Origin of the sequence: Acinetobacter sp. AG1, from assembly GCF_001005525.1 — a bacterium.
Taxonomy (GTDB): Bacteria; Pseudomonadota; Gammaproteobacteria; order Pseudomonadales; family Moraxellaceae; genus Acinetobacter; species Acinetobacter modestus.
This window is the reverse complement of record NZ_LBMZ01000119.1, coordinates 1-57,671: the sequence shown is the minus strand read 5'-3', so window position 1 is coordinate 57,671 and position 57,671 is coordinate 1. Positions and strand designations below refer to the sequence as shown.

Below are 57,671 nucleotides of genomic sequence, written 5' to 3'. Positions count from 1 at the left end.
AGGTATGAACAACTGAAAGTTCTACGTCAAGCATACGTGTACGGCGATGTGATTTTAAAATTTGAATCACTGAACGGTTTATTAAAGAACGACCGTAAACAGAAACAACAATATTTTTCTCACGGTATAATTGACCAATCAAAGCAATCATGCGTTCCGCGATTTCTTCACGGTTTTTCCAACGGCCTTGATGTTCTGCGTGTAGGGCAACGATAGTGTCTTTGCTCACAGTTACGTCCTCAAATTTAATATCTATACTGGGCGTGAATTTTTAAAACGCCATAATTGTAATGGAATTATCATCAAGATTGAATCAAAAGCTGTTAATTGAGCTAAGATTTTGTCCTAATTCACTATAAATTCATAAAATACCTATAATTATTTTTGTGATTTTAGGTAAAAGTCTTTTTCAATCATCACAATACGTGTAATTTAAATCATTCTCATAGCAGTTTTATTGATAGCTTTCTCTTGTTTGTAATCAATTCCTAAACTTTAACTTTGATCATCAAAATTGATTCGCTTTGAATATTGTTTCACATTTAGATGTAAATGCTGCTTACGCTGTCGTTGTTGATACAGATGCCATGCTCCTTCAATTACCAATACCAATACTGCCAACCAAATTGGAATATAAGTTAACCATTCACCTGAGCTGATTTTTTCACCAAGCACCAACGATGCCAATGCCAATAAAACAGGCTCCAAATACCCTAGTAAACCAAAAATAATTAAGGGTAAATAGCGACTTGCTAAAATATAACTTCCTAGGCCAATCGCACTCAACAAACCTAAACCTAGAACCACAACTCCCAAACTAGGATGCTCTAAAAACTTTAAATATGGAGTTTCACCTGTCTGAGTAAAGAAAATCGCAATTGGCAGGATCAAGAATAAATCCCACCAAAAACCACCTAAGTTGTCCGTTTGAATTTTTTTACGAAGAATAAAGTAAGCTGCATAACCTAAAGCAACAAAAGCAGTTTCCCAAGCTATTGTACCTAAGCGCCAAATTTCATGTGCTACACCAAATCCAGCCAACAGCACAGCAATATATTGAAATTTAGATAATCTTTCTCCATAGAGAAAACTACCAGCAAGGACTAACACCAAAGGCAAAAGGAAATAACCCAAAGAAACTTGTAGACCTCTTCCGTGAATTGGCCCCCATAAAAACAACCATAATTGTGCTGAGGTCAGTACGGAAGTGATCATTAGAAACACTAATAAAGTAGGCTTTGCTATGATTCGATTAAATATAGTTTTGATATGGGTCAAGTCACCACTAAACCACATAAATAAAGTCAAAAATGGAATTGTGGCAATAATTCGCCACCCAAAAGTTTGTTCACTATCTAACGCACCCAGTAATTGAGTGTAAAAATACAGAATCCCAAAGGTGACAGAAGCCAAAACTGAATAAGCGATGCCTTTTAACATTTTGACCTCAGAAGCATTTGGGATGTATCTTAAAACGTGAATTATCCACTATATAAAAATAAAAAAACCATGCAAGCATGGTTTTAAATAAGTATAGCTGATTTAACGATGTTCTGGATAAATCACGTCACCGATGTCATACCCCAAGGATTTAGCATAATTTAAATATTCATGAACTGTTTCTTTCTTCGGATTAGGCGTTCTAGAAAGTACCCATAAATATTTACGGCTCGGTTCTCCAACCAATACTGTTTGATAATCTTCATCAAGCTTTAAAACCCAGTAATCTCCGCGTGCAACAGGAATCCAACGCACGCCTTCAGGTAAAAAGCTCACTCTTAATTTGGTGTTAAAAGGCGCATTCGCAACAAACGCCTCACCTAAACTGTGTTGTAAATTACCTTCACCGTCATAACATTTGTTATCAACAACAATATTGCCATTTTCGTTTAACGTATAAGTTGCTGTCACGTTATAAGCGCATTTACGCTCAAAGAACATTGGCTTACGAGCAACTTCATACCAAACACCTAAATATTTATCCAATTCTACTTTTTCAACTGTAGGTAAAGACTTTGATTGTGCATAAGCAATCGTTCCTACAGCCAGTCCAGTTAAGACCACTCCACCAATTGCAATTTTTGTTAAACGCCAACTTGCTTTAGGGAAATTCTTAATCAGCGGCATGGGAAATCCTCAAAACAGAAATTTGTTATCAATAGTCATATATTTAGCTTTTCAACATAGCCTATTTTATAAACAAAGATTGTTGCGATATGTATCCCTTTTGAGGATTTCTCTGCTAGATTACGATTGCAACATATGGGCTTTGAGACGAACGATCTCATCTCGCAATCTAGCTGCCTGCTCAAACTGAAGCTCTTTAGAGGCTTTTAACATCTCTTTTTCAAGCTTGGTAATATGCTTGGCAAACAGTTTTGGATCAGATAACAAATGCTGTTCATCAGCACTGATACTCTGCGCTTGCTCTAACACTTTTTCATCAATTTCATCATCACTGAGCACTTCACCCGTATCGATTTCTTTAATTGCTTGACGCACAGCACTACGTGGGGTAATACCATGTAATTCATTAAATTCAATTTGTTTGTTACGACGACGATCTGTTTCGTCCATCGCTTTACGCATCGAATCAGTAATACGATCCGCATATAAAATCGCTTTACCTTTCACATTACGTGCTGCACGACCAATGGTTTGAATCAATGAACGCTCTGAACGCAGGAAGCCTTCTTTATCCGCATCTAAGATTGCAACCAAAGACACTTCCGGCATATCCAGACCTTCACGCAACAAGTTAATCCCGACCAATACATCATGTACACCAGTACGTAGTTCGTGAATAATTTTGACGCGCTCAACCGTATCAATATCAGAGTGCAGATAAGCCACTTTAACGCCATATTCTTTCAAGTATGAGGTTAAATCTTCTGCCATACGTTTAGTCAAAGTTGTCACAAGGACACGTTCATTTAATTGTTTACGAATATTAATTTCAGAAAGTACATCATCGACTTGAGTTAATACTGGACGTACTTCAATTTCAGGATCAATCAAGCCTGTTGGACGAACTACCTGCTCAACGATTTGCTCTGACTTTTCCAATTCGTAATGTGCAGGCGTTGCACTCACAAAAACCGTGGTCGGAACAATTCGCTCCCACTCTTCAAATTTCATTGGACGGTTATCCAAAGCACTTGGTAAGCGGAAACCATAATTCACCAAATTTTCTTTACGTGAACGGTCACCTTTATACATCGCACCGATTTGAGGAACCGTCACATGCGATTCATCAATGATCAACAAGGCATCTTCAGGGATATAATCAAATAAAGTCGGCGGCGCTTCGCCTGCCCCTCGACCTGAAAGGTGACGTGAATAGTTTTCAATGCCATTGGTATAACCCAACTGTTGCATCATCTCTAAATCATAACGGGTACGCTGTTCAATACGTTGTGCTTCCAGTAATTTGTCATGATCCTTGAAAAATTTAAGCTGATCTTTTAATTCATCTTTAATGGTATCAATCGCACGAGTTAAATGATCTTTTGGGGTAACATAATGACTTTTCGGATAAATCGTCACACGTGGCACTTTACGCACCAATTTTCCTGTCAATGGGTCAAACCAACGAATCGAATCAACCTCATCATCAAATAACTCTACTCGAATCGCATCTTTATCCGACTCAGCAGGGAAAATATCAATAATTTCTCCACGAATACGATAAGTACCACGCAAGAACTCCAATTCATTACGGGTATATTGCATTTCGACCAAACGGCGAATGATTTCATCACGGCTAACGCGATCGCCTTGCACAATATGCAATAGCATTTGCATATAGGCATTCGGATCACCCAAACCATAAATCGCAGAAACTGAAGCGACAATAATGGCATCACGACGCTCTAATAAAGCACGCGTTGCAGAAAGACGCATTTGGTCAATGTGGTCGTTGATTGCTGAGTCTTTTTCGATAAAGGTATCGGATGATGGCACATAGGCTTCTGGTTGATAGTAATCGTAATAACTGACGAAATACTCAACTGCATTATTCGGGAAAAAAGCTTTGAACTCACCATAAAGCTGTGCAGCAAGCGTTTTGTTGTGTGCCATAACAATCGTTGGACGCTGTGTTTGTGCAATCACATTCGCCATCGTATAGGTTTTACCAGAACCCGTCACTCCAAGTAGTAACTGATTACGAAGACCATGCTCAATGCCATTAACTAACTTCTCAATCGCTTGTGGTTGATCACCAGCAGGTTGATAATTGGTGACTAATTCAAAAGGTTGGTTTTCGCTCACAAGAATACCCTTTTCAATCGATGCCTTATTGATGGAGGCAATTGACTCAATTTACAATCACTTTTATGTATTTCACTATAAAATATTATGCCAATCGTAAATACATATAAATTATTTACCAATTAATAAAAAAATATGAGTAAGCTAGAGTTTTTACTCAATTATTTTGATATTTTCGTTTAAGTGTGTTGAATTCATATATAAAAGCACATTAATCTACACCTTTCAAAAATATCAAGAATTTAGAAAAATTGCTGTGAATTCACTCAATGCGCAATATTTTATATTAATTGTCCCCAGTTGCCTGTTTTTTATTGGTTTGGCATTTACTTGCTGCCGTCTTTTTTTTAAGGCTGATATTTTTTTATTATGGATTGGATTGGCATATACCATTCCCTCTATTGCATTGTTTGCTCAATGTTTAATGTCAAATCCTCAACTCACCTTAGCTGCACCATTTACATCCGTTTTATATTTATTAGGAAGTTGGATTGGTGCTTATGCAATTAGTTTAAAACTAAACACCACCTTTCAGCATAGAATTGCTTTTTTAATTTTTTTCTCTGCCCTGATCGCCCTGACCTATTATTCCTATATAGCGCCACAAATATGGCTGCGCCTAGTGATTCTCAATATTGCTTTAGGAAGTATTGGCGTATTGGTTTTTCCTGATTTATTCCGTCAACTCTCTAACAGCCGCTCTTTCGATCGTTGGGTGTTCATTTTCTATTTTATTAACGTTCTCTACTCATTTGTTAGAGCCACAATAAATTTCTTTTTTTTAGATAATATTGATCACAATCACATTGCATTAACCTCCTCTAATTGGTGGTTATTAGGGATGTCTATCAATATTATTTTAAATATCCTATTTGCAATTGTGTTAAGTGGCTGTGCAATTAAAGATGTCGTTTATCACCTCAATAACGATCGCTTACATGATCCTTTGACCCATCTACTCAATCGTCGTGGTTTTTTTGAAAAAACTGCATCCTTGTCATTTACCTCACAATCATATTTTCTCGTGAGTCTCGATCTGGATCATTTTAAAAGCATTAATGATACTTGGGGACATTATATTGGCGACCAGATTTTATATGGTGTTAGCCAAATGATGCTGAAAGATAAACAAGCCGAAGATCTTATCGCTCGTTTTGGTGGTGAAGAGTTTATTTGTTTATTCATCGCAGAAGATGCTGCTGCTGCCCTGATGCGCATCGAACATTATAAGACATTGCTAGAACAGACAACTTTTACGAATTATCAAATTAAAATGACAGCAAGTTATGGTCTAACCCATATTCATAATGTGCATGATATTGAATACGCGTTACAACGTGCAGATGATTTACTCTATCAAGCAAAAACCAATGGTCGAAATCAGATCTCTTTTGATTTAATGCTCTAATTTACAAACTCATAGCTAAAACTTGTTTCAATGTACCCCCTATCCTTTTAAGTTCCATCTACAATAAAATCGCTTGCACCATCAAGAAGAATAAAAACAGCATCAAGAAATAACGATAAGAAAAATCTAAAGCACTATTGACCCCTTATTCAATCGGTTGCAACATGAGATCAATATATATTTGAATGATAAAAAATATGTCTTATCAATATCACGATGAAACTATTGTCACTGAACTTCCTGAAGATACCGTATTTGTTTTTGGTAGTAATTTAGCTGGAATACATGATAATGGCGCAGCACGTGTCGCTGCACAACATTTCGCAGCAGTTAACGGTGTCGGACGAGGTTGGGCTGGGCAAAGTTTTGCTATTCCAACATTAAATGAACATATCCAGCAAATGCCACTTTCTCAAATAGAGCACTATGTCGATGATTTTAAAATTTATGCTAAAAATCATCCCAAAGTGAAATATTTTTTAACTGCATTGGGCTGTGGTATCGCAGGATATAAAGTTTCTGAAATTGCCCCTTTATTCAAAGGAATTCATTCGAATGTGATTTTTCCAGAATCTTTTCGACCTTACATCGAGGATGATGCTGTTTCGCAATTTCCAGATCTAACTGCGCAAATGGTTCATAGTTTCATTTGCGATGAAGTTATTTTTTATTTTAATCATGGATATGAATCTTTTGAGGAAGCTTTAGAACAAACAAAACTAAGCCCGTCAGAAAAAGCCATCGCGTTAATTGTACTTAATGAAGAACTTTATCCGCGTGATCGCTATGGGCGTGGACGTGAGCATGAAATCAGTGACATTTTGGGAAAACTGAATGGAAAAATTTTCAATTTTCAGAACAACTCTGAAGGTGCCATGATTTTCGTCAGTACAGTTATTGCCTTAATGGAACTCTATGATATTGATGAATATGACTTCATGAAACTCTGGCGTGGTGAACTGGAAATACAGCATCCCATCAACCGTTAATTTATTTTGATATTTTATGAGTGAAGCAGATAAATTCTGCTTTCTCATTATTTTGTTTTGCTTATAGTTAATATTCTTATTCCAACAAATTTAAATTGATTATTTTCCAAATCTTAATTTTTCTCATTATACTTTAAGGCAAACTGAATACTTAAAAGAAACGTATGGAAACTTTAGATTCTTCAATTTTTGACTTAACTCCAATTCCAATGTGGATTGAAGACTTCAGTGAAGTTAAACAACAATTTGATTTATGGAGAAAGCAAGGAATTGAAAACCTCCATGAATTTTTAAATCTAAATAAACACTTAGTTATCGAATGTGCTCATAAAATTAAAATTATTTGTGTTAATCAAAAAACTTTAGAACTTTTTGAAGCAAAAAACCAAGAAGAGTTATGTGCCAATTTAAATCTTATTTTTAAAAAAGAAATGTTTGAATCCCATATTTATGAACTTGAAGCATTGTGGAATGGTAAAACCTATTTTTCAAGCACCACCGTGAATTACACCTTATCAGGCAAACGTATTGATGTTCAGTTAAGAGGGGCCATTTTACCTGGTTCTGAATCTACTTTTGAACGGGTATTAATTACTACCGAAGATATTACTCCTTATCAAAATGCACTCCGTCAGGAAGAAAAAAATCGTCGCTTAGCTGAATCTATGTTTATCTACTCTCCCACCTCTCTTTGGGTTGAAGATTTTAGCCGTATTAAAAACAGAATTGATCAGCTTAGGCTATTAGGTATTGAAGACTTTAGGACTTTTTTAGATGTACATCCTGAATTTGTTCGTCAATGTATAGAAGATATTTTAATTTTAGATGTCAATCAGGCGACTCTCGCTTTATTTAAAGCCCCAGACAAAGAGACTCTACTAAAAAATACCCATAAAATTTTTACCGAAGAGATGGTGGAAACATTTAGAGAACAACTGATTGAACTATGGCAAGGAAATATTCACCACAAACGTGAAGCTATCAACTATGCATTAGATGGACAAATTAGAAATGTCTTACTGCAATTTACCGTATTCCCAGGGTATGAAGAAACTTGGGGATTGGTACAGGTAGCTCTTACAGATATTACTGCAAGAAAGAAAGCTGAAAATTATCTCGAATATTTAGGTCAGCATGATGTACTAACCAAGCTTTATAATCGTGCTTTCTTTACTGAAGAGCTTAATCGTTTAAATCGCAGCATTATCCGCCCTGTTTCTTCAATTTTTTTAGACATGAATGGTTTAAAAGAAACTAATGATCAACTTGGTCACGATATTGGTGATGGTTTATTACGTCGTGTAGGTCATGTCTTAAATCAAGCAATTACAAATACGGCTTATACAGCTTCTCGAATCGGTGGCGACGAGTTTGTGATTTTAATGCCGGGTGCAGATGAAGCGAATGTATTGATGATGCTACAAACTATTCAGGAACTTTTTAATATAGATAATCAATATTACTCAAGTCATCCTATTATTATTGCGATTGGGCATGCCACAACAAAAGAAAATGAGCAAGTCGAAGATATGCTAAAACGTGCAGATCATCACATGTATCAAATGAAAAAAAAATATTATCAAGAAATGCCAAAGAAATAAAAAACAGGCATATTGCCTGTTTTTTATTTAAATTAGCGTTTACCCATCGAACGACGAGTACCACGTGGTGGCATCCAAGTACGATCTGCATATTGCTCAGGTTTTGGTCGCACCTGATTATGCGTAGCATCCTCACAATCATCCTGAGTAGATGGCATAGGGAAAGGTAATTTGACTAAAGCTTTCTTGGCTTTAGGTTGTTGCGCAGTCATTGAAATTCTCTCGAAATTTAAATTTCTAGCGCCCATTGTAATAGATTTTTATTATTTTGCTAAAAATAAAATATGTAAAAAAGTACTGTACGACCTAAACCTATAATTTGGTAACTTTTTATTCAATCAAGGTAAGTTTCAGCCACAAATAAATCGATTTAAGCTAAAATGAGCTGCTTTTTTATTTTCTAATCCCATAAGAAGGAATAATGCCGTGGACGTACGTCTCTCTGATCGTGTCAATGCCATCAAACCGTCCCCTACACTTGCAGTAACCAACAAAGCTGCTGAGCTTAAAGCTGCTGGTAAAAACGTGATTGGTTTAGGTGCTGGCGAACCAGACTTTGATACCCCTCAACATATCAAAGATGCTGCAATTGAAGCGATTAATAAAGGCTTTACAAAATACACAGCTGTAGACGGTACTCCAAGTTTAAAAAAAGCAATTATTGCAAAATTAAAACGTGATAATAACTTAGACTACCAACCTAATCAGATTTTAGTATCTTGTGGTGGTAAACAAAGTTTCTTTAACTTGGCACTTGCTTTGTTAAACAAGGGTGATGAAGTAATCATTCCTGCGCCATTCTGGGTAAGCTATCCAGATATGGTAATCATTGCTGAAGGTACGCCTGTTATTGTGAAATGTGGTGAAGAACAACGCTTCAAAATCACACCAGAACAATTGGAAGCTGCTATTACACCTAATACTCGTTTACTTGTATTAAACAGCCCTTCTAACCCAACAGGTATGATTTATACCAAAGCTGAATTAGAAGCTTTGGCTGAGGTACTTCGTCGTCATCCACAAGTATTCATTGCTTCTGATGACATGTACGAACCAATTCGTTGGGAAGATGAGTTCTATAACATCGCAACAATTGCACCTGACTTATATGATCGTACAATTGTCCTTAATGGCGTATCAAAAGCGTATGCAATGACAGGTTGGCGTATTGGTTATGCTGCTGGTCCAGCAAAACTAATTGGTGCGATGAAAAATATTCAATCTCAATCGACATCTAACCCAACTTCAATTTCTCAAGTTGCGGCAGAAGCAGCATTGAACGGTCCGCAAGATGTATTAAAACCAATGATTGAAGCGTTTAAACGCCGTCATGACCTTGTGGTAAATGGCTTAAATGAAATTAACGGTATTTCTTGCCTACCTGCTGATGGCGCATTCTATGCCTATGCCAATATCCGTCCATTAATTCGTGCCAAAGGTTTAAAATCTTGCACAGAATTCTCTGAATGGTTGCTTGAAGAAACTGGTGTAGCTGTTGTACCAGGTGACGCTTTTGGTTTAGGTGGTTTTATGCGTATTTCTTATGCAACTGCTGATGATGTATTAGTTGATGCTTTGGCGCGTATTAAAAAAGCAGCAGACTCAATTGATGGCGTTGATGCCGCAATTGCTTCGATTGCAGCAGAAAAAGCCTCTCAATAATCTGAGTTGCGAAAAAAAGAAGCTTCTTAATGAAGCTTCTTTTTTGTCTTTATGAATCAGCTAAAAATTTATTCTTTCGCTTCTGCATTAAATAAAGCAACTACATCAGCTTCAGTCATCTTCTTCGTTGCATTTTGAAATGCGTAAAACTCAGGCTTACTATCAATATAGATTTCCAAATCAAAATTCAAATCTTGAGGTGACTCATTCAATGCAAAAGCATTAATATTGCAATAACTCTGATCTTTAGTCCGCCAAAATAAATTTGTGCCACAAGAATTACAGAACCCACGCTCGCCCCAAGCCGATGAATTATAGATAGAGAGATGGTCTTGTTTTAAAAATTTTAAGCTGCCCTGTTTCACATCAATCGTCATAATCACACCACTGGTCTGTCGACGACAAATTGAGCAGTGACAGGCATGTACGTCATGATTGCTTAATTCAACTTCAAATGTGGTTTCACCACAAACACATTGCCCTTTCATTATAAATTTACCTTTTATTCAAAATTGTTATCAATTAATTGTAGAATAGAATAAAACAAAGATTGAATTTAATAATTAATAATTTCTGCAACATAATTTTATATTGATAAGATACTTCAAAAAATAATCTATTTCTTTTACTTCATACACATCAGCTTGATTTAGATTGATACAAAAATAAGGGCGATAATATTAAAAATTATACAGTGACATATATATACGCCCCTTAATTTTATGCTGTAGATTTATTCTTACTATGACTTCATGCAATCGCTTTATTTTCATGAAAGTTTTTTGGTCGTGAGCATAAGTGACTAAAAACAGCATATTGCCAAATACTCTTCACTTGCACAGCTACAATTTTATTTTCTGCAACTGACCAAGCCAGTGCCGTATTTGCACCCAAAATAAGCTCTCCACCGAGCTGAAATAAGTACAAAGGCAAATGCTCATTCACCGTTAATACATTTTTCTGCGTCAATAAATTTTTAGCGTTTTGGATTTTCCATTTATCACCAAACCAAAGTTGCAATAAATCGCCTAGAAATAGAGCTTGTTGCTTAAATGGAAATGTATTCAAAAAGCAGTTTTCAACTGATGTGTAATATTGCTCAGGATCTTGAATGATTTCAAGATAATGATCTTGATAAAAAGATAAATTTGAAAAAATAGATTGAATGCTAAGAATAGTCATTTTGACCTCCGATTTAGCCATTTTAGTGCTGGCAAGTTGGGTTAAATCCACACTGTCTAGATAAAAATCTAAACACTTTTCTGTTTCGAATCTAACAACAGCCTGATCAAAGTTCAAGTTATTTTTCCGATTTCGCCATAATTGTGCAAATAAAAAGCATACAGTAAAAAAATGAAAGAAACATGACACTTTTAGCTTGACCGATTTTAAAAGCTGCCTATAATGGCATTCAGATTCTCCCATAGCTCAGTCGGTAGAGCGACGGACTGTTAATCCGCAGGTCCCTGGTTCGAGCCCAGGTGGGAGAGCCAAATTCAAAAAAGCCTATATCCAGTATGATATGGGCTTTTTTATTGACCAAAATTCACCCTAGCTCCTACTAAAAACAAAGTATCCTATCCATTAAATTTATAAAAATGCTGATAAAAAGTACAATCAAATCAATATTTAATTTTTTTATTATTCAGCTCTTGACCACATCTCTATTCATGCATAGAATGCCTATCCAGATTCTCCCATAGCTCAGTCGGTAGAGCGACGGACTGTTAATCCGCAGGTCCCTGGTTCGAGCCCAGGTGGGAGAGCCAAAATTCTAAAAACCCACTCTTATTGAGTGGGTTTTTTATTCATGTATTGATAATAAATATGTTTGCATCTAATCAGATTATCTTCTTGCTTATTGGCTTGATTAGCACAGTATTACTTTTAATTAGTTGCCTACGTTCTTTTCTACCCCAGCAGAAGTTTTTTGCTCGCCCTGTCATTACCACATTTGAATCAAAGATGTTCACGAGGCTACAACAGGCATTTCCTAACAATCACATCCTTACACAAGTCGCTTTCAGTGCTTTAATTACCAGCGACCATTATAAAATTCGTAGTCAATTCAATCGAAAAGTGACTGATTTCGTGATCTTAGACAAAGAAATGAATGTATTAGCAATCATCGAACTTGATGATCCAAGTCATATTGGAAAAGAATTAGAAGACAAAAAACGCGATCAAATGCTTTTAGAAGCAGGATACAAAGTGCATCGATATACTCAAATTCCATCTGTAAAACAATTACAGATGGACATTCGATAAATCAAATTTCTTAATTAAGGATTATTCAGACTTAATTGCTGATTCAGCATTTTTCTGTTTTTCAAATTTCTTTGCAATTTCTGCATGTTGTTGATCATATTTTTTCTTGGTTTCCGCATCACTTTTTGCAGCTAGGAAAGCCATTCCTACAATAAAGATCGGGATGAGTAACCCCAAACCCATTAATAACCAAGGTACTGACTTCTTTTCAGTAGATTGTTGACTCATAAATGATCCAGATTTCAATAACACAACTCATCTTAATGTAACAATATAACAAAAAAGAGCCTCTATGGAGAGACTCTTTTTTGAAAGCTATGATCTAAATAAAAGCTTAAAACTTACCTGTACACTGAGCGTTTTGACTCGCATCTTTTTGAGCATCAGTCAGCACAATACCCGTACCTGCTGACATATATTTTTGAATAAACTCCACTGCTTTTGCATTTCTACAAATGATCGCCTGCGTATGCGTTGCATTCGGTACGATATCTAATAAATAATTTTCATCATAAGCTGCTTGTGGGAAGAATTTTAAAGCATTGTCTTTCATATTCTTAACTAACAGTTGCGTAACTGCTGGCAATACCGCTTGATCTTTTTCTCCCTGAATAAGTAAGACAGGTGTCTTAATTACTTTTTCTTTAGTCGCATTGGTTGCAGGCTGAGTCGCCGCTAAGAAATTTTGCACCACAACATCTTCTTTAAATTTAGTTAGATCAATACCAAACTGTGTGATTTGATGTGTAGGGTCTGCTAAGAAAGCTAAAATTCCCGCTTTAAATTTCTCCTGTAATCCATTAGCGCTATCTGGAGCTGGATAACTCAAGCATGCACCATCATCGCCGGTACGACCATATGCTAATTCTGCGATATCAGCCGCACCTGACGTAAAGATTTGTTTAAAATCATAGTTTGGCTGCTGTGCCTTAATTCCTGCACTAGCCAAAGCTGCATACGCTAATAATTCAGCATAACCATCTGCAGTTTGATCGATTGTTGGTACTGCAAGTGCCATTGGATCATTTGGAGACATTTGACCAGCAGCAATCGCTGCATCAATCTGTCTACGTACCGTGATCGCTTGATCTAATTTACTAAGCTTAAAGCCACTATCTTTATTCATCGCTGGATCAATATAAATCTGAATAATAGTACCTAAACTTGATGCAGGGGCGCCTGCTACAGCCCCTTTATAACTTATATCTGCATTCGCAAATTCAGCTGTGCCTAGTGATGCATGTCCGCCTTGGGATTGACCAATTGACATCCAATCACCTTTCAACTGATTTCCATAATGGTCTTTTACAGCCTTTACTGCAGCTAATGCGGATTTAGCTTCACTACTTAAATTAAGGTATGGATGAACACCTGCAGTACCCAACCCTTCATAATCAGGTGCAATTACCACATATCCAGCTGCTAATAAAGTATCAGCAAGAATTCTAAAGCGAGGATTAATCGTATTTTTACTAGGTGCACAACCATCACCCACCCCAACAGTTCCATGTTCCCACACGACTACACGATAACCATCTGCAGGTTTAGCAACTTTAGGGAACAATACCATCGCTGTTGCAGTTGCTGTTCGACCCTGAACATTTGCCATGTTATACGTCATTACTTTAATCGAAGCAGCATTATTAACCGTATCAATCGCATAATTGCTTTCATACAAATAGGTTTTACTCGAATCTACTCCAGTGTAATCATCATTATTATCATTACATGCAGTTAAAAATAATGCTGAAATAGAGAATGTCATTGCTAAAGCAATTTTTGACCGTTTCATAAAATATCCTTTTGTCTTTGTTTTTGAGCATGAAACTACATGCTGCTTTATTAATGCACAAAAAAAATGCCCTGTATAGGACACTTTTCAACTAATAAGTCATTTTAAAACATTAATTCTAAAAAGATTCCCAGAAAAATTATCATTCCTACCCAACGATTGTGACGGAATGCCCAGAAACAGATCTGTGGTTCTCGATCTTTAGTTTTATATGCCTGATAAACAAAATCCCCTGCAACAACAAGTAATGCAATCATTCCAAATGGTATAAAAAGATGCTCCAGATACAAAGCCGAGCCAATTAATAACAAGCTAATGAACTGTAATAAACCAATTATCTGTATATCGTAATTACCGAATAAAATTGCGGTAGATTTCACACCAATTTTCAAATCATATTCACGATCAGTAATTGCATATTGTGTATCATAAGCTACTGTCCAAGCCAAATTACCGAAATATAAAAGCCAACAGGTTAAATCTGGCGTTTGCCCAACCGCAGTGTATGCCATCGGAATTGACCATGAAAAAGCAGCACCTAAAAACACTTGTGGCAAATTAGTAAAGCGTTTCATAAAAGGATAAATAAACGCTAAAAATAATGCACCAAATGACCAATAAAAGGTTTCGATCGGCAGGAAAAATAGCAACATAGCACTTGCAGTAACTAAAGCTAAAAATACAAAAATAGCCTCGCGAGCACGAATTATACCTGTAGCTAAAGGGCGTGTTTTTGTACGTGCGACATGCGCATCAACTTTACGGTCAGCAAAATCATTGATCGCACAGCCTGCTGCACGCATAAAAATAACACCCAAAATCATAAGCAATAATACCTTAATATCTGGTGTCCCTTTTGCAGCAATCCACAAAGCCCACATAGTCGGCCAAAAAACTAACTCTGTACCGATTGGCTTATCAAAGCGGCATAAATAGTAATAGGCTTCTAAACGTTGTCGCCAAGTCGTATGTTGCACTGTATCCATGATGAATCCTTAGAGTCAATGCTGTTGAATAAACTGCTCAAATGCTGGGAGAAAAGTCTCTTGCACGATAAATTTACAACCATGCCAAGTATAACAACTTTGTCTGGTCCACCCTTCTTCAAGATAAATCACTCTTCTTTCACAAGCTGGATTGGTTCGTTGAAATAGAAACCAACCGATTGGCTTATTACGGATATGCCGAAATAATCGAGCTTTCTTGCGCAGGCTTAAAATTGGAAAAATACTTTTTGCTTTGACCCAAGCCTGTGCCTGATTACCATATAGATTCGTTTCACGCACCCATGCAATATGGTGTGCTGGCATTTGCATCCATTGGCTATCGTTAAAAGTGAGTCGTTGAAACTGTTCGTTGAGACGCTCGACATGAAATTCCCCCTCACCCAAATCAGTCAATTGCTGAGTGAGAGAACCAGATGCATACAACCATTTTTTTAATTCAGCTGGGATCTCTCGCCCCTTAATTCTGTTTGGTCGTAAATTTCGCATGCTTGGCTCACTAAAAACATCGCAACTAGTTTACATGAATTTCTTCGGAAAAAGCGTATGACTTTCAATTGAATCAAAAACATAAAAAAAGCTCGCCGAAGCGAGCTTTTTCAGAATCTAATGTATTACAGGCTGTAGTACATATCAAATTCAACTGGGTGAGTCGTCGTATTAAGACGACGTACATCTTCAGTTTTAAGTTCGATATATGCATCAAGCATTTCTTTAGTGAATACACCGCCTTTTAATAAGAACTCGTGATCCGCTTCAAGTGCAGCAATTGCCATTTCTAAGTTATGAGCAACTGTTGGGATTTTTGCTTCTTCTTCAGGAGGAAGGTCATACAAGTTCTTGTCAGCAGCTTCACCTGGATGGATCTTGTTTTGGATACCATCAAGACCAGCCATTAACAATGCAGCAAAACCTAAGTATGGGTTCATTAATGGATCTGGGAAACGTGCTTCGATACGCTTGCCTTTAGGGCTAGAAACGTAAGGAATACGGATAGAAGCAGAACGGTTACGTGCTGAGTAAGCAAGCATAATCGGAGCTTCGTAGTGTGGAACTAAACGCTTATAAGAGTTTGTACCTGGGTTCGTGATTGCATTCAATGCACGAGCGTGCTTGATGATACCACCAATGAAGAACAATGCCATTTCAGATAAACCAGCATATTCATCACCAGCAAACAAGTTCTTGCCATCTTTAGAGATAGACATATGAACGTGCATACCAGAACCGTTATCACCTACCATTGGCTTAGGCATAAATGTCGCTGTTTTGCCATATTGATGAGCAACGTTCCAAACTGCATATTTGAACTGCTGAACTTCGTCCGCTTTACGAACCATAGTGTTGAAGCTCACACCAATTTCTAATTGGCAAGAAGCAACTTCGTGGTGATGTACTTCTACACGACCAGGACCCATGATGTCTTCGATACGTGCACACATTTCAGCACGCATGTCTTGATGAGAGTCAACCGGAGGAACTGGGAAGTAACCACCTTTAACACGTGGGCGGTGACCTGAGTTACCAGCTTCATAGTCTTTACCAGTAGACCATGCAGCTTCTTCAGCGATCAATGTGTGGCGTGCGCCAGACATATCGATGTCCCACTTAACTTCGTCAAAAACGAAGAATTCTGGTTCTGGACCAAAGAATGCAGTATCACCGATACCAGTAGATTTTAAATATTCTTCAGCACGACGAGCAATCGAACGTGGGTCACGCTCGTAACCTTGACCAGTAGATGGCTCGATTACGTCACAAGTTACAACAACTGTTGGCTCAGCAAAGAACGGGTCAAGAAAACCTGTTTCAGCATCTGGACGTAAGATCATGTCAGAAGCTTCAATGCCTTTCCAACCAGCGATTGAAGAACCATCAAACATTTTACCGTCTTCAAATGTATCTTCATCAATTGTGTCAGCTGGGTAAGTTACGTGTTGCTCTTTACCCTTAGTATCAGTAAAGCGAAAATCGACCCATTTTGCGCCACTTTCTTTGATGAGTTGAAGGACCTTGTTCGCCATGCTCATTTGCTCCAATGAAATTTTTATGCACTTGTTAAGTGCGTGTTAGTTGTTGATATATAATTAGCAATTATCATACCAACAATTTTAAAGCATACCTAAAACATTGAAATTCTTTGCAGAAAAAATGCTTTAAGCTCCATGTCCTATGTCCACTATAATGTTTGCTTTCACAAATGCACCATATTTAAACATTCCGATCTCAGCTCGTCCCCAAAATAGACATAACGAACCAAAGTGGTGCAAAACATATAACAGAGAACTAATGTAGTGCAATTTACACTATCATGAGTTAGCATAAATTCGCTTTTTATATCATTCTTTTGAACTTCATTCCAATCAATTCATTTAGACTTTTGGTTCACTTTGTATATTTTTATTCAAACCTTTCAATTTATGAAGTTTATTCTGATTTTTAAACACGATTTCTATCATAATTAATCAAAACCAACTAAACATCGGGTAATTGAAATATTCAACATTGATCATTTGTTTTTGTTATGATTATTCTTCTCTATTTTCAACATATTCCTTTAAGCTTCAATAAATCCTAAAGAAATATAACTTTGGAATAGAGTTACTACACAAACAGCCCGATAAAGCACTTATTTTCAAAAGGTTATAAAGTCATGCTTCTAATGGTGGATAACTATGACAGTTTTACTTACAACATTGTCCAGTATTTTGGCGAGTTGAACCAAGAAGTAAAAGTCGTTCGTAATGATCAAGTGACATTAGAGGACATTGAACGATGGCAGCCAAAATACTTGGTTATAGGTCCTGGCCCATGCTCACCAAGTGAAGCAGGAATTTCTATTCCAGCAATTAACCATTTTGCGGGTAAAATTCCTTTATTGGGTGTCTGTCTTGGACATCAAGCGATTGGACAGGCATTTGGTGGCAAGATTATCCGCGCTAAAACGGTTATGCATGGTCGTTTATCTGATATGCATCACAGTGACAAAGGAATTTTTAGTCACTTACCTTCCCCGTTTGCTGCTACACGTTACCACTCATTGGTAATTGAGCAAGAAACGTTGCCAGAATGTCTAGAGGTGACGTGCTGGACGAACCAAACAGATGGTACAATTGAAGAAATTATGGGCGTGAAACATAAAACACTTCCTGTTGAAGGTGTTCAGTTCCATCCCGAATCTATTTTGAGCGAACATGGCCATCAAATTTTTAAAAACTTTTTAGATATTTACGCTTAATTACTAAGTTTTATTTAAAAACAGCTTATTTATATTAATAAGCTGTTTTTATTTTGAACATATAAAATCACTATATAACTCATACACACTGATTATTTTTTCAGCATTAAAATCAAGACCTAAAGATTTAATTCAAAGCAAATCATTCTTTTTAAAAAATTAAAATATTTTTCATGTATTTCAGAAGAAGAAATTCATCATCATTTTTTCCAGTCTTGAAATTCCTTTTTAATTTTTTAGATTAAGTATAGTCATAGGAATGATTAAGCTTCATGGGTGCTGAATGATAGAATCTGAATCATTATTTTCTAGAGATCTCCCCCTGAAATATCAATCAGGATAACCTATTGTGAATATCTTAGTTTTATTGAATATTATTGTTTTTCTCTTGCTAATCGCAGGATTGTTTTTTAGCTACCGACAAAATTGGAGTCTTTCTAAAAAAGTACTGATCGGTATGATCGTAGGTATTATTTATGGTTTAGGCCTTAAAGCGATTTACAGCGACAGTGCAATTATCGAACAATCTGTTGCATGGTTCAATCTCATCGGTAATGGTTATGTTCAACTTTTACAAATGGTGATCATGCCACTTATTTTTATCTCCATTTTAAGTGCAGTCGTCAAACTCCATCAAACCAGCTCATTAGGTAAAATCAGCGTATTTGTTATTGGTATTTTACTGGTTACCACAGCAATTGCGGCTTTTGTCGGAATTAGTATTACTAACTTATTTGGTTTAACTGCCGAGGGCTTAGTTCAAGGCACCAAAGAAACTGCGCGCCTTGCTGCAATTCAAAGCGATTACATTGGTCAAGTCACGAACCTAGATATACCTAAATTACTTCTCTCTTTATTACCACAAAACCCTTTTGCTGATTTAACAGGTATACGACCAACATCGATCATTAGTGTCGTGATTTTCTCAGCTTTTTTAGGCGTTGCAGCATTAAAATTGATGGATAAAGACCCAATCAATGGTGAGAGAATCAGACATGGTATCGAAGCATTACAAGCCTTAATTATTGGTTTAGTGCGTTTAGTGATGCAATTTACACCTTATGGTGTATTAGCATTAATGGCGAAAATGGTCGCAACTGCAAACCTTGCTGACATTGTTAAACTAGGTGAGTTTCTAGTCGCTTCTTATCTCGGTCTTGCCGTTATGTTTATTGTACATGGGCTAATTTTGTTATTCGTTCGTGTCAACCCAATTGAGTTTTTCAAAAAAGTTTTTCCTGTACTTACTTTTGCATTTACAAGCCGCTCCAGTGCAGCAAGCATTCCTCTCAACATTGAAACACAACATAAACAATTAGGTGTTCCAGAAGGCATCGCCAGTTTTTCAGCATCATTTGGAGCAACAATAGGTCAAAATGGTTGTGCTGGTTTATACCCAGCTATGCTTGCGGTTATGGTAGCGCCTACAGTAGGAATTAATCCTCTTGATCCTTTATGGATAGCGCAACTGGTAACAATCGTTACACTGAGTTCAATCGGTGTCGCAGGTGTTGGCGGCGGTGCAACTTTTGCTGCTTTAATTGTATTACCAGCAATGGGATTACCAGTTACTTTAGTGGCTTTGCTGATTTCGATTGAACCGTTGATTGATATGGGTCGTACGGCTTTAAATGTAAATGGTTCCATGACCGCTGGTGTGGCAACAAGTCAAATCCTTGGGCTTAGAAACAACATCGATAACGATTGATCAAATATTGTTTCAATTAAAAGCCAATCATTAGATTCGATGATTGGCTTTTAATTTTTACAGATCATGATTAGAAAAGAATAAAAAAACACTCTGCCTAGCTATTTAAATTAAAATCTAAGCACAAACATAAAACTGAGACTATTTTCTGCTAACATAGCCGATTAGCAAGTGAGCCATTTCTCACAAAACCAAACCCTTCTTCTTTATTAACCAACTTCATTTAAGAATTTTAATCATTAATGCTGTAACTCATGACTATGAATATCCAACAGGCTCTTAATCACATTACCAAAAACATTCATCTTACCCAGCCACAAATGGAAGATGTCATGCGTAGCATTATGCAGGGCGAAGCAACTGATGCACAAATCGGTGCGCTGATGATGGGCTTGCGCATGAAAGGTGAAAGTATTGATGAAATCACTGCTGCCGCACGCATTATGCGTGAGTTTGCAATTAAAATTGATGTGAGTGATATTCCACATTTGGTCGATATTGTCGGCACAGGTGGAGATGGTCAGAATTTATTTAACGTATCTACAGCTTCAAGTTTCGTTATAGCTGCTGCTGGTGCAACGATTGCCAAACATGGGAACCGTGGTGTGTCGAGTAAGTCAGGTTCATCCGATGTACTCGAACAAATGGGAATTCAGCTTGATTTAGATATGCAACAAACCGAACGCTGTATCCGTGAAATGGGTGTAGGCTTCCTATTTGCACCAAATCATCATAAAGCCATGCGTTATGCAGTTGCACCTCGTCGTGAGTTAGGTATTCGTAGTATTTTCAACTTACTTGGCCCATTAACGAATCCTGCTGGTGTGAATCGTTTTGTGATTGGGGTATTTTCAGATGAGTTATGCCGCCCTATCGCTGAAGTATTAAAGCAGTTGGGTGCAGTGCATGTACTGGTTGTTCACTCTAAAGATGGTTTAGATGAGATCAGTCTTGCAGCACCAACAACAATTGCTGAACTGAAAGATGGCGAAATTACTGAATGGACTTTGACACCAGACGATGTAGGCATTCCATCTCAAACCCTCACTGGTTTAGTGGTGAATAGTTCAGAAGAAAGCTTAAAGCTAATCAAAGATGCTTTAAGCCGAGATAAATCAGATATTGGTGAAAAAGCAGCAAACATGATTGCACTCAATGCTGGTGCAGGTATTTATGTTGCAGGTATCACCAAGACTTACAAGCAAGCAGTTGAGTTCGCTCAAGATATTCTTTATGGCGGACAAGCTTTAGAAAAAATGAGTATCTTGGCTGAATTTACCAAGACATTGAAACAATCTCAGGCAGACTAAGGACTTCTCATGATCGATATTCAAAATACCATTTTAGGTAAAATTGTTGACCGCAAACATGAGGAGCTTGCAACACGTTTAAAACAACGTAGTTTGCATGATGTAGAACAGTGGGCAAAAGAAGCAACACCTGTTCGTGGTTTTGCCAAGGCTTTGCAACATAAACGTCCAGCCGTTATTGCTGAAATTAAAAAAGCGTCACCTTCTAAAGGTGTGATCCGAGCAGATTTCAATCCTGCTGAAATTGCACAGCAATATGAACAAGCAGGTGCTGCTTGCTTGTCTGTATTGACAGATATGGATTTCTTCCAAGGTGCGGATGAAAATATTGCGATTGCACGTAATCACTGTGCCCTACCTGCTTTGCGCAAAGATTTCTTGGTTGATCCTTATAATGTTGTTGAAGCACGTGCGCTGCATGCCGATTGTATTTTATTGATTGTGGCATGTTTATCAGATCAACAGCTTGAAGAAATGTCGAAAACTGCATTTGAGCATCAGTTGGATGTGTTGGTCGAAGTGCATGATGAATATGAATTAGAACGTGCTCTAAAACTTTCTGAGCAATGTATCTTGGGTGTGAATAACCGTAATCTTAAAACCTTTGATGTTGATTTAAATACTTCATTACGTTTAAAGAAATTATTGCCTGCTTCTCGTGTTTTAGTCACAGAAAGTGGTATTGCAACTCCTGCTGATGTAGAAATGATGCAAGCCAATGATATTCACACTTTCCTTGTCGGTGAAAGCTTTATGAAACAGCCTCATCCAGATCAAGCATTTGCAGGATTGTTTGGAAAGCCTGAACAGGTTTGAGTTGTATCGTTAATTAATACCTTTTCTTAAAGGTATTTTTTGATTACTGAACAACTAAAATATTGACTAATAAAAGATAAAAAACTTGAAGTTAAAAGTCCAATTTAAATAATTGGACTTTTAACAATAATGTAGAAACATAAAAAATAAATCACATAGAAATACAGTGTTTAAAATTTTAGAGCGACTAATAAACTAATACAAAATTTAATGATTGATTTTAATTTCTCTAACCTGTAGATTTTCTTTTTGAGTGGATTAGCAAAAATGACATTCCAATCTATATTCGAAAATTTTCAAGTTTTACCTAATGGAACAGATGCTTTTAAACAGCTTAAAGCTGAATGTAAGCAATCTATTAAGGATTCTAAAGACCAGCTCGACTACACTGCACTATTCTTCATTTATGGTTTTGCAAAAAATTACGTTTTACTTTACGAAGACCAAGCCATAAGTCCCGAATTTGCAAAGAAAGCAAAAGATCAATTACTAGGCTATATGCACGATCTAAATGAAGCATTAAAAAGCCAAGATACTTCTCTTATATTAAACACTCTTAATCAGATTTCAAAAAATTACATTGAAAGTTCAAAAATCTTTTGAAGACTGAATATTGATACCTTAAAAACCAATGAGAGGAATTTATCATTCCTCTCATTGGTTTTATGATCAATTCATAATATTATTAATTTTCAATTCATTAAATGATATTCGATAAAAATTCTATCTTAAATATATTTATATTGGAATATTCAAAATATTCGATATTCCCCACCTCCACTTATATGCAAAAACAGATCCGGAGCAAATCGATTCGTTCAAATCAATTTAATATATTTCCCAGATTCATGTTTGTACTGCAAATGCTATACCGCACTCAATAGATTCAATTTAGTTCAAATCATTGCGGTTTCAGACTATAATTTTACCTTTCTCGTATCTTGCCTATTTTTCTAAACTTATGAGTAAACATGATTCATCGCTTTCTAAAGATCAGTTTAATTTACTGAAAGCCTTTAAAAAGCAAATCTCTAGCCCTCAATCTAATGCTATCGCAAAACAAGTTGAGGCAAAAAAAACTCAGGCTATCAATGAAGAGTTGGAAGATACTGAGCTTTTTAAAAAAGCCCTACTTGGGGTAAAACCTATCGACAATCAAAATATTGCCGATACAAAAATCACACGTCGCAAAAAAGTTGATGCCCAAACTTTAGCAAAACGCGCAGCAGCCGAAGGTGGTACTGAGCAAGAGCTTACAGAAATTTCGGATACTCAAGCGATCTTAAATCCAGTGGCAAGCCAAGCGACTTTAAGCTATCGCATTGCAACCTTACAGCACAAAGTATTTGAAGACTTAAAAGCAGGTAAAACTCGTTGGTTTGAGGCAGTCGATTTACATGGCTGTACCGTTGAACAAGCCCGAGCAGCCGTTCTACAAATCATTCAAATGGCAAAAGATGAAAATCAAAATGTCATCAAAATTGTTCACGGTAAAGGACCTGAAGCCATTTTAAAAACCTATGTCAATGGCTGGCTTAGACAACATCGTGATGTACTTGCATTTGTCAGCGCACCTGAAAATCAAGGGGGTACTGGTGCTGTTTTAGTGCTCTTAAAACGTGCAGAAAAGAACCCAAAGCACAAACAATAATCGGCATTTGGTTCAAAATTAAGTTTTTGAGTCGTTTTCTGATACAATTCCCGTTTTGTTCAACCCACCTAAGTGAACATTGTTATGTCTATGCAGCAATCGTACGCAAATATTTTAACTGCCGTTGGGGAAGATCTAAATCGCCCAGGCTTAAAAGATACGCCTATGCGTGCGGCTAAAGCTTTTTCTTTTTTAACTTCTGGTTATAGCAAAACCCTTGAAGAAGTTACAAATAGTGCGGTTTTCCCATCCGATAACCACGAAATGGTATTGGTCAAAAATATTGAATTTTATTCGCTTTGTGAACATCACCTTCTCCCATTTTATGGTCGTGTCCATATTGCTTATTTACCTGAAGGTCAAGTTTTAGGTCTTTCTAAATTTGCGCGTATTACTGAAATGTTTGCACGTCGTTTGCAGATTCAAGAAAACTTGACTCAACAAATTGCCGAAGCGGTTGCTGAAGTAACTCAAGCACGTGGTGTGGCTGTAGTGATCGATTCTGCTCATATGTGTATGATGATGCGTGGTGTTGGCAAGCAAGAATCAACGACACGTACGGTTTCTTTTGTTGGTGATTTTAAAACTGACAAAGATGCACGTCGTGAGTTCTTAAGTGCTGTTCCTGAAAGCTATTAAGCTGAGCAATCTAGAATGTCATCAGTTCAGTTAGCAGGTTTCGGCGATTTAATCGTAAATGAAGCAACTATTGATTACCCTCGTCCCGATCGTCTGGTTCGAGGTAATCCTGAACGTCTCACCTATAGCTTATATGAACATCCGCATATGGACTGCGGTATTTGGCAATGTGAAATTGGTGCTTGGAATATTCAATTCGCTGACAATAAACAAGAGTTTTTTCAAATCATTGAAGGAATTGTTCGTATCCACGATGCAAAAACCAATTCTTTTATTGAAGTGACTGCTGGAAATGCAGGGATTATCCCGCCCGCATTTGTCGGTACATTTGAAGTCGTTGAAGCAGTTAAAAAATACTATGTCATCGTTGAAGTCTAGATACTGGAAATTAGCCTGATCCGAACGACATCCTATCTAAAAAAACAGAACATAGCCTAAACCTACTTTATTCCAGTCTTTATGATCTTGTTGTTCAAAATTCCAATTTAGACGTAGAGCATGATTTGTATTCAGACTATATTGAAGCTGTGTACCGACTCTTAAATTCCACTGACTCTGATCTTGCCAATACGGCAGTTCAACTTGCACCACACTATTAATATTATCAGACCATACGTTCATACAACCTACAGTCGGCCCAGCTCCAACGCGCGAACCTTTATCTAAATTTTTTCCACCTTGAATATGGCTTTGTAGTTGGGCATAACACAGATGTCGACGATCATAATCAGCCATGCTATAACCAACTTGCATATTTAGATTCATCACGCCATGTTGCACATCTTCACTAAACTTCCCATTTTCAATTGCTTCCTGTTTCCAACCTAGATTAAATCCCCAAGTTAACGGCGATTTAAAAGGTTGAACTGGATTATAAGAATTCACCGATAATAGATCTAAATGTTCGAGCTTGAGCTTGTCATCACGATATTGCAGACTACCATCTAAAAACAGTAATTGTGTGCCTGTGCGATAACCTCCTTGCGGATCAATCAAATCGTGATAGGCCTGACGATGACCCATCTCCACAAACTTTTGTCCTTGCACCTCACCCACATTCACTGACAAATTACGTGCATGATGCCCTTCTACAGGCTGTTTTTTAGGGCGCTCTGGTTGTTGACGTTGCTTTTCAACTTCAATTTGACTTCTTTCAGCAAGAAGCTGCCTTAATTTTGGCTGAGCAATATTGGCATCAACTTGGCGGCTGATATATTGTAGATATAAATCATCGTAAGCCATTTCTAAAATCTTGGCCTGATCTTGCTGACTATATGTGTTTAGCGTGGATTGAACTTGATCAGTTTCAATAAAAGCAATTTGATGGGCAACTTTAGCCAAATCTGTACCATGTTGTTTGGCTTGCGAAAGTAGTTGAGTTTCCAATGCAGGACGATAGACCACTTCTTTAACTAAAGCTTGCTGATCAACAGCCTTTAAGGTTTCGATTGGAATTGCAGCGTAACTAAACTGCTGTTTTAGGTTTAAATCGGGACGTACTAAATCAATTAGACCTAATAAACGATAAGCACAATTATCACTGACGAAATAATAGGGAAAACTCACATGCTGCATTTCCCAAATATGTTCAACCAAAAAACGAGTTTCTTCAGGTGTTAAATTGAGCTCATATTCCCATAGATCACGACTTTCAAAATCACCATACTCTTTTACTTTACGATAATACGGCATTAGTGAATATTCACCGGGATACTGTCCTGTTAAGCCTTTCCATGCATAAGACCAGTTATCATCACCTTTCACTGTGGCAGCATAGTTCACTGCATAGGACACTAGATTGAGTTGCTTCTGATCTTTAGGGTCTAGGCGTAGCAAAGTATGCCCAAACATCGAACTCGGATTGCCCATAAAGTCAGTGGCATAAATCAACGTGGCTTTATGCGGCTTGATTTGATTGATCCAATCGTTAAATTCAACGCAATTTACTTTTGGAAGTTGTCGTACATCAATATTGAGTTGCTGCATCAACCAACGGCTACGTGCAGGAAACTTACAACGGATGGATTGGTTATCTGGGGCTTCACGAAACAAGGCTTTAATATCTGCTTGTAATTCGCTATTTAAATTTTTTTTTCCATCTTTGGCATAAAAATAACCAGCATAAGTAACTTCACGATTTTGTTTTTGATCAGCATACATCAAACGTTGCCATGTGGTTTGCTGATCTAATTGTTTTTGTTGAGCAAGGTCTAAATACTTTTGTAAATCAGATTCAACCGAGGCATATGTAAAATGACATATCAAAGACGTAAATACAAAAGTAGCTAATTTCATTCAATCGCAATTTTTTAAAATAATCAGAATAGGTATAAGAAAACCCTGCCATCAAGACAGGGTTTTATCGTGCAACAAATTAAACGTATGCTTTAAGCACAGCATCTTTTGCCATCACACTTTGTAAAGCATCTAAAACTTGAAGTGAGTTTGTATTTTTGCTTGAATAAATTTCAGCAAAGTTTGCTTTAGACACAGCAAAGAAGCGTGCTTTGTCGTTAGCTTTAATTTGCATTAATTCAGCAAGTACATTTAAACTTTCGCCTTGACCAACTGCCATATCACGCGCTAAAGACTCTGCATTTTCATTGGTAAATGTCACAACTTGAGCCGTTACCGTACCACCTTGGCGGCATCCTAAAGTACCGAACGTAATACCTAATAATTGGTTCGTAAAAATCCCATTGGTTGTTGCTGCAAGGATTTTAGGTGCAATACCTTTTTGACCTGCCCAAATTTGTGTACCAGCACCGCAACCAACATCATTATCAGCCATCGCAACACTTGAACCAGCTGCTAGCAAAGCTGCTAATGCAATTTTTTTTAACATAAGAAATGTCTCCAGTCTCAATTATTTTTAACTATTTGTTATTACTATTGTGCTGTGTAATTGTTCTTACACAAGGATTAACATAACGAGGTTAAACTTTTTTAGCAAATAAATTTTGAAATATATATGAAATATTCATAACAAAAAGGAGCTCAATAAAAGCTCCATTTGCACGACTATAATCTTTTAGCGCAATCGCCAAGATCCATTTTTATCCCGCACACCTAATATTTTTAAAACCAAGGCTAAACTTAAAAGTAATAATAAATACCAAGAACCTAACTTGCCCCAACCCACCATATGCCAAGCATCAACTTGACTCGGATATAACCAGATTTTATAGAATGTACTAATGTTTTCTGCAATCCAGATCAAGAAGGCAAGCACCAATAGTACAGGTAACATCGGAACTTTAAACTGATGCTGTTGTAATTGAAAATAAAGTTTGGTCTTCCAAAAAATAATAATACTCCAAACAAATAAAACTATTCGATAGTCAGGAATAAAAAACTTGGTCATAAAATTAAGGTAAGACAATACTGCTAAACACAGCATATTGCCAAAATTCGGCAAATTCTCGAATGAAACATTATAGAGTCGCAAAGACCGAGCAAAAAAACTACCCACTGCTGAATACATAAACCCTGCAAACAATGGCACAGTCAGTAATTTAAATATGGCTGGTTGAGGATATTGCCATGAGGCAATCGCTGGATGGGTCAAAAATATTTCCATTCCCATCGCCATGATGTGGAATAAAGCAATCACTTTCGCTTCGGCCCATGACTCGAGCTTTAAATAAATTAGACAGGCTTGAATAATCAGTGCATAAAACAACAAATAATCGTAACGAAAAAAGCCCCAATATTCATGACTTCCCATCGGTGCGGTGACTGCAAATGCAATCAAAAGCAACAACCCAAATAAGGCAGCCGAAGCTGCCTTAAAGATAAAGTTGAGCGGTAATACAATCAACTGCACAAAACTGATCCTAGCGCGTTTACTTTGAAATGATTAAAAATATTAACCTAAATATTTAGTACTGTATTCATGAACAGTATCTACAAAAATCTTAGGTTGTGCTGGATCGACCCACTGGGTAATGCCATGACCTAAGTTTGCGATATACCCTGTTTTTTCACCATTCGCATACGCATCATCTAGCATCGCTTTCACAGATTTTTCAATTGAAGCAGCTGAACCATAAAGCACAGCAGGATCTAAATTCCCTTGTAAAGCAGCACGCCCTGCAACCACATCACGTGCAGTATAAAGCGGTGTAGTCCAATCTAGACCAAACGCATCCGCACCTGTGGTCAGCATCGTCTCCAACCACTGACCGCCACCTTTCGTGAACACAATAATCGGAATACGTCGACCATCTTTTTCACGTTGTAATCCTGCAATAATCTTGGTCATATAATTCAATGAGAATTCAACATATTCTCTATGCGCTAGCGCACCACCCCAGCTATCAAAAATTTGAATTGCTTGAGCGCCTGCATCAATTTGAGCATTCAGATAATCAATCACTGAATCAGCAAGATGATCAAGTAAAGCATGTAATACTTCTGGCTGTGCGTACATCATATTTTTTGTGAAACGAAATTCTTTGCTTGAACCACCTTCAATCATATAAGTCGCTAGTGTCCAAGGACTACCAGAAAAACCAATTAAAGGGACCTGTCCATTTAAAGCAGATCGAATCGTTGAAACTGCATTCATAACATAAGCTAGATCTGATTTAGAATTTAGTTTAGGTAAATTCGCCACATCTTGTTCGGTGCGCACTGTGTTATGAAACTTTGGACCTTCACCCGTTTCAAAGTACAAACCTAAACCTAAAGCATCAGGTATAGTCAAAATATCAGAAAATAAAATCGCAGCATCAAGCTCATAGCGGCGTAACGGTTGTAATGTTACCTCGCAGGCAAATTCAGTATTTTTACATAGAGATAAGAAATCGCCTGCCTGAGCACGAGTTTCACGATATTCTGGTAAATAACGCCCTGCTTGACGCATCATCCAAACGGGTGTGGTGTCTACAGGTTCACGTAATAAAGCTCGTAAAAAACGATCATTTTTCAACGTTGTCATTACCAATCTCTAAATTTTTTCATGTTGAGTGCATCATAGCAAAGTTAACCTCGAATTTATAATTGAAAACCCATACAACAAATCAGACTTCAACTATTTTTTTACTTGGACACAAAACTGCTACTGCAAGCTGTTCTATTTTCTGTAATACTTGCAATATCTTATATCTCAATATGAATAATTCTTAAGGTTGAATTACATGTTTGTTCGCTCATTACTCGCTATGAGTTTAAGTTGTATTCTTGCTAATGTTGCTTTTGCTGCCCCAACAACTGAGCAACCATTAAATCCAAAAAAAATCTCAGCTCCAGTTCAAGATCCTATTGACCCATTATCTATTGAACGTTCTGCTGCATCGAGCGTAGTTGCTCAACCAGCCTCAGGAGTGACAGCCCAAGTAGTTTCTGACCCACAAGTTGATACTGGAGCAGCTTCTGCGGTATCTCAAAAATTAGAAAATGCGCCTGATACCACGACTACAACAGCACCAGCTGTCAAAGTTTCATGGACTTTAGACAGTTTGAATACAGCTGACTGGTATGAAAATATTGGTAAAGGTCAATTTCCTGTATATGCACGTGCGCATGTGATGTTGAACAATGCTCACGCCTCACCAGGTGCAATTGATGGCTCAAATGGTAAAAATACACTAAAAGCAATTGCTTCATTTCAACAAATGAATGGCCTTACACCAACAGGTCAACTTACTAAAGAAACTTGGGATGCTTTAGTCGCTCAACAAACTAAACCAACTTATGTTGAATACACGATCACGGATGCAGATTTAAAAGGTCCTTACGCAGACTCAATCCCTTCTGACTATGCATTACAAGCAAAAATGAAAGGTTTGTACTACACGCGTGTAACAGAGATGTTAGGCGAAAAGTTTCATATGGATGAAGGTTTCCTCAAAAAATTAAATCCAACTGCAACCTTTAAGAAAGCAGGTGAAAAAATCATTGTTGCGAATGTTCGCAATGATTTGCCAGAAGATATTCATTTAATTGTGGCACATAAAGGTGCTCGTCAACTTTATTTATTCAATAGTCGTAATCAAATGATCGCGTCATTTCCTGCGACAATTGGCAGTTCTGATACACCATCTCCAACGGGTACGTATAAGGTTGTAGGGGTAACTAAAAATCCATACTACAGTTATTCACCTTCAAATTTCGTTCAAGGCAATAACTTAAAACCTTTAATGCTACCACCAGGTCCAAATGCACCTGTAGGTAATATTTGGATCGGTTTAAGCAAACGATCTTTTGGGATTCATGGAACGCCAAATCCATCTTTGATCTCTAAGACTGCATCACATGGTTGTATTCGCTTAACCAACTGGGATGCGAATGACCTCGGTGGAAAAGTACGCTCTGGCGTTACCGTTAAATTCCTCGAATAATTTAGATTGTTCAATAAAAAACCGAATACTTGTTGTATTCGGTTTTTTATTCTTTATTCAACACTGGGAAGTGGTTGATAGTAAATCTGATTACGTCCAAGTTGTTTCGCTCTATATAGCGCTTTATCCGCAGTATGAATCACCGAATCTTGACTAATTTTAGGGTTTCCATTAAACACCGTAATACCCAAACTAATGGTCACATGATTAGAAACTAATGATTTTTCATGCGGAATCATCTGCCGATCAATCGCTCGATAGATATTGGTTGCTACAGCATATGCACCTTGAGCAGATGTTTCCGGTAAAAGCACCACAAATTCCTCGCCCCCATAACGTGCAATGAAATCCATGTGCCGAATTGAGCTTTTAATCGTTTTCGCAATCGCGGAAATGACTTGATCTCCCATCTGATGACCATAAAAATCGTTATAGTTTTTAAAATAATCAATATCTATAAATAATACGGACATGGCCTTACTTTCTTTACATGCGAGTTCATAGTAATAACTAAACATTTCTTCAAATGTACGTCTATTCGAAACTTTTGTTAACTCGTCATGTTGGCTTAAATGTAAAAGTTCAGATGCTTGTAAGCGTAGAATTCTCTCATCAATTTCAGATATTTTCGTTTTTAGAAATAATTTTCTTTCCTTAGAGGTGAGCATTACACTAATCGAAAAACCCAACAATAGACTTCCTATAAATGTACGCCCTAGCATTAAAAAATCACAGGGTACTTTGAGAAAGTATAACGACAATAAGATCACAATTGCTGCTGAAGAACCGATCCATAACATATGTTTGGGTTTAAGCCCGCTCAAAATAAAACCCAGCATATATAAAAATGCAATCAACACCATCGACTGGCTTTGCAGCACCAGATTAGAAATACTCATCATTAACAATGAGGGAATGACAATCGTACAAAATACAATTACACAGGTTGCAGGATAAAATAATGGGTTAAGCCGTCTAAAACGAGAAAATGTCCAAAATAAAAACAGTGCTGCCCCAACAACAACCAAGCTTAAAATGCTATATACAAAATCTAAAAAGAAATGGGTGCTTGTTCGAATGACCAACAAATTCGATGGCAAAATCAAAAGTACAAAAATCGTATACGTAATTACCCCTTGACCAAAGAACTGAATCGCATTGATTCTAGTTCGATCAATATTAAATTGCCAAAACTCATTTTCGAGTTGGGTAGGCAAATTTTTTTGTGTTTTCTTGGTTCTAGAATGTGTAATGACTAACTGTTCTAGATCTTCTTTTTCTTTACGTAACTGCTTAATATCATATTGATTTTCCATCCCTCTCACTCTTCTTATAATGCTGTATTCTTGTCCAGCATAAAAATAACACAATTTCTCATATTTTCATGCGCTTTGCGTAACCACTTATCCATAATTGTAGTTACCATTTTCGCACTATATGCATTATTATTTATATTATTTTTAAGCCTGAAGTATACCTTGAATACGATTACACTTTTACAGCCAGATGATTGGCACGCCCACTTGCGTGATGGATTAGCTTTAAAACGTACTGTTCCAGATCTTGCGAAACAATTTGCACGTGCGATCTGTATGCCGAACTTAGTTCCACCAGTCAAAACTGTAGAAGAAGCTTTGGCATATCGAGATCGTATTCTCGCTCATGTTCCAGAAGGACTTCATTTTGATCCGCGTATGGTTCTTTATTTTACCGACTTCACTTCCCCTCAAGAAGTTCTTAAAATCAAAGAATCTGAATATGTAAATGCGATCAAACTCTACCCCGCTGGCGCAACGACAAATTCGGATAATGGCGTTAGCGATATTCGTAAAGTCTATGCCGTGATTGAACAACTTGAAGAACACCAAGTCCCGTTGTTGTTACACGGCGAAGTTACTCACAATCATGTCGATATTTTTGATCGTGAAAAACGCTTCCTTGACGAAATTTTATCGCCATTATTAAAGCAGTTCCCTAAATTAAAAGTCGTGTTAGAACATATTACGACAAGCGACGCTGCAAATTTTGTACTTGAACAAGATCGTAATGTTGCCGCAACGATTACACCGCAACACTTACTCTTCAACCGTAATGACATGTTAGTCGGTGGTGTGAAACCTCACTTCTATTGTTTGCCAATTTTAAAGCGTCAAACGCATCAAACCACATTATTAGAAGTTGCAACTAGTGGTAATCCCAAATTCTTCTTAGGTACTGACAGTGCACCACATGCCCAGAATGCCAAAGAGAATGCATGTGGATGTGCGGGTTGCTATAGTGCGCCAAATGCAATTGAACTTTATGCACAAGCCTTTGATCAAGTGGGTAAGTTAGAACGCTTAGAAGGTTTCGCAAGTATGTTCGGTGCTGACTTCTATGGTTTACCGCGTAATACTTCAACAATCACTTTGGTGAAAGAAGAAAATACAGTTGCTGAATCTTTTGATTATCTAGAAGATCAAAAAATCATTCCACTTCATGCAGGTAAAACACTGCAATGGAGAAAAGTGTGACACAAGAAGAAAACAAAGCTCCTCTGATTGGTCAGCGTTTTCGTGGATTCTTACCTGTTGTTGTCGATGTTGAAACAGCAGGTTTTAATTCTCAAACTGATGCATTACTTGAAATTGCTTGTATCCCGATTGTCTATGATGAGCAAGGTCAGTTCATACCTGGCCCATCATTCCATGCACACATCAATCCTTTTGAAGGTGCAAACTTAGATCGTCGCTCATTAGACTTCATTGGAATTGATCCTTTTAATCCGATGCGTGTAGCGATGGCCGAAGATGAGCGGACAGCTTTACGTCGTATTTTCAAATCACTCACGGAAGTCCGCAAAGCACAGCATTGTACCCATGCAGTATTGGTAGGACATAATGCTCACTTTGACTTAGGCTTTTTACAAGCTGCAATTGCTCGATCTGGTACAAAAAATCAGAATCCTTTTCACAGCTTTTCGGTATTTGATACCGTAACTTTGAGTGCTGTCATGTTTGGTCAAACAGTACTAGCACGTGCTTGTATTCAAGCTGGCATCGAGTTTGATGGCAAAGAGGCTCATTCTGCATTATACGATACGCAAAAGACTGCTGAACTATTTTGCTATATTTTGAACAAACTGTCTCCTCATCTTCTTGACAGTTTAGTGACAGAGCCCTAATATACACCCACCTCAAGAAGTCCCTATCGTCTAGAGGCCTAGGACATCGCCCTTTCACGGCGGTAACCGGGGTTCGAATCCCCGTAGGGACGCCAAATTCAAGAAAGCCACTGCATCTTTAAGACAGTGGCTTTTTTATTGGTTCTTTATAAATAGAGCTGCTACAAAATAATTATTTTGAAAAATCTATTTTATTATCCTTAGCATATTTTCTACCCTATACTAAAAATAGATCAAAACCATAAATTTAAACCTAATATGCAAATCCGTTTATTCCACTTAGAAAATTCACGTTCTCAGCGCGTCGTTTGGTTTTTAGAAGAATTAGGACTTCCCTACGAGTTAGTCATCAATCATCATTCAGACTTAGATGAAAAGAAAAATTCACCGCATCAATTATCGAAATTTCCTACCGTTGAAATAATAAATCAAGAACAAATTTTTATCTTAGCCGAAACTTCAGCGATTATTGATTACTTGTCTTATCTATATCCTCAATTAGGGCAAAGTAAATTATTAGGATCACAAATTCAAAGTTTTTATTATTGGAAAAATTATTGTGAGGCCACATTTATCCCTGATCTGTTACTCAAGCAAATTTTTAACCAAATTGTACAACGTACACCTTTTCCAATCCGCTTCGTCTCAAAATTTTTAAAATATGGATTTGATCAAGGCTATTTAAATCCATCGTTACAGCAACAAATGACCATGATTGATAAGCATTTAAAAGATCATTTATGGTTTGCTGGGGATCAATTTACGGTTGCAGATATTTTGATGTGGTTTCCATTATTGGCTTGCGCACAAAACAACCATCAATTTAAACATATACAGCGTTATTTAGCCCAAATAGAAAACAGACCTGCCTTTAAAAAATCTTTAATCAAAGGACAATGGTCTGCTTCTACATTTCAATCTTATTGGACGATTGCGTGGTAATTCAATTATGCAGATTTACGCGAATTCACTCGACCTTTAACAACAGCCTTAATATTGCCTTTTGCATAATTTAAAAACACAATTAAAGGTGACAATTTAGGATTTGGTTTTTTACCCTGTCCAATCGCTTTAAATTGTGCCGCATACCAAATAATTTCCATGATTGCCATTTTATCGACAAAAGGAATCCCTGTTTTGATTTGGTTCACTGCATAACGTACATCATTGCCCGCAATTAAGCGATCAGTAAGATCAGTTTCAACTGCAAGTGGACGAGCAATACCAATAAAATCACATGCACCACTTTGAAGTGCTGCATTCATTCCTGCTACTGTACGGAAACCACCCGTTACCATCAATTTGCACGCCACATGCTGACGAATTTTTTCAGCAAATTCTAAGAAATAAGCTTCTCGTGCAATCGTACTGGCTTTACGTGATTCAGCTTTAGCACCCGCCATTGCAGGTGCTTCATAGGTACCACCTGAGATTTCGATAATATCAATACCAGCTTCATCAATGGTTTTGAATACAGTAATGACATCTTCTTCTGTGATTCCACCACGTTGGAAATCAGCTGAATTAAGTTTCACAGAAATGATAAAGTTTTCTGATGTTGCAGCACGAACAGCCTTATAAATTTCCACCAAGAAACGCATACGATTCTCAATCGAACCACCCCATTGATCGGTACGTTTATTGGTTAATGGAGATAAAAACTGGCTAATCAAATAACCATGTGCACCATGGAGCTGCACACCTTCAAATCCTGCTTTTTCGCACACTGCTGCGGCTATTGCAAAACGTTGAATAATATCTAAGATTTCTTCATGTTTAAGTTCTCGAGGAGTTCCAAACATTGCTGCAAGCATTGGACTAAAAGGAACTGCCGATGGCGCAACAGTTTCTTTATTCAAACCTTTAGGACATTGGCGACCAGGGTGAGACAATTGAATCAATTGCACCATGCCATATTTTTTACCAACATCAGCCCATTGCTTTAATTTTGCTAAGTCACGTTCAGTTTCAATCGCAACTACACCAGGCTCATTTTTGGCAGCAATATTGACCATCACATTGCCTGTAATCGCACAACCTAAACCACCTTTTGCCCATGCCTCATACAAGCCTATGTGCAATTCATTTGGCTGCCCTTCGTGATTAGCAAGTGCTTCACTCATTGCCCCTTTTATAATGCGGTTTTTAAATGTGGTATTACGAATTTGAATACTGTCTGCAATCTGACTCATGGTCATCCTCTGTCTCAGTTAGAGTATTTGCTCTAATTTAATCTGATTATTGTAACTGTCAAGCGTTCTTCCGATAAACTGACAATACCATATGTCAATTTAATTTCAATGCTAATATTCGCTCGCGGCAATCAATTGACGGGTATACGCTGTTTGAGGCTGACTAAATAAAAGTGCTGTTGCTTGATATTCCAATACTTTCGCCTGATGCATCACGATGACTTTTTGACATAAGGCTTTAATGACTTGCAAGTCATGACTGATAAATAAATAACTAATCTGCTCTTGTTGCTGTAAACGACGCAGCAACGCAATGATTGAACGTTGTGTTACTCGATCCAAGGCAGAAGTTGGTTCATCTAGAATAATCAGCTTAGGTTTTAAAACTAAAGCACGTGCCAGTGCGACCCTTTGTCGTTGACCACCTGAAAGTTGATGTGGATATTTGGTTCTATCCTCCAAAGAGAGTTCGACTTTTGCTAAAACAGCGTCAATTTCCTCATGACACTGCTGCTTAGAAATGGTTTGAAGATTCAGCCCTTCTTCAATAATCTGCTCAACAGACATTCGCGGATTTAAACTGCTGAATGGGTCTTGGAATACAATTTGAAAATCACGGCGTAGGGGTCGAAGTTGCTTTTGATTGAGCTGATTTAAGTTGTGGGACTGCAAGCAAATTTCGCCTTCACTTGAAATCAAACGTGCAATCGCCAAAGCCAATGATGATTTTCCCGAACCACTCTCACCAACAATACCCAAAGCCTCGCCTTTGGACAAATTGAAATTTATTGAGTCCGCTGCGACCTTATACGCTTTAATTTGGTTCAATAAACCACGTTTGATAGGATACTTGACCGTGACATTTTTTAGTTCAAGTAATGTCTCGCTAGGCGTTAGCGATAGAGCTTGTCCAAAGTCGTGATTAAGTAAATTTCGTGTATATGCAGTTTGAGGATGTGTAAAGACATCAGTGATATTGCCCTGCTCTTCTACCTGACCTTGATTCAGAACAACGACATGATCTGCATATTGCTTAACAAGATTTAGATCATGGCTAATCAAAATTATCGCCATGTTTCGTTGCTGCTGTAGCCTTTTTAATAAAGCTAAAATCTGAGCTTGCAACACCACATCCAAGGCCGTTGTTGGTTCATCCGCAATCAAAATCTCTGGCTCTAAAGCTAAAGCCATCGCCAACATCACACGCTGTCGTTGCCCACCTGACAACTCATGTGGATAGCATTTAAGAATTTGTACTGCATCGTCTATCCCAACATCCTGCAATAAAGAAAGCGTCTGTTGTAGAATATCCGCTTTAGAAACACCTTGCAAAATCAGGCTTTCAGCCATCATTTTTTCTACACGATGCAAAGGATTTAAAGCAGTCATTGGTTCTTGAAAAATAATGGCAATTCGCTTGCCTCGAATTTGCTGTAACTGAATTGGACTTAAAGACAACAGCGCTTGACCTGCAAACTCAACTTGTCCTTGTACTGTTAGATTATTGGGTAACAACCCCAATAAAGCTAACGCACTGATTGATTTACCAGACCCACTTTCTCCCACAATCGCAACAGTCTGAGTGGGGTAAATATCGAAATTCAAATCCTCAACCAAACTGTGTCCATTTTCATTACAAATGCTAAGTTGTTGAACCCTTAATAAAGGTGGATTCGAAACTGTATTATCGTCTTGGGTCAAATGCATCACGTGCCGCCTCCCCAATATAAATTAATAAAGAAAGTACAATCGCTAGCGTAAAGAATCCTGAAAGCACCAACCAAGGTGCATCGAGATTATTCTTGCCTTGCAATAACAACTCCCCAAGCGAAGCGGCATCAGCAGGTAAACCATAACCCAGAAAATCCAATGCAGTTAAAGCGATAATATTGGCGGTCAACATAAAAGGTATTTGCGACAAGCTAGAACTCATGGCATTGGGTAAAATATGCTTAAAGATAATTTGATGATCACGAACACCCAAGGCTTGAGCCGCACGAACATAGTCAAAATTTCGGGCACGCAAAAACTCTGCTCTGACTAAACCCACTAATTCTGTCCAACCAAACAACAACATGATCAAAAACAACCAGTAGACACTAGGGCTAAACATACTGACCAAAATCATGACGATAAAAAGCATAGGTAAACCACCCCATACCTCTAAAATACGCTGCCCAATTAAATCAATCCAACCACCGTAATATCCCTGAATTGCACCGACAATAACACCGATCACAGCGGAACAAAGCGTCAAGGCAAATCCAAATAAGAGCGAGATACGCAAACCATAAAGGATGCGAGCAAATACATCCCGTCCCTGATCATCCGTTCCAAGCCAGTTTTGTGGACTTGGTTTTGACGGCACAGGTACAGTAAGCGACAGATTTGGTGATTGATAAGAAAATGCAACGGGGGGTGAAATCATCCAGCCTTGATTTTGAATTAGTTGTTTTACCGCAGGGTCTTGATAATCTGTCGCCGTTTCAAAAACACCACCAAACGTGGTTTCTGGATAATCTTTAAAAATAGGAAAATACAAGGACTGCTGATAACGAACCAACAAAGGTTTATCGTTGGCAATCAATTCCGCAAATAATGACAAAATAAAAATGATTAAAAATAGAATGAGACAACGGACACCCAATTTATTTTGTCTAAAACGGTGAAATCGTGCGCGCATCAGAGGTGACATCATTTTCCACCCCTCGCTTCAAAATCAATCCGAGGGTCAATCATTTGATAGAGCAAATCGCCAATTAAACGTAAAATCATTCCAAATAAGGTAAATAAGAACAAAGTTCCAAAAATTACAGGATAATCACGTTGGGTGATTGCTTCAAAACCCAATAAGCCAATCCCATCGAGATTAAAAATGATCTCGATAAATAAGTTACCGACGAAGAAAATACCCACCAATGCTTCGGGCAAAGCTGCAACCACCACTAAAATGGCATTACGAAAAACATGCCCATAAAGTACCTGATTGTCATTTAAACCTTTTGATCGTGCCGTCAGAACATACGGTTTCTTTAATTCTTCTACAAAAGAATATTTGGTCAAATAGGTTCGCGCAGCAAAACTACCCAATACCATACTTAAAATGGGCAAACTCATGTGCCATAGATAGTCTTTTATTTTGGCGAAAAAACTTAACTGATTAAAGTTTTCAGAGACTAATCCTTGTAATGGAAACCACTGTAGATAACTCCCACCTGCAAAGAAAACGATGAGCAGAATCGCAAAGACAAAGGATGGAATGGCATAACTCACCGCAAGCAACAACGAAGTAGATTGATCAAACAGCAAACCATTATTTTTGGCTTTCTTAATACCTAAGGGAATTGCGATCAAATAAATCAGAAAAGTACTCCATATTCCCAAAGACAGTGTTACAGGTAACTTTTCATAAAGAAGTTGTGTTACAGGTTTGTCTTTGAAAAAACTGGTGCCAAAATCCAAGGTCAAATAACCTTTGAGCATTAACAAAAAACGTTCATATGCGGGACGATCAAAACCATACTGTGCTTTGATTTTTTCGATCATTTCAGGACTTAACCCACGTGCCCCTTGATATTGAGCCAAGGTACTCAAACTAGATTGGGCATTATTCCCGACACCTAAACCTTGCGCATTCTGAATTTGCTGAATGGCTTGTTCGACAGGACCACCCGGTGCAATTTGCACAATAACAAAATTAATCAATAAAATGAAAAATAAGGTCGGGATCATCAATAACATTCTTTTCAGAATATAGTGAACCATCTAATAATATCCTTCATTATTTTAAGTCAGATTTTCGTATTGGTTGATCGAGTTTATTAGCTTTTACACGATCCACCCACCAATATTCCCACCCTACAGAAAGTTTCGGTTTTATTTTCGGTTGCTGATAGATATCCCAATAAGCAAACCATCGCTCAGGTTTACCATAGGTCAAAATTTGATAATACCCTGCGCGCAATAAACGATCGAGTACATGAGTATACAAGACTACTTCTTCTCGGGTTTTTGCAGCGACAATTTTGTTAATCATCTGATCAATTGCAGGGTTCTTTATCCCTGAATAGTTATAATTTCCTGCTTCGTCCGCAGCAGCACTTCCCCAAAACTGGGCTTGCTCTTTACCAGGTGTCAATGTCTGTGGCAATTTCAACATCATCATATCGAAATCCTGATGACGGATTCGCTCCATATATTGCGGAACATCTACCTGTCTGAGATTGACTTGGATTCCCAAACGATTCAAATTACGCACAAAAGGCATCAACTCACGTTGTGGGTTTTCTTGCTGCATTAATAATTCAATACGAACCGCTTTGCCCTGTCGATCATATAACTGATTACGACGAATCACATAGCCTGCATCTTTTAAAATCTGTTGTGCAACCAATAAATTCTGCCGGTTGAAACCACTGCTATCAGAAACAGGATAATGCCAATCTGCTAACACACCTTGTCGCATGAGTGGATGCAGCTGAGCCATGACAGAATTCAAAATTTTTAACTCTGCCGAACTTGGTCGACCTGTTGCAGCCAGATCAGTATTATCGAAATAGCTTTGTAAACGCTGATTTTGATTAAAGAATAAAGCTTTATTTTGCCATTCAAAATCATAGGCATATGTGAGTGCCTGACGCAGATAAATATCATTTAGAGGAGCACGACGAATATTAAACACCAAGCTTTGAATATCGAGCGGTGTCCCCAAACGTGCTTTATATTTTTTGACCTGACCTACTTGCACGGCGGGAAAATGATAAGCTGTCATCCAATTACGAATATTTTTTTCTTCGTATAAATTAAATTGGCGAGATTTGAAACCCTCAAAACTAACATCTAAATTTCGATAATACACATATTTGAGTCGATCAAAATTATAACGCCCTTTATTGACAGGCAAATCCTTGGCCCAATAGTTTGGACTACGTTTATAGGTGATACTTCGCCCTGCATCAATTCGCTCAACAACATAAGGCCCTGAACCTACAATCGGTTGCAGTGTCACACGCGTAAAATCTTTATTTTTCCAATCCAATTTTGAGTAGATCGGTAGACTCGCCAAAATCAGTGGCATTTCCACATTGTTCTTAGACTTAAAAATGAATTTGACCTGATACTTAGAAATCACTTCAGTTTTTGCTAAATCAGACAAATACATTTGAAAGCCTAAATTGGCTTTGGTTTGGTAGGTATCAAAGGTGAATTTAACATCTTCTGCGGTCAAGGGCTGACCATTGTTAAAATGGGCCTGCGGATTCAAATGGAAGGTCACATCTTTAAGATGATCAGGGTCGTAACTCACTTTTTCAGCTAATAATGGGTACATGACCCGAGGCTCATCTAAAGCACGATCCATCAAACTATCAAAAAGATAATTTACACCTTCCGTAGAACTCCCTTTGCCATTCATGCTATTTAAATTATCGAATGTGCCTAAACTAGATTGACTGAGCATTCCCCCTTTAGGTGCATTCAGATTGGCATAAGGCATCGCATTTAACTTTACATATTTGGGCTGAACATGCATTGCTAAATAAGGTGTCGTCTGCATAGTAGCACATGCGAAATGAGCAAAAAGGCTTAGCCCACAGAATAGACTAAGCCTTTTAACTAAAACAAATTGATTCATTCCTAATTACAGATTTGGAACTTTAATCACATCACCAATACGTAGTTGTGTACTTGGAGTGAAATCATTCATTTCAGCAAGTGCACTGGTATCCATACCATATTTACTTGCTAGACCAATCAAAGTATCACCACGTTTTACTTTGTATTCAGTCACTGTTTTAGGTACTGAAATACTTTGACCGCGTTGCAAACTTGCATTCGCTTTCAAATCATTTAACTCAGCCAATTCACGACCAGACAGTCCAAAACGGTTCGCAATACTATTTAGAGACTCACCTGCCTTCACCGTATATTTTTCAGTATTCTTGCTTGGCGTAGACTTAGCACTGTTTTTACTATTTTCAGATTTTGCTGATTCAGCTTTTGGTACATCACCCGTAAGTTTTAGCTTTTGCCCAACACGAACACTACTACCACGAGATAGACCATTTAAAGCAGTTACATAATCCAGTTGTAAATAATAACGACTCGCAATGTTGCTTAAAGTATCACCTGATTTTACGGTATAAACATCTGGTGCAGTTTCTTCACGCTCTTTCTCTTTTAACTTACTATTTGCACTGAGATTATTTTTGCTCGGCACATCACCTGTTAACTTGAGCTTTTGACCAACGCGGACACCTGCTGTACGTTCTAAACCATTTAAATCAGCAATATAATTTACTGTCAGCTCATATTTATTTGCGATCGCATTAAGACTATCACCAGATTGCACGACATATTGCTCAGGAATCGTTGAACCTGCTGGCACTTTTAAAACTTGCCCTAAACGAACACTTTTGTTGGCTTTGAAGTTATTCAGTTCAGCCAATTCACTCAATGTAATTTTAGATTTTGTTGCGATACTCGATAAAGTATCACCACGCTGTACGATATAAGACTCTGTCTTATAGTTACTTGATGCTGTTACATTTTCATATTTAACCGTAGTTTTAGGTTCAACATTTTCTTCTGTTTTTGAAACCTCATGCAGCGGTACGTTAATTTTTTGCCCAACAAATAAATTGCTACTTGTAGTCAAACCAGAAGTTAAATCAGCCAATTCTTGATTAGATAAAGCATAACGATCAGCAATCAGTTTTAAATATTCGCCACGCTTCACTGTATAAGATTTCGTGGCAACCTTTTGCATCGTAGTTGCTTTATTTTCGACAGCGCGAGTTGATTGTTGTGGCGCGTTTAATTGAGTGTTCCGTGGATTGTTTTTTGGTTCTTTGAGCGTTAGTTTTTGACCAACAAATAAATTATCTGTCACTGATAAATTATTATAGTCTGCTAACTGTTTTAAAGTTAAATCAAAACGGGTTGCTAAATTGGTAAGATTATCCCCGGATTGTACGACATAACTCTCAGGTTTACGCTCAACGACTTTTGCAGCCTCAACAGCTTGTGGTTTTGCGTCATATAAATACAGGCTTGCACCTACAAATAGAGTTCCAGTCGGATCAATCTGGTTCCACGTTGCGATATCACGCCAATTGACGCCATTTTTTTGCGCAATCAAAGCCAAGGTATCACCCGGTAACACGACATAAGTGCTACGCTTGCCTTTCGGAGCAACCACAACGACATCAGTATCCGTTTTAATATACGGCTTTCCTTGATTGCGTTTAGCATCTTCACTATTTGCTGTCGCTGCATCTTCAACTAAGTTTTTTGGATAAGCAAAACCCTTGCTGACCTCAACTCCTTTCTGATCAGCAACAGATTGGCTAGTTTGAATTGCTGTTAATTTAATCTTGCCATCAAATGGATCGACAATTTCTGTACCTTGAGGTGCAATTGCTTTAATTTCAGCAACGACTTGGTCTTTTTCTGCTTGTGTCGCTTGTGGTTCTAATACTTGAGTAACTGTTTTCTTCTCGCCCGTTTCTTTTACAGCCGCAATAATTTGTTCACGCTCTTTAACCGAGATCGGTGGCTCAATCTTAACTGGCTTTACATTTTCCGCTGGTGTAATCGCAACAGGAATACGCGGTGCACTAGGCACATCGGCGGCAGCAGCAAATGAAGCTAATGCATCAGAACCTCTTGGTGTATTGGTTTTAGTCAGCGTTGATGTTATTGGGCGCGTTACTACTGTATTACTTGCTGTTAAAGGCGGTGGTGTCTTAGTTGACGGTGTAATCGTCTGACCAGAGTTGATATTGGTTCGAACTGTGGTGGTAGCGACATTAGGTGTATTGTTATTCATTGCAGGTGGTTGGCTATTGCTTGCCCAGAAACCACCTGAACTTACTTTTCCAGAACGTAATTTCGTATCGACTGACGGACTTAAATCTGCAGGAATTAAAATACGCATTGGGCTCATTGGATCAACAGTTTCACCGCGATGTGCAGGGTTCAAAGCATACAATTCCGCACGGCTTAAGCCTGTAATCGAAGCAATTTGATTCATATCCAAAGGTGCAGCCAAACCAACTTCACGGAAGTGTGGACGGTTTGCGATAGGCGGTAAACTTACGCCATAAGCACCTGGATTTTTAATAATTTGAGCAACCGCCAAGAAGCGTGGAACATAGTTCATGGTTTCTTGCGGAAGTTTTAACGACCAGTAATCCGTTGGTAATCCTGCTGCACGATTACGGTTAATCGCCTGTTGAATACGACCCGGTCCTGCGTTATAAGCAGCCAAAGCCAATTCCCATGAACCAAATTGATTATATAAACTACCTAAAAACTCATAAGCAGCACGCGTCGACTCAACCACATCACGGCGGCCATCATATAAACTGGTTTGCTGCAAACCATAAATACGTCCCGTACTTGGGATAAATTGCCATAGACCTGCGGCGGCTGCACTACTGGTTGCAGCGGGGTCGTAAGAACTTTCAATAACAGGAAGTAAAGCCAATTCGGTTGGCATACCACGACGTTCAGCTTCTTTAACCGTGTGATACAAATAACGACTGGCACGCGCGCTTAAGCGATCTAAATATGGTTGACGAGAAATAAACCAACTACGTTGTGCTTCAATACGAGAATCCCAATGGTTTAAATCCATTTTGAATCCAACTGTCATTCGCTTCCACACATCACCGTGTTTCAGTACCAATAAACGATCGCCTTCAACAGCGCGCATATCGGTAGCTGATAATAAATCTTCTAAAGAATCTAAACTACTTGCATCCAAATAACCTGAACCAACTTGCTTAGATGATGATACTTTGTTTGACTGTGGTGTCGAGGAACAACCTGTCGTGATTCCCAACGCAGTTAGAGCAGAAGTGAGTACAGTGATTTTGAATAATGATGTTGCAGATGTTTGCAGCACCAATGTGTTCGATTTATACATAAAAACTTCCAGTCAACTCACGCTAGTTTATTTCTTTGATTTGCCATTGTAGTAAAGCATGTCACTTAGACAAGGCAATAATTTAACGTGATTTGCATGGAAATGTTACAAGAAATTAAAAAATATGAGTTTTGTAACCGTTCAACACCCGAATTAAGCTTTAAAATATAACTTATCTAGCTAGAGTGCTAAACTCTAGCCATATACATTCAAATAAAACATCGTTTTTTATGAATGTAATCTCGCAATACAACACAAACTTTTAACTTTAGGTTCAACTATGTCTCAAACAATCACACTTTATGTTGATGGCGCATGTAAAGGCAATCCAGGTTTAGGTGGTTGGGGTGCATATATCATTACCGAACAGGATGAACATAAACTTTGTGGCGGAGAACCTGAAACAACCAATAACAGAATGGAACTGCAAGCTGCGATTGAAGGCGTAAGTTTCTGCCCAACAGATGCACATCTGATTATTTGGACGGATTCCAATTACGTTAAACAAGGTATTACTGAATGGATTCATGGGTGGAAAAAGAAAAATTGGAAAGATGTTAAAAATCCTGATTTATGGAAAAAGTTAGATGCTGTCTGCGCTAACCGAAAAATTGAATGGAATTGGATCAAAGGGCATGCTGGACATGCTGGTAATGAAATGGCTGATCAATTGGCCAATCTCGGTGCCGAACAAACGGCCAAACAAATGAAATCTCTCGTGCAGGCTAACGCTGATACAAAAAAGCCTGAATCTGACTGGTTATTAGATGACCCATTTGGTCTCGACCTTGATGAAGATATTGATAACTTGGTTGAAGAAGTCGAAGAGATCAGTATCGAGGAAATTAATCCTGATGTAGCTGTACTGAGTCACTCAGTAACTCCAAATACATCAACAACGACAGCTCACCCTCAGATTGTTATTACTGAGGCAAAAGTTCAGTTGCAAGGCCCTCGCCAACTTATTCTGGATACCGAAACTACAGGTTTCTATTTCCAAGATGGTGACCGTATTATTGAGGTTGGTGCGATTGAAATGATCAATCGTAAACTTACGGGAAGCTCAATTCATATTTATATCAATCCAGAAAAACCTGTAGGTGACTCTGAAGATATTCACGGTATCAGCGATGAGTTTTTGCAAGATAAACCTAAATATGCAGAAATTGCTGACACACTGTTTAATTTTTTACAAGGCGCTGAAATTATTGCGCATAACGCGACATTCGATATGAACTTCCTAAATATGGAGTTCAAACGTGTTGGGCTGCCATTATTATCAGATGTTTGCGAAGTTACAGATACACTGGCTTTGGCTAAAAATAAACATCCTGGACAAAAGAACTCTTTAGATGCTTTAGTTCGCCGTTATGAAATTCCTGCACGTGATCGTACTTTCCATGGTGCATTACTCGATGCTGAAATTTTGGCTGATGTTTATCTCGCAATGACGGGTGGACAAGTTTCTTTTGATATGGATGCCCTTTCACAAAATGAACAAAACCAAAATAAAACCACTCGTTCTCGTATCGAAGTGGATTTACCAATTATCTATCCATCAGAACATGAACTAAATGAACATGAGACTTGGGTCAAACAATTTGAGCAAAAACATGGAAGCGCCTGCCTTTTTGCAAAATAAATTTGCTGTTGAGTGTAATTTTTTGTATTTCAAGTTTTCAAACTTAAGTTATATTAACTGTTAATGATTTTGCCTCCTATTCTAGGAGGTTCATGGATATAACAACTTAGGAAAGGTGTAGGTCATATGTCTTACCAAACCTCGATTCATTTCGACCCAACTGCATTATTAATAATAAAAAATGAGATCGACAATTCGATTAAATTGGTGGAGACAGCAGTCAATACGCTTGCCGAAGAACAAGCATTGCCTTTTGGTATTGATGACGCACTTAATCAGTTCGAACAATGCACACAAGTACTTGCATTAATTGATATGCCTCATTTGGCACAAATCACTCAATATTCAGCTGAGCTTATGCGTCAAATCATGGCTCAACCTCAACAAATTAAAACTAGCGATGTTGTTGCTCTCAGTGAAGGCACAACGATGTTAAAACGCTATATTGAGTTTATTTGTTTACGTGAAGTCAAAGTACCTCAGTTCTTAATTGATACGCTTAATCGCTTGGAGAAAGCTTTAGGCAAGCCAATTACCAAAGAAGGTCAAACACTTCAACCGTTACTGGATTTCATGACACCAAACTTTAATTTGCCACAAGCACCAAGTTTGGAACAGTCGCAGTATATACATCAGCTTTATAAATTGTGCTTAAACAAGTTAATCAAACAAAGTGAATCTCCTCTCGATTTACAGGGAATTAAGCTTGTTGGTGTTTATCTTGCGGGTTTAGCTAACAATCTGCCTAGTCAGCAATATTGGCAATTGGTCAATGTTGGCTTAGGTCATATTGATGAGCTTCTTATTACAGAGGCACGTTTACGCACCCTTATTCAAATCGAAACGAATATTGCAAAATTCTTGGCTCAACCAACAGCTTATCAAAACAATATTGCTGACTTGGCAGATATTTTGACGATCTGCATTAGTCAAGAAGATGATTTATCACAACACATTCGTCAACAATTGAACATTGGTGATGAATTACTCAGTGATACTCAACTTCAAGTTTTGAGTCGTCATTTATACGGCCCTGACTATGAAACGGTACATACAATCAGTCAATTAATGACAAATGAAATGGCTCAAATTCGTAATGAAATTGAGTATAACCATCAAAATATGTCGGCTGAAAAAACCCAAGAACTACAGCAAAAGTTAACTCAACTTTCTAATGTATTTAAGGTACTTAACTTAAACGAAGCAGCCAAAGAATTAACTCAGCAAGCTGAAAAATTGAGTCAACCAAATACATTAACTGATGCAACTTCTATTCAACAGTTAATGAATAGCATTTTGGCATCGATGAATTCAATCGGTATATTAGAGCGTAATTACACTTCAAGTCGTTTACAATTACGCGTCAACAATATGCAAATTTCTTTAGATCGTTTAGATGAAGCTCACCGAGCATTGTTGACTGAAACTAAGACTTTGATTGAAACATTGACTCAAACCTTAAGTTTGTATGTACAAGATCCAACAGCCAATACATTAGAAGCCCTTCCTGTATATTTGAATGAGTTATCAGGCGCCGCGTTATTCTTAGGTAGCTCTGCTCAACAAACTGCACTGTTAGGTGCAGCACATTTTGCGCAACATCGTTTGAATCAGAACGAAGCGATTGATGCTGAGCAAATTAACTGCATTCTAAATGTTGTTGCTGGTTTAGATTTACTCGTTGATAACCTGAAGAATAAGCAACCTGTATTGCAATCTATGTTTGATGTGGCATTATCAAGCAGTCAGCAATTACAAAACATAGCCGCATAATGACTCAACTATCACTTGCTTATATTTTTCAACACCAAAAACTGCTAGTCGACCAAAATCTTCAACTGCCAGAAGTTGAAAAATTAGCAAGTGATTTACCCTTGAATCATAATGATCACGTTATCGCGCGTGATCTACTTGAAAATGAAGCCATTCCCGATGGCTATCAGCTCGTTCCAATCCGTGAACTGATTCAATCATGGTCAACTACAGAATTTCTTCAAGCCAGTCGAGCAGTCCAACTATTAGAATGGCGACGTAACCATAAATTCTGTAGCCATTGCGGTCATATGACTGAAATTCATGCCAAAGAATATGCAATGGTTTGCCCTGCTTGTGGCTATCATCAATATCCTCGCGTTCAACCTTGTATTATTACAATCATTACCAAAGGTGATGATGAAATTTTACTTGCGAAATCGGCGCATAATAAAAGTAATATGTACGGGCTAATTGCCGGATTTGTTGAAGTCGGTGAAACATTAGAAGAAGCTGTACAACGAGAGGCTTTTGAAGAAGTCGGTTTAAAACTGAAAAATATTTGTTATATGTCAAGCCAACCGTGGCCATTTCCAAGTAATTTAATGATTGCTTTTCATGCTGAATATGATTCAGGTGATATTCAATTACAAGTGGAAGAAATTAGTGAAGCTCAATTCTTTAAGTTTGATCAACTACCTGAAATTCCGTTTAAAGGTAGTATTGCACATGCAATGATTATGCAAATCGTTGAGAATAAAAAAGCATCTTAATCAAGATGCTTTTTTATTTAATCTTCTAAAGCTTCATCTAAGAAATGCAAAATCGTTCGTTTGGTTTTGAAGTAATGACTTACAAAACTGGCCAAAGTCGCCACAATGGTAATGTGTCCAGTCTTAGGAATAATCATCACATGACTATGATTACCCTTTTCTCTCAATGCCTTATCAAGATCGAAACTATTATGATTACCAACCAACTGATCATTCTCAGCCATCAATAAATAATGTTTAATCTTATTCGGATTGATAAAATAATACGGCATCACTTGTTGATACGATGTTTTTTGATCAAAAGCATGTTCAGATAAAGGATCATCTTTATAGTCAAAATGATACGGGCCAGCCAAACCAACAATTGCCTTAATATTATCTGTATATTTAAATTGCTGAGGCTGAGCAGAATACACCACAGACATCACATTAAAAGCACCCGCAGAATGTCCCATCAAAATGATGTTATCAGTTGAAATATTCAGCTTCGCTTTATTTTGATTCAAATAATGAATCGCTTGCGCTAGATCATCGACAAATGCTGGAAAGATATTCTCTGGAGCAAGTTGATAATTAATAACAGCAACATCAAAACCTTCTCGAGCAAAGGTTTCGCCAATGAATAAATAATCTCTCTTATTACCATGTTGCCATGATCCACCATGTACAAAAACAATCAAAGGTTTTTGTTTCTTTGGATTCTTGGTTCGATAAAGATCCAGTCGATTTCTGGCTTTTAATCCATAAGCAAGATGTTCTTCTTTTTCAAAAGTATCCTTTGGCGTCAGATAATTCATCGAATAGCTTGCTAAATCATATAGGCGAAATTCCTGATAAAAGTTTTTCGCCCGTATAACATTTTCTTGTACTTGTTGAATAAGTTGCTTCATAGATTAGGGTTTAGTCGGAGTAATAGTCGCTGGTTCAGTCTGATCGGGATCAATTGCAACTGGAGTTTCAACTAAAGGTTGTGTTGAAGCACCACCAATCATCGGTGTTGCTGCTGTAGCACTTGCTACCGCCCCAGATGGTTGATCAATATTATCAATCAGTGTCACGATTTTACTCACATTACCAACTTTTTGTAAGACATCATCTAAATCTCTTATCTCAGCGGTATTTAAACGTCCCATCACATAAAGGATGCCATTTTCAGTATGAACTAATACTTTACTATCAGATACAACAGGTGCTCTCATTAGCAAACCACGAGTATTTGCGGTCACAGTAGAGTCCTGCATAATCGTGTTGTAATTTACTTTATCACCAACAGTAATGTAATTATGCACAGCTTTTACATCACTCATCGCTCTTAAATTGTCTTCTGCTAATTGTTTCAAATAAGGATCAGGAACTTGCCCTGTTAATAAAACATTACTATGAAAACTTTCAATATTGATTCGTGACTGCTTAAAGCGATGATCCAATTTATACAAATTAATATTTGCAGTGCGTTTAATTGAGGAATCAATAAAAACCTGCCCTAAACTACGTTCACCACTTTCAGTACCAATCGGCGAAGTTCCTGTACCACCTGAAATAAAACTCGCACATCCTGATAAACTTGCAGCGCAAAGTAACGTAATCGTTAAACGTTTTAACACTTGGCAAGACTCCCTATCTTCAAACTTGTTAAATCTTTGGCATTTATCTTAAAAAATAATAAATTATTACTCAATCTAAAGTAAACGCATGTTGAATCCATTGCTGATCATACTGCAATTTGGAAAAATCTGGTTGTACTGTTTTTGCAAATTTCTTTGGAAAATCAAAACAAATCACATCAAAACGACAATCAAAATCATCATAATTAGGATGTTTTTGTAAAAAAAATTGTGCTGTTTTAATGATTTTACGTTGTTGCGCGCGAGTAATAACTTCACAAGCGGTCGCATAACTCCCTAAAGATCTAGCCTTTACTTCAACAAAAACAAGCTCTTTACCTGATCTTACAATCAGATCAATTTCACCATATCTAGAATGATAATTTTGATTTACATATTGGTAATTTTCTAATTCCAATAATTCCCTTGCTTTTTGTTCTGCCCAACGACCCAAATCCTCAACAATATCTTCTGCCATACTACGACCATTTTTATTTTAAAATTTGAATTTCATTTTTTTGTTGTTGATAACAATAAGGTTGCCTATCAATTTTTCCATCTTTAACGCTAATCGTACCTGTACGCCCTTCAAAGGTGAATTTACGCTCAGGGTTTTCTAATAATTGTTGACTTATGGTCCAAGCATCTCCTCCAAAAGCTAATAAACGTTGAAATGCCATTGTTTCTGGTTGTTTCTTATAGGCTTCGATTAAATCTGCCCATTGTCCATTATATAGCGCGGGTGTATCACAAAAACTTAAACCGATTGGAATAGATTGTCCCTGCTCAATACTCATCGGTGTGACATAAATATTCTTTTCGGGTAATGTACCTAATTGTTCCAACCAATGGTGACTCCCTAATAATAATACCCCTTCTTTACTAGATCGTTTTTGTGGTACTTCATCAACAAATTCTATTTCTGATGAAAATTGATCCTTTAGGGCAGAAAGCAAAAGTTCTGTTGCTGACTCAGTTCCTGTTTCTCGAACGATAAAAATCTTTTTGATGCGATCTTTTTGAAAACGATGATTTAATGCTGCCGCATCTTGTTGCTTTGCTAGGCTAAATTGCCATACGTTATTACCTTGAGTATTAACATCATTTAAAGCAAGCACAGGAATTTGAGGATTCATTTGAATCACCTCTTCAATTTCAGTTCTTAGCAAGGGCCCAACAATCAAATGGACGTTGTGATCTATTTTTTTCTTAAAAATCGTATCGATACTATTTTTAGTTGAATCTACAAAAATAATTTTTTCTTTACTGCCAGATGCTGTATAAGCACTCAGAAAACCGCGTTTGATGCTTTGACTCGCTCGCGCCATCGTACCCGATTCGGGTAGAATCACGAGTATGTCCGCATATACAGGACTTACAAGCGCTGCCAAACCTAGCAGCAAACAATATTTTTTGTAATACATGAGGGAGTTACCTTTTATGAGTGCTCAATTATTTGTTGTAGCAACCCCGATTGGGCACTTAGATGACATGACCTTTCGTGCGATTGATATTTTAAAGTCTGTATCGGTGGTTGCGGCAGAAGACACTCGTCAATCTGCTCAATTATTTAAACACTATAATATCTCAACACCGTTAACAGCGTGTCATGATCACAATGAAAGTAACAAAATTGATCAACTTATACAAAGAATGTTAAATGGTGAAAGTATTGCTCTGATTAGTGATGCGGGAACACCGTTAATTAGTGACCCTGGATTTAAATTAGTACGCGCAGCACAAGAACATAAGATCCGCGTCATTCCAGTACCAGGTGCCTGTGCTGCAATTGCAGCTTTGAGTGCTGTAGGTTTACCAAGTGACCGCTTTAGTTTTGAAGGTTTCTTACCGTCAAAGGCTTCGCAACGAATTAGCCAACTTGAAAAACTAAAAGATGAGACACAAACACTCATTTTCTATGAAGCACCACATCGTATTTTAGACAGTATTAAAAATATGGCTGAGGTATTTGGTGAAGATCGTCCTGTAGGTTTTGCTCGTGAAATCACAAAGACCTTTGAAACTATTAAAAAAATGACTTTAAAAGAGTTGGTCACATTTATTGAAAATGATCACAACCAAGAGAAAGGTGAAATTGTAGTCGTGGTGGGTGGTGCCACTGCTGAAAAAGACATGGAACAAGATAAATTGGATGAGTTGCTAAAACGCTTATTACAAGATTTATCAGTCAAGGCAGCATCTCAATTGGCTGCTGATTTGACAGGTATCAAAAAGAAAGTTGCTTATCAACGCGCTTTAGAACTCACTCAAAAAGATTAAAAAACAAAGGTGTAGATTTCTGTGAAATCTACACCTTTGTTAAGATAAAGTATCAAAACAATCTCTTTTAAGCTTTTGTACCGAAAGTATCTGGGTCTATTTTTCTTTCTGCTCTGGCTTGTTGAATGACACTCACGCCAGATGAAACACCTAAATATGCAATGATAAAAGCAACAATTAAATCTGGAAACATGGTTCCTGTCCCAAATACCCCTACCGCAGCGATAATCACCGCAATATTACCAATCGCATCATTACGGCTACAAAGCCATACTGACCGCATATTTGCATCACCATCACGGAATGCATAAAGCATTAATGCAACAACCACATTCACGACTAATGCCAGTACACCAATCGTTCCCATCAGCATTGGTTCAGGCGTGATCCCAAGCCACCATGTCCACATCACTTTAATCATAACGAAAATGCCAAACACAGCCATGGTAATACCTTTTAATAAAGCTGCTGTCGCCCGCCAATACAAGGTCATCGACAACACTGCCAATGAGATAGCATAGTTGGCGGCATCACCTGCAAAATCTAGTGCATCTGCCCATAACGACACAGAACGTGCATGTGAGCCGCCAATAATCTCAACAAAAAACATCAGTGCATTTAAAACTAAAGCAATCCAAAGTGCTTTTCTGAATTTTGGGCTAATTTTTTTTGCTGGGGCACATGCTGTATTGCATCCACATCCTGCCATGACTTTTCTCACATAATCTTTTATAGTGATTTAAAACCCTAGAGTAACTCCAGAGTCAAGCATGATTAATCTTACGATTGGACAATTAGCAAAAGAGACTGGTGTTTCAGTCGATACCATTCGTTATTATGAAAAAATTGGATTGCTTGAAAAAGCAAAAAGAAGTGCTGGAAATTATCGCTATTACTCTGCACAGATGCTTTCAGAGCTTTTATTTCTAAAACATTGTCGAGAGCTTGGAATTACGCTGCACGATATTCAAAAACTCAAAGAACTATCCGCAAAACCAGATCAAACATGTATGGAAGTGGACCATCTAATAGATCAATATCTTAATGAAGTTTCTCAGAAAATAAAAAATCTGGAACATCTCAAGCAAGATCTTTATCACCTAAAACAGCAATGCTCTCAACATCGTACAATTCAGCAATGTGGTATTTTAAAGGAGTTACATCAACCACTTGAATGTGAGCATGAATCTCACCAACATAAAAAAGCACCTCAATCATGATAATTTATGGTTTTAATTTTAATCCTTATCAATTTTCAACTGATCCCTTTTCGTAACTACTGGCAACTATCAAAACAATTGTTTGGTTTATTATAAACTGACCAATAAGCAATTTAATGGGTGCAATGGGAGGATTGATTAGCAAGAGTTCGGCAGTGAGATAAGAAAAATATTTCAATAAATTAATAATATAGTAAACACAGAATTCTATTTACTTTAATACTTTAACTCAATAAAAAGAAGCCTATGATTAGGCTTCTTTTATGCATAAATTATTCGTGGGTCTCACCCGGTGGCACTTCGGTAATACGCCCACCACGTGCCAAAAACGCTGCAACCTCATCTTCTAGAGCTTGGCGTTGTTTCTGTTTAGCAGTTACTGTTAAGGTTTCTGCTTCAGCCAAATCTGCATCATTGGCACTTGACTCTTCGCTATCCGCACCACTTTCTGCAGCTTTCGCTTCTTCATCGTCTACCGCAGAATCTTCAGTGTTTTCGTCGTAATCATTCATTTCCGTCATATTACTCTCCCCACAATGACTAAACTCTCATCATCGTTATTTGGTCATCAGAACTTGATGAAATTTAACAAGCTCTTCTCATTTATCAAAGCAAAATATTCATCAAATTGTGCTTTTTATAACCAAATTCACTCTGATTTATAAATGATTGTTTAAAAAATATCTACTGTTTTTTAGCAAGCATAACGAGTGTGCTGTAAAGCCCCTAATCCATTCGCTTGTCGCATAAAGCGATCTTTAAACCAATCGAATTGTTCAACTTGTTTTAGACCAAAGTTCCGTGCCCAAACAAACGGAAATAATTCTGAACTTTCCAACCAACCAATCGCGGACATACTGTGCATCATGGCATCATTCTGACCTTTACGTTGGTGTTCATAACGCAATAAAGTTTGATCATTGGCCCACACACCACGGTTTAAATCATGCAGTAATACATCACATAATACCGCAGCATCTAAGCAACCGATATTAACACCTTGTCCAGCTAAAGGATGAATGACGTGTGCTGCATCGCCCATTAATGCCAAGCCTGATTTAACGTAACGCTGCGCTGCACGAGCTTTCAATGGGAATTGCGCTCTTGAACGCACCTCAACCACCTCACCCAACATATGCAGACTCTCTTGAGTCAGTAAGCGAATAAAGTCTTGATCATTTAATGCCGAATATTCATCAGCATAATCATCAGGTAAAGTCCAAACAATCGACTGCCAATAGCCGTTCTCTTGTGAATCAAGACTCGCCATCGGCAAATAAGCCAATGGACCCGTCGGTAGGAAAATTTGTCGTGCCACATATTGATTCGGCTGAGTGGTTTTAATCGCACAACTGATCGCGGCTTGCTTATAATCCAATACATCAAGATCAATATACGCTTGCTCACGTACAAAAGAATTCGCACCATCTGCACCAATGAGCAACTTGGTTTTTAGTGTTGTGCCATCCACCAATTGAATTGACCAACCTTGTGGAATCTGCTCAATCCGAATCACCTTCACTTGAGTGCGATAGTCTTTGAGTTGTTGCAGCATTTTTTGTTGAATCGCAACATTCAAAACACTGGGCTCAACCATTGAACCTAAAGCCTGATCTGATTGAGGTTGCTGTTCAGATGCATGACCAAAATTAATTTCGCCATAGCCATTTTTATTCCAAACTTGCATACCTGAATAGGGCATTTGACGCGCTAAATCATCCCAAACATCGACTGTTTTAAGCAAATGAATCGTCGCCTGACTCAGTGCCAATACTCGAGGATTCATTACAGCCAATGTCTTTTCTTGATCTAGCACAGGTGCAGCATCCAGCACTGTAGCTTGCACGCCACCTTGAGCCAACAATAAAGCGGTTAATCCACCGACTAAGCCACCGCCCACAATCACAACATCTAACAGCTCACTCATGCTTTTAGTCCCATCGCATAGTTAGCAACCAAAGGCTTAACACCCGGAATCACATCAAATGCAATCAGCCCCGTATTACGTAATAATTTGAGGATTGGATTTTGATTACTGAAACCACGCACCACTGAATCACAGAACTTAATCACACGTTGCTGATCCTTTAAGCGAGATTGCTCATAGGACAATAAATTTTCTGGAGCACCAATATCATCGGACTTCGCCAATTGTTCCATCAGGAACCGAACCAACACATCTGCATCACGCAAACACAGGTTAAAGCCTTGTCCTGCGACTGGGTGAATGGTATGTGCTGCATTCCCCATCAACACCACACGTCCAACCGCCTGCTTATCTGCTAACACTTGCGACAATGGATAGCTAAAACGCTTACCCGTTTTTTCAAATTTCCCTGCTCGATCACCATAGGTTTCCTGTAAGGCATCAAGGAAATGTTGATCATTTTCTTCACCTAACCATTCTGCTTCAGTACCTTTTTTTACAGGCCAAACCACTGAACGACGGTATTCACCCGGTAATGGTAACAAGGCCAATGGCCCTAAAGCACTAAACCGTTCAAAGCCAACGTGCTGATGGGGTTTAGAGGTTTGTACAGTAGTGACGATGGCCACTTGGTCATAATCATGCTCATCCACACCTACACCAATTGCTTGTCGACAAAAGGAGTCACGACCATCCGCCGCAATCACCAACTTGGATTTTAAGGAATGGATATATTCACCATTGCGCATGGCTTCAATTTGGACTTGGTCTGCATCTTGCGTCAGTGAAGTTACCTGTACACCATCAATCAACTCAATCAATGGTTGTTGACGTACTTGGGTTAGTAATACACGACCCAACCATGCGTTTTCAATCACTTGTCCAAAGCTTTCTACTTTTTCTTGTTCTGCAACTAAGCGTGCCTTACCAAAACTCCCCTGCTCAGTAATATGTACCTGCAAGATTGGTGTCGCATGTTGCTGTAATGCATCCCATAAGCCTAATTTTTGGTAAATCTGTACACTACGGCGTGACAATGCGGTATTACGCGCATCAAAGCTAGAATGATAAGGCGCAACGTTTTCGTCATCGTAATTCGGATATTTCACAGCTTCTAATAGCTTTACTACGATATTAGATTTTGCCAACATTAGAGCAAGGCTGAGTCCAACCATACCTCCACCGACAATGATGACTTGTTGCTGCATAATATTATTCCTTATCAGTTTTTCATGACTTGATGTTTCGGGACTATCTTACTCTAACTCAAATCAGGATTGGAATTTGTACTTTGTTTGGTCTATGTTTTTAAAAGTTCTTGGAAAAATATTCAACCACCCATAACATTTGGTGATTTTTCTCATAAATCAAAACTTTCTGTTTTTTACATCAAAATAAATTTTATTATATAAATTAATAACATATAATAACTTCAATGAAAAACCCTTCAATACCCACTTATGTTAAGCATTTAGCGATTATTACTA

53 protein-coding genes and 3 tRNA genes (1 of these 56 running past the window's edge) are annotated in these 57,671 nt (G+C 37.8%); 25 read left to right on the top strand and 31 right to left on the bottom strand.

The genetic code is table 11. The annotated features are described in order from the left end of the window. The 4 genes from AAV96_RS13440 to uvrB all read right to left on the bottom strand — a co-directional run. On the bottom strand, positions 1-229 hold the 5' portion of the coding sequence (locus AAV96_RS13440; RefSeq protein ID WP_004663078.1) for a glyceraldehyde-3-phosphate dehydrogenase. The gene continues 1,229 nt to the left of window position 1, outside the view; only the first 229 of its 1,458 coding nucleotides appear in the window; its start codon is at positions 227-229; its stop codon lies beyond the left edge, outside the window. A 266-nt stretch (positions 230-495) separates the two neighbouring features. Further along, complete coding sequence (gene rarD / locus AAV96_RS13435; RefSeq protein ID WP_046739666.1) at positions 496-1,440, bottom strand: EamA family transporter RarD; 945 nt, start codon at positions 1,438-1,440, stop codon at positions 496-498. 102 nt (positions 1,441-1,542) lie between these two features. Further along, positions 1,543-2,127 carry a lipocalin family protein gene (locus AAV96_RS13430; RefSeq protein ID WP_005217444.1) on the bottom strand — a complete coding sequence of 195 codons (585 nt, stop codon included), beginning with the start codon at positions 2,125-2,127 and terminating at the stop codon, positions 1,543-1,545. A gap of 120 nt (positions 2,128-2,247) precedes the next feature. Beyond that, complete coding sequence (gene uvrB / locus AAV96_RS13425; protein ID WP_046739665.1) at positions 2,248-4,272, bottom strand: excinuclease ABC subunit UvrB; 2,025 nt, start codon at positions 4,270-4,272, stop codon at positions 2,248-2,250. Between the two features lie 256 nt (positions 4,273-4,528). Here uvrB and AAV96_RS13420 point away from each other — a divergent pair, with 256 nt between their 5' ends. The 3 genes from AAV96_RS13420 to AAV96_RS13410 all read left to right on the top strand — a co-directional run bounded on the left by AAV96_RS13420 (position 4,529) and on the right by AAV96_RS13410 (position 8,270). Next, on the top strand, positions 4,529-5,680 hold the full coding sequence (locus AAV96_RS13420) for a sensor domain-containing diguanylate cyclase (RefSeq protein WP_046739664.1): 1,152 nt from the start codon (positions 4,529-4,531) through the stop codon (positions 5,678-5,680). A gap of 197 nt (positions 5,681-5,877) precedes the next feature. Next, positions 5,878-6,669 carry a hypothetical protein gene (locus AAV96_RS13415; RefSeq protein WP_046739663.1) on the top strand — a complete coding sequence of 264 codons (792 nt, stop codon included), beginning with the start codon at positions 5,878-5,880 and terminating at the stop codon, positions 6,667-6,669. A gap of 164 nt (positions 6,670-6,833) precedes the next feature. Beyond that, positions 6,834-8,270: a sensor domain-containing diguanylate cyclase gene (locus AAV96_RS13410; RefSeq protein ID WP_046739662.1), complete on the top strand. Its 1,437-nt coding sequence runs from the start codon at positions 6,834-6,836 to the stop codon at positions 8,268-8,270. Positions 8,271-8,302: 32 nt separating this feature from the next. On the opposite strand, the gene AAV96_RS13405 is transcribed toward AAV96_RS13410, so the two are convergent. Further along, entirely contained in the window at positions 8,303-8,482 is a 180-nt protein-coding gene (locus AAV96_RS13405; RefSeq protein ID WP_004663092.1) for a hypothetical protein, read from the bottom strand. Between the two features lie 214 nt (positions 8,483-8,696). On the opposite strand from AAV96_RS13405, the gene AAV96_RS13400 reads away from it, so the two are divergent. Further along, positions 8,697-9,932 (top strand): pyridoxal phosphate-dependent aminotransferase, encoded by a 1,236-nt coding sequence (locus AAV96_RS13400; protein WP_046739661.1) that lies wholly within the window; start codon positions 8,697-8,699, stop codon positions 9,930-9,932. A gap of 68 nt (positions 9,933-10,000) precedes the next feature. On the opposite strand, the gene AAV96_RS13395 is transcribed toward AAV96_RS13400, so the two are convergent. Together AAV96_RS13395 and AAV96_RS13390 are read right to left on the bottom strand one after the other, a co-directional pair. After that, the gene (locus AAV96_RS13395; protein WP_046739660.1) at positions 10,001-10,420 is read right to left on the bottom strand and encodes a GFA family protein; all 420 of its coding nucleotides are present in this window, start codon (positions 10,418-10,420) and stop codon (positions 10,001-10,003) included. A gap of 262 nt (positions 10,421-10,682) precedes the next feature. Beyond that, a complete protein-coding gene (locus AAV96_RS13390) occupies positions 10,683-11,114 on the bottom strand; it encodes a hypothetical protein (RefSeq protein ID WP_042862534.1) in 432 nt (143 codons plus the stop codon). Between the two features lie 235 nt (positions 11,115-11,349). On the opposite strand from AAV96_RS13390, the gene AAV96_RS13385 reads away from it, so the two are divergent. From AAV96_RS13385 to AAV96_RS13375, 3 genes are all read left to right on the top strand, one after another. Then, a tRNA-Asn gene (locus tag AAV96_RS13385) sits at positions 11,350-11,425 on the top strand. A 200-nt stretch (positions 11,426-11,625) separates the two neighbouring features. After that, positions 11,626-11,701: transfer RNA gene (locus tag AAV96_RS13380), tRNA-Asn, on the top strand. 58 nt (positions 11,702-11,759) lie between these two features. Continuing rightward, on the top strand, positions 11,760-12,200 hold the full coding sequence (locus tag AAV96_RS13375; protein WP_046739659.1) for a DUF2726 domain-containing protein: 441 nt from the start codon (positions 11,760-11,762) through the stop codon (positions 12,198-12,200). 21 nt (positions 12,201-12,221) lie between these two features. On the opposite strand, the gene AAV96_RS13370 is transcribed toward AAV96_RS13375, so the two are convergent. The 5 genes from AAV96_RS13370 to glnA all read right to left on the bottom strand — a co-directional run bounded on the left by AAV96_RS13370 (position 12,222) and on the right by glnA (position 17,026). After that, positions 12,222-12,428, bottom strand: coding sequence for a hypothetical protein (locus AAV96_RS13370; protein WP_004663100.1), 207 nt, complete (start codon positions 12,426-12,428; stop codon positions 12,222-12,224). Positions 12,429-12,534: 106 nt separating this feature from the next. Then, positions 12,535-13,992 carry a lipase family protein gene (locus tag AAV96_RS13365; protein WP_046739658.1) on the bottom strand — a complete coding sequence of 486 codons (1,458 nt, stop codon included), beginning with the start codon at positions 13,990-13,992 and terminating at the stop codon, positions 12,535-12,537. Positions 13,993-14,096: 104 nt separating this feature from the next. Next, a complete protein-coding gene (gene ubiA, locus AAV96_RS13360) occupies positions 14,097-14,978 on the bottom strand; it encodes a 4-hydroxybenzoate octaprenyltransferase (protein WP_046739657.1) in 882 nt (293 codons plus the stop codon). A gap of 15 nt (positions 14,979-14,993) precedes the next feature. After that, positions 14,994-15,485 carry a chorismate--pyruvate lyase family protein gene (locus AAV96_RS13355; RefSeq protein ID WP_046739656.1) on the bottom strand — a complete coding sequence of 164 codons (492 nt, stop codon included), beginning with the start codon at positions 15,483-15,485 and terminating at the stop codon, positions 14,994-14,996. Positions 15,486-15,610: 125 nt separating this feature from the next. Beyond that, positions 15,611-17,026 carry a type I glutamate--ammonia ligase gene (gene glnA / locus AAV96_RS13350; protein WP_171062418.1) on the bottom strand — a complete coding sequence of 472 codons (1,416 nt, stop codon included), beginning with the start codon at positions 17,024-17,026 and terminating at the stop codon, positions 15,611-15,613. 623 nt (positions 17,027-17,649) lie between these two features. Here glnA and AAV96_RS13345 point away from each other — a divergent pair. The 8 genes from AAV96_RS13345 (at position 17,650) to AAV96_RS13310 (ending at position 24,736) form a co-directional block, all read left to right on the top strand. Beyond that, on the top strand, positions 17,650-18,234 hold the full coding sequence (locus AAV96_RS13345) for an aminodeoxychorismate/anthranilate synthase component II (protein WP_046739655.1): 585 nt from the start codon (positions 17,650-17,652) through the stop codon (positions 18,232-18,234). Between the two features lie 349 nt (positions 18,235-18,583). Beyond that, positions 18,584-19,942 carry an L-cystine transporter gene (locus tag AAV96_RS13340; protein WP_046739654.1) on the top strand — a complete coding sequence of 453 codons (1,359 nt, stop codon included), beginning with the start codon at positions 18,584-18,586 and terminating at the stop codon, positions 19,940-19,942. Positions 19,943-20,202: 260 nt separating this feature from the next. Further along, on the top strand, positions 20,203-21,252 hold the full coding sequence (gene trpD, locus AAV96_RS13335; protein ID WP_046739653.1) for an anthranilate phosphoribosyltransferase: 1,050 nt from the start codon (positions 20,203-20,205) through the stop codon (positions 21,250-21,252). 9 nt (positions 21,253-21,261) lie between these two features. Next, positions 21,262-22,068 carry an indole-3-glycerol phosphate synthase TrpC gene (gene trpC / locus AAV96_RS13330; protein WP_046739652.1) on the top strand — a complete coding sequence of 269 codons (807 nt, stop codon included), beginning with the start codon at positions 21,262-21,264 and terminating at the stop codon, positions 22,066-22,068. Positions 22,069-22,335: 267 nt separating this feature from the next. Beyond that, on the top strand, positions 22,336-22,671 hold the full coding sequence (locus tag AAV96_RS13325) for a hypothetical protein (protein WP_004663112.1): 336 nt from the start codon (positions 22,336-22,338) through the stop codon (positions 22,669-22,671). Positions 22,672-23,029: 358 nt separating this feature from the next. Continuing rightward, positions 23,030-23,719, top strand: coding sequence for a Smr/MutS family protein (locus AAV96_RS13320; protein ID WP_046739651.1), 690 nt, complete (start codon positions 23,030-23,032; stop codon positions 23,717-23,719). A gap of 90 nt (positions 23,720-23,809) precedes the next feature. Continuing rightward, a complete protein-coding gene (gene folE, locus AAV96_RS13315) occupies positions 23,810-24,358 on the top strand; it encodes a GTP cyclohydrolase I FolE (protein ID WP_017397502.1) in 549 nt (182 codons plus the stop codon). A 15-nt stretch (positions 24,359-24,373) separates the two neighbouring features. Beyond that, positions 24,374-24,736 carry a cupin domain-containing protein gene (locus AAV96_RS13310; RefSeq protein WP_046739650.1) on the top strand — a complete coding sequence of 121 codons (363 nt, stop codon included), beginning with the start codon at positions 24,374-24,376 and terminating at the stop codon, positions 24,734-24,736. 36 nt (positions 24,737-24,772) lie between these two features. Here AAV96_RS13310 and AAV96_RS13305 read toward each other — a convergent pair whose 3' ends face one another. From AAV96_RS13305 to hemE, 4 genes are all read right to left on the bottom strand, one after another. Beyond that, complete coding sequence (locus AAV96_RS13305; RefSeq protein WP_046739649.1) at positions 24,773-26,653, bottom strand: DUF4105 domain-containing protein; 1,881 nt, start codon at positions 26,651-26,653, stop codon at positions 24,773-24,775. Positions 26,654-26,732: 79 nt separating this feature from the next. After that, positions 26,733-27,203, bottom strand: coding sequence for a DUF3015 family protein (locus AAV96_RS13300; protein WP_004663119.1), 471 nt, complete (start codon positions 27,201-27,203; stop codon positions 26,733-26,735). A gap of 186 nt (positions 27,204-27,389) precedes the next feature. Then, positions 27,390-28,184, bottom strand: a complete 795-nt coding sequence (locus AAV96_RS13295) for a DUF817 domain-containing protein (protein ID WP_046739648.1) — start codon at positions 28,182-28,184, stop codon at positions 27,390-27,392. Between the two features lie 42 nt (positions 28,185-28,226). Beyond that, entirely contained in the window at positions 28,227-29,300 is a 1,074-nt protein-coding gene (gene hemE, locus AAV96_RS13290; RefSeq protein ID WP_046739647.1) for a uroporphyrinogen decarboxylase, read from the bottom strand. A 199-nt stretch (positions 29,301-29,499) separates the two neighbouring features. On the opposite strand from hemE, the gene AAV96_RS13285 reads away from it, so the two are divergent. Next, positions 29,500-30,702, top strand: coding sequence for a L,D-transpeptidase family protein (locus AAV96_RS13285; protein WP_046739646.1), 1,203 nt, complete (start codon positions 29,500-29,502; stop codon positions 30,700-30,702). Positions 30,703-30,755: 53 nt separating this feature from the next. Here the strand turns inward: AAV96_RS13285 and AAV96_RS13280 are convergent, their stop codons facing one another. After that, entirely contained in the window at positions 30,756-32,018 is a 1,263-nt protein-coding gene (locus AAV96_RS13280) for a GGDEF domain-containing protein (protein ID WP_046739645.1), read from the bottom strand. A gap of 162 nt (positions 32,019-32,180) precedes the next feature. On the opposite strand from AAV96_RS13280, the gene pyrC reads away from it, so the two are divergent. The 4 genes from pyrC (at position 32,181) to AAV96_RS13260 (ending at position 34,807) form a co-directional block, all read left to right on the top strand. Further along, positions 32,181-33,215, top strand: a complete 1,035-nt coding sequence (pyrC, locus tag AAV96_RS13275) for a dihydroorotase (protein ID WP_034602647.1) — start codon at positions 32,181-32,183, stop codon at positions 33,213-33,215. Continuing rightward, a complete protein-coding gene (gene rnt, locus AAV96_RS13270; protein ID WP_046739644.1) occupies positions 33,200-33,865 on the top strand; it encodes a ribonuclease T in 666 nt (221 codons plus the stop codon). The genes pyrC and rnt overlap by 16 nt, the downstream gene beginning before the upstream one ends. Before the next feature lie 19 nt (positions 33,866-33,884). Beyond that, positions 33,885-33,960 (top strand) — tRNA-Glu (locus AAV96_RS13265). A 163-nt stretch (positions 33,961-34,123) separates the two neighbouring features. Then, positions 34,124-34,807, top strand: a complete 684-nt coding sequence (locus AAV96_RS13260; RefSeq protein WP_046739643.1) for a glutathione S-transferase — start codon at positions 34,124-34,126, stop codon at positions 34,805-34,807. Between the two features lie 5 nt (positions 34,808-34,812). Here the strand turns inward: AAV96_RS13260 and AAV96_RS13255 are convergent, their stop codons facing one another. The 6 genes from AAV96_RS13255 to AAV96_RS13230 all read right to left on the bottom strand — a co-directional run bounded on the left by AAV96_RS13255 (position 34,813) and on the right by AAV96_RS13230 (position 44,986). Further along, complete coding sequence (locus AAV96_RS13255; RefSeq protein ID WP_005217525.1) at positions 34,813-36,057, bottom strand: NADH:flavin oxidoreductase/NADH oxidase family protein; 1,245 nt, start codon at positions 36,055-36,057, stop codon at positions 34,813-34,815. A 111-nt stretch (positions 36,058-36,168) separates the two neighbouring features. Then, positions 36,169-37,764 (bottom strand): ABC transporter ATP-binding protein, encoded by a 1,596-nt coding sequence (locus AAV96_RS13250; protein WP_046739642.1) that lies wholly within the window; start codon positions 37,762-37,764, stop codon positions 36,169-36,171. Further along, positions 37,742-38,752, bottom strand: a complete 1,011-nt coding sequence (locus AAV96_RS13245) for an ABC transporter permease (protein ID WP_046739704.1) — start codon at positions 38,750-38,752, stop codon at positions 37,742-37,744. Before AAV96_RS13245 ends, AAV96_RS13250 begins: the two co-directional genes overlap by 23 nt. After that, positions 38,752-39,822 (bottom strand): microcin C ABC transporter permease YejB, encoded by a 1,071-nt coding sequence (yejB, locus tag AAV96_RS13240; RefSeq protein ID WP_004663139.1) that lies wholly within the window; start codon positions 39,820-39,822, stop codon positions 38,752-38,754. Before yejB ends, AAV96_RS13245 begins: the two co-directional genes overlap by 1 nt. A gap of 16 nt (positions 39,823-39,838) precedes the next feature. Continuing rightward, positions 39,839-41,689 (bottom strand): extracellular solute-binding protein, encoded by a 1,851-nt coding sequence (locus AAV96_RS13235; RefSeq protein WP_046739641.1) that lies wholly within the window; start codon positions 41,687-41,689, stop codon positions 39,839-39,841. A gap of 6 nt (positions 41,690-41,695) precedes the next feature. Further along, positions 41,696-44,986 (bottom strand): LysM peptidoglycan-binding domain-containing protein, encoded by a 3,291-nt coding sequence (locus AAV96_RS13230; RefSeq protein WP_046739640.1) that lies wholly within the window; start codon positions 44,984-44,986, stop codon positions 41,696-41,698. Between the two features lie 280 nt (positions 44,987-45,266). Between AAV96_RS13230 and dnaQ the strand changes: the two genes are divergently transcribed. The 3 genes from dnaQ (at position 45,267) to nudC (ending at position 49,153) form a co-directional block, all read left to right on the top strand. Next, entirely contained in the window at positions 45,267-46,628 is a 1,362-nt protein-coding gene (dnaQ, locus tag AAV96_RS13225; protein ID WP_046739639.1) for a DNA polymerase III subunit epsilon, read from the top strand. 126 nt (positions 46,629-46,754) lie between these two features. Next, positions 46,755-48,401 carry a hypothetical protein gene (locus tag AAV96_RS13220; protein WP_046739638.1) on the top strand — a complete coding sequence of 549 codons (1,647 nt, stop codon included), beginning with the start codon at positions 46,755-46,757 and terminating at the stop codon, positions 48,399-48,401. Then, positions 48,401-49,153, top strand: coding sequence for an NAD(+) diphosphatase (nudC, locus tag AAV96_RS13215; protein ID WP_046739637.1), 753 nt, complete (start codon positions 48,401-48,403; stop codon positions 49,151-49,153). The genes AAV96_RS13220 and nudC overlap by 1 nt, the downstream gene beginning before the upstream one ends. A 17-nt stretch (positions 49,154-49,170) precedes the next feature. Here nudC and AAV96_RS13210 read toward each other — a convergent pair whose 3' ends face one another. The 4 genes from AAV96_RS13210 to AAV96_RS13195 all read right to left on the bottom strand — a co-directional run bounded on the left by AAV96_RS13210 (position 49,171) and on the right by AAV96_RS13195 (position 52,181). Further along, positions 49,171-50,043 carry an alpha/beta hydrolase gene (locus AAV96_RS13210; protein ID WP_004663150.1) on the bottom strand — a complete coding sequence of 291 codons (873 nt, stop codon included), beginning with the start codon at positions 50,041-50,043 and terminating at the stop codon, positions 49,171-49,173. Between the two features lie 3 nt (positions 50,044-50,046). Further along, a complete protein-coding gene (locus tag AAV96_RS13205) occupies positions 50,047-50,757 on the bottom strand; it encodes a BON domain-containing protein (protein WP_046739636.1) in 711 nt (236 codons plus the stop codon). A 70-nt stretch (positions 50,758-50,827) separates the two neighbouring features. Next, positions 50,828-51,235: a YraN family protein gene (locus tag AAV96_RS13200; RefSeq protein ID WP_046739635.1), complete on the bottom strand. Its 408-nt coding sequence runs from the start codon at positions 51,233-51,235 to the stop codon at positions 50,828-50,830. A 13-nt stretch (positions 51,236-51,248) separates the two neighbouring features. Then, on the bottom strand, positions 51,249-52,181 hold the full coding sequence (locus AAV96_RS13195; protein WP_046739634.1) for a penicillin-binding protein activator: 933 nt from the start codon (positions 52,179-52,181) through the stop codon (positions 51,249-51,251). Between the two features lie 16 nt (positions 52,182-52,197). Between AAV96_RS13195 and rsmI the strand changes: the two genes are divergently transcribed. Further along, positions 52,198-53,037: a 16S rRNA (cytidine(1402)-2'-O)-methyltransferase gene (rsmI, locus tag AAV96_RS13190; RefSeq protein WP_046739633.1), complete on the top strand. Its 840-nt coding sequence runs from the start codon at positions 52,198-52,200 to the stop codon at positions 53,035-53,037. 67 nt (positions 53,038-53,104) lie between these two features. On the opposite strand, the gene AAV96_RS13185 is transcribed toward rsmI, so the two are convergent. Beyond that, the gene (locus tag AAV96_RS13185) at positions 53,105-53,746 is read right to left on the bottom strand and encodes a cation transporter (protein ID WP_046739632.1); all 642 of its coding nucleotides are present in this window, start codon (positions 53,744-53,746) and stop codon (positions 53,105-53,107) included. Positions 53,747-53,807: 61 nt separating this feature from the next. Here AAV96_RS13185 and AAV96_RS13180 point away from each other — a divergent pair, with 61 nt between their 5' ends. Then, positions 53,808-54,257, top strand: a complete 450-nt coding sequence (locus AAV96_RS13180) for a MerR family transcriptional regulator (RefSeq protein WP_046739631.1) — start codon at positions 53,808-53,810, stop codon at positions 54,255-54,257. Between the two features lie 272 nt (positions 54,258-54,529). Here AAV96_RS13180 and AAV96_RS13175 read toward each other — a convergent pair whose 3' ends face one another. From AAV96_RS13175 to ubiH, 3 genes are all read right to left on the bottom strand, one after another. Continuing rightward, a complete protein-coding gene (locus AAV96_RS13175) occupies positions 54,530-54,778 on the bottom strand; it encodes a hypothetical protein (protein ID WP_004663162.1) in 249 nt (82 codons plus the stop codon). 173 nt (positions 54,779-54,951) lie between these two features. Continuing rightward, positions 54,952-56,184 (bottom strand): FAD-dependent monooxygenase, encoded by a 1,233-nt coding sequence (locus AAV96_RS13170; RefSeq protein WP_046739630.1) that lies wholly within the window; start codon positions 56,182-56,184, stop codon positions 54,952-54,954. Continuing rightward, complete coding sequence (ubiH, locus tag AAV96_RS13165; RefSeq protein ID WP_046739629.1) at positions 56,181-57,392, bottom strand: 2-octaprenyl-6-methoxyphenyl hydroxylase; 1,212 nt, start codon at positions 57,390-57,392, stop codon at positions 56,181-56,183. Before ubiH ends, AAV96_RS13170 begins: the two co-directional genes overlap by 4 nt. Positions 57,393-57,671: the final 279 nt, after the last annotated feature.

Excerpts from the sequence above, each read along its gene's own strand:
- nudC (WP_046739637.1), top strand. The coding sequence starts at position 48,401 with ATGACTCAACTATCACTTGCTTATATTTTTCAACACCAAAAACTGCTA.
- AAV96_RS13245 (WP_046739704.1), bottom strand. The coding sequence starts at position 38,752 with ATGTCACCTCTGATGCGCGCACGATTTCACCGTTTTAGACAAAATAAA.
- AAV96_RS13235 (WP_046739641.1), bottom strand. The coding sequence starts at position 41,689 with ATGAATCAATTTGTTTTAGTTAAAAGGCTTAGTCTATTCTGTGGGCTA.
- AAV96_RS13280 (WP_046739645.1), bottom strand. The coding sequence starts at position 32,018 with ATGGAAAATCAATATGATATTAAGCAGTTACGTAAAGAAAAAGAAGAT.
- AAV96_RS13230 (WP_046739640.1), bottom strand. The coding sequence starts at position 44,986 with ATGTATAAATCGAACACATTGGTGCTGCAAACATCTGCAACATCATTA.
- rnt (WP_046739644.1), top strand. The coding sequence starts at position 33,200 with ATGGAGAAAAGTGTGACACAAGAAGAAAACAAAGCTCCTCTGATTGGT.
- folE (WP_017397502.1), top strand. The coding sequence starts at position 23,810 with ATGCAGCAATCGTACGCAAATATTTTAACTGCCGTTGGGGAAGATCTA.
- ubiH (WP_046739629.1), bottom strand. The coding sequence starts at position 57,392 with ATGCAGCAACAAGTCATCATTGTCGGTGGAGGTATGGTTGGACTCAGC.
- trpD (WP_046739653.1), top strand. The coding sequence starts at position 20,203 with ATGAATATCCAACAGGCTCTTAATCACATTACCAAAAACATTCATCTT.
- AAV96_RS13320 (WP_046739651.1), top strand. The coding sequence starts at position 23,030 with ATGAGTAAACATGATTCATCGCTTTCTAAAGATCAGTTTAATTTACTG.
- AAV96_RS13390 (WP_042862534.1), bottom strand. The coding sequence starts at position 11,114 with ATGACTATTCTTAGCATTCAATCTATTTTTTCAAATTTATCTTTTTAT.
- AAV96_RS13415 (WP_046739663.1), top strand. The coding sequence starts at position 5,878 with ATGTCTTATCAATATCACGATGAAACTATTGTCACTGAACTTCCTGAA.
- hemE (WP_046739647.1), bottom strand. The coding sequence starts at position 29,300 with ATGACAACGTTGAAAAATGATCGTTTTTTACGAGCTTTATTACGTGAA.
- AAV96_RS13210 (WP_004663150.1), bottom strand. The coding sequence starts at position 50,043 with ATGAAGCAACTTATTCAACAAGTACAAGAAAATGTTATACGGGCGAAA.
- AAV96_RS13260 (WP_046739643.1), top strand. The coding sequence starts at position 34,124 with ATGCAAATCCGTTTATTCCACTTAGAAAATTCACGTTCTCAGCGCGTC.
- AAV96_RS13395 (WP_046739660.1), bottom strand. The coding sequence starts at position 10,420 with ATGAAAGGGCAATGTGTTTGTGGTGAAACCACATTTGAAGTTGAATTA.
- AAV96_RS13175 (WP_004663162.1), bottom strand. The coding sequence starts at position 54,778 with ATGACGGAAATGAATGATTACGACGAAAACACTGAAGATTCTGCGGTA.
- AAV96_RS13305 (WP_046739649.1), bottom strand. The coding sequence starts at position 26,653 with ATGAAATTAGCTACTTTTGTATTTACGTCTTTGATATGTCATTTTACA.
- AAV96_RS13370 (WP_004663100.1), bottom strand. The coding sequence starts at position 12,428 with ATGAGTCAACAATCTACTGAAAAGAAGTCAGTACCTTGGTTATTAATG.
- rsmI (WP_046739633.1), top strand. The coding sequence starts at position 52,198 with ATGAGTGCTCAATTATTTGTTGTAGCAACCCCGATTGGGCACTTAGAT.
- dnaQ (WP_046739639.1), top strand. The coding sequence starts at position 45,267 with ATGTCTCAAACAATCACACTTTATGTTGATGGCGCATGTAAAGGCAAT.
- trpC (WP_046739652.1), top strand. The coding sequence starts at position 21,262 with ATGATCGATATTCAAAATACCATTTTAGGTAAAATTGTTGACCGCAAA.
- rarD (WP_046739666.1), bottom strand. The coding sequence starts at position 1,440 with ATGTTAAAAGGCATCGCTTATTCAGTTTTGGCTTCTGTCACCTTTGGG.
- AAV96_RS13200 (WP_046739635.1), bottom strand. The coding sequence starts at position 51,235 with ATGGCAGAAGATATTGTTGAGGATTTGGGTCGTTGGGCAGAACAAAAA.
- AAV96_RS13325 (WP_004663112.1), top strand. The coding sequence starts at position 22,336 with ATGACATTCCAATCTATATTCGAAAATTTTCAAGTTTTACCTAATGGA.
- AAV96_RS13300 (WP_004663119.1), bottom strand. The coding sequence starts at position 27,203 with ATGTTAAAAAAAATTGCATTAGCAGCTTTGCTAGCAGCTGGTTCAAGT.
- AAV96_RS13250 (WP_046739642.1), bottom strand. The coding sequence starts at position 37,764 with ATGCATTTGACCCAAGACGATAATACAGTTTCGAATCCACCTTTATTA.
- AAV96_RS13405 (WP_004663092.1), bottom strand. The coding sequence starts at position 8,482 with ATGACTGCGCAACAACCTAAAGCCAAGAAAGCTTTAGTCAAATTACCT.
- AAV96_RS13185 (WP_046739632.1), bottom strand. The coding sequence starts at position 53,746 with ATGGCAGGATGTGGATGCAATACAGCATGTGCCCCAGCAAAAAAAATT.
- AAV96_RS13355 (WP_046739656.1), bottom strand. The coding sequence starts at position 15,485 with ATGCGAAATTTACGACCAAACAGAATTAAGGGGCGAGAGATCCCAGCT.
- AAV96_RS13255 (WP_005217525.1), bottom strand. The coding sequence starts at position 36,057 with ATGAGTCAGATTGCAGACAGTATTCAAATTCGTAATACCACATTTAAA.
- AAV96_RS13220 (WP_046739638.1), top strand. The coding sequence starts at position 46,755 with ATGTCTTACCAAACCTCGATTCATTTCGACCCAACTGCATTATTAATA.
- AAV96_RS13345 (WP_046739655.1), top strand. The coding sequence starts at position 17,650 with ATGCTTCTAATGGTGGATAACTATGACAGTTTTACTTACAACATTGTC.
- AAV96_RS13310 (WP_046739650.1), top strand. The coding sequence starts at position 24,374 with ATGTCATCAGTTCAGTTAGCAGGTTTCGGCGATTTAATCGTAAATGAA.
- AAV96_RS13410 (WP_046739662.1), top strand. The coding sequence starts at position 6,834 with ATGGAAACTTTAGATTCTTCAATTTTTGACTTAACTCCAATTCCAATG.
- AAV96_RS13430 (WP_005217444.1), bottom strand. The coding sequence starts at position 2,127 with ATGCCGCTGATTAAGAATTTCCCTAAAGCAAGTTGGCGTTTAACAAAA.
- AAV96_RS13285 (WP_046739646.1), top strand. The coding sequence starts at position 29,500 with ATGTTTGTTCGCTCATTACTCGCTATGAGTTTAAGTTGTATTCTTGCT.
- AAV96_RS13365 (WP_046739658.1), bottom strand. The coding sequence starts at position 13,992 with ATGAAACGGTCAAAAATTGCTTTAGCAATGACATTCTCTATTTCAGCA.
- glnA (WP_171062418.1), bottom strand. The coding sequence starts at position 17,026 with ATGAGCATGGCGAACAAGGTCCTTCAACTCATCAAAGAAAGTGGCGCA.
- AAV96_RS13195 (WP_046739634.1), bottom strand. The coding sequence starts at position 52,181 with ATGTATTACAAAAAATATTGTTTGCTGCTAGGTTTGGCAGCGCTTGTA.
- AAV96_RS13375 (WP_046739659.1), top strand. The coding sequence starts at position 11,760 with ATGTTTGCATCTAATCAGATTATCTTCTTGCTTATTGGCTTGATTAGC.
- ubiA (WP_046739657.1), bottom strand. The coding sequence starts at position 14,978 with ATGGATACAGTGCAACATACGACTTGGCGACAACGTTTAGAAGCCTAT.
- AAV96_RS13170 (WP_046739630.1), bottom strand. The coding sequence starts at position 56,184 with ATGAGTGAGCTGTTAGATGTTGTGATTGTGGGCGGTGGCTTAGTCGGT.
- yejB (WP_004663139.1), bottom strand. The coding sequence starts at position 39,822 with ATGGTTCACTATATTCTGAAAAGAATGTTATTGATGATCCCGACCTTA.
- AAV96_RS13180 (WP_046739631.1), top strand. The coding sequence starts at position 53,808 with ATGATTAATCTTACGATTGGACAATTAGCAAAAGAGACTGGTGTTTCA.